This is a genomic window from Ruegeria sp. CG4 (assembly GCF_056537185.1).
Map to the genome: position 1 here is coordinate 275,601 of NZ_JBQFRB010000005.1, position 44,117 is coordinate 319,717.

A 44,117-nucleotide genomic window follows, 5' to 3' on the forward strand; every position below is an offset into this window, starting at 1 on the left:
GCGCCTCCCAAAGAACCAGTGCGTTGGGTTCGGCCAGCGAATAACCGTATTCGAAACCCAGAACCGCATATTCGGACAGCATCGAGTCAATCACGTCATATTGCGACTGGCCCGCGCGAATATGGTTCAGCGGGTAATAGCGTTCTTCGGTTTCCTGGTGGACGAAACCCGAGTGGCGCTGGCTGAACGTGCCGCGCGTCGCGTCCTGACCCGCCAGTCGCACCGGGTAGCCCTCGGTCAGCAACGACCCGAAAGCCAGCGCCTCGCCCGTGGCCCAGTCGAACCCCTGACCCGAGTCGAACATTTGTTTCTTGTGATCCAGCAGACGACCCACGGTCTTGTGCAGGGCAAAGCCCTCGGGCGCACGGGTCAGCGCACCTCCGATTTCGCTCAGCGTTTCGGGTGTGATGGCCGTCTCGCCGCGCATGTATTCTTCTTTGTTCTTGTCCAGATGAGACCAGCGCCCGTCCAGCCAGTCGGCCTTGTTGGGTTTATAGTCCTTTCCGGCTTCGAACTCGTTGTTCAGATGCGCCTGGAAGGCCGCCTTCATGTCCTCGATCTCGCCCTCGGGGATCAGGCCGTCCTTGACCAGCCGCTCGGTATAAAGCGACAGCGTGGTCTTATGCGTCTTGATCTTCTTGTACATGATCGGGTTGGTGAACATGGGCTCGTCGCCCTCGTTGTGCCCGAACCGGCGATAGCAGAAAATGTCGATGACCACGTCCTTGTGGAACTTCTGACGGAACTCGGTTGCCACCTTCGCGGCATGTACCACGGCCTCGGGGTCGTCGCCATTCACGTGGAAGATCGGTGCCTCGACCATCAGCGCGATATCGGTGGGATAGGGGCTGGAGCGCGAGAAGTGCGGCGCGGTCGTGAATCCGATCTGGTTGTTCACGACGATGTGCATGGTGCCGCCGGTCTTGTGCCCGCGCAGACCCGACAGACCGAACCCTTCGGCCACGACACCCTGACCGGCAAAGGCCGCATCGCCATGCAGCAGAATGGCCATCACCTTGGTGCGGTCGGTGTCGTTCAACTGATCCTGCTTGGCGCGGACCTTGCCCAGAACCACCGGGTTCACCGCCTCAAGGTGCGATGGGTTGGCGGTCAGCGACAGGTGCACCGAGTTGCCATCGAACTCGCGGTCGCTGGACGCGCCGAGGTGGTATTTCACGTCGCCCGAACCGTCCACGTCCTCGGGCTTGAAACTGCCGCCCTGGAACTCGTTGAAGATGGCGCGATAGGGTTTGCCCATCACGTTGGCCAGAATGTTCAGGCGGCCCCGGTGCGGCATCCCGATCACGATATCGCTCAGACCCAGCGCGCCGCCGCGCTTGATGATCTGTTCCATCGCGGGGATCAGCGCCTCCCCGCCGTCCAGACCGAACCGTTTGGTGCCCATGTATTTGACGTGCAGGAACTTTTCGAACCCTTCTGCCTCGACCATCTTGTTCAGGATCGCCTTGCGGCCTTCCTTGGTGAAGGCGATCTCTTTGCCGTAGCCCTCGATCCGTTCTTTCAGCCACGCGGCCTCTTCCGGGTCAGAGATATGCATGTATTGCAGCGCGAAGGTGCCGCAATAGGTCCGCTTCACGATCTCGACGATCTGACGCATGCTGGCCATCTGCAGGCCCAGAACGTTGTCGATGAAGATCGGTCGGTCCATGTCGGCATCGGTAAAGCCGTAGGTCCTTGGATCCAGCTCGGGGTGGTTGCTGGCGGCGCGCATGCCAAGCGGGTCCAGATCGGCGGCCAGGTGGCCCCGGATGCGATAGGCCCGGATCAGCATCAGCGCCCGCAGGCTGTCCAGCACCGCGCGCTTGATCTGATCGTCGCTGACCTCGACACCCTTGGCCGCAGCCTTGTCCTTGATCTTCTTGCCTGCCGCCTTGGCGTCGATCTCGGCCCATTCGCCGGTCAGCGCACCCGTCAGGTCATCCGCCGGCACCGGCGGCCAGTCCGTGCGTGCCCAGGATGGCCCCTCCGCTTCTTTCTGCACATCCGGCGCGTCGTCGCCCATGGCTTTGAAGAACTCGGCCCAGGCGGCATCCACCGCACCGGGGTTCTTGGTGTACTGGGCGTAAAGCTGCTCCAGATATTCGGCATTATGCCCCTGCATGAAGCTCGAGGCATGAAAGGCTGAGTTGGGCGAATGTTCGGTCATTGGGCTACCTCATATGGGTTGGGACCGTATTGGTTGGTGCCTGGCTGGCTGGGGCGGGTCAGCCACCACAGCACCAGAAGGGGCGACACAAACAGAACAAGCAGTGTCGGAATGACGATAAGCAGCGTGGCACGTGTCAGCAGAATATCCATCGTACCACCGTGGAACTGGTTGGCGAGGCCGATGCCAAAGATCAGAACCGCAAACGCGCCCACGATCAGCAGGATCGGCAGCAGGGCATAAAGCCCGCTCCGCCCGGTGTCGTGCATCCGGCGGAAGGCCACGGCCAGATGCGGAAAGAATACGATCAGGCCGACAATGCTCTGCACAGGTTGCCGGGACGTGGCGGCGAAGGACTTGACCTCATCGCTTTCACTGGCCGCGACCTGAGTGAAGAACTGCCAGTCGATTATACCGGCAATGATGTTCCAGATCACGATGAACAGGAAAAAGAACCAGTATTCGGGCCGCGAAGCACGACCCGAGAAGGTGAAGAACTTGGAGAAACAGGTACGGATGGCGTCGGAGAAGGTCATGGGCTTACCGACCATCGCGTTACGAACCGACCATCGGCAGCGGACGCAGCCTTGGATTGAGCGACTGTTGCAGCCAATATCGCGACGAATGGAATTGCCCAGGTAGCAAATTTACGCGGCAAAAAGATAGGAACATCGGGTGGGCGTTTTTCGCCCACCCGTTTTTCGGGCGCTGCCCTCAGAGCATATGCCCGGTTCTTATTCATTTACCCAATCGCTTCCAGCACAGCCTCACCTAGCTGGGCAGGACTTTCGGCCACGACGATACCGGCCGAGCGCATGGCTTCGATCTTGTCCTCGGCACCACCTTTGCCACCGGCGACAATCGCGCCTGCATGGCCCATGCGACGGCCCGGAGGGGCTGTGCGGCCTGCGATGAAACCGGCGGTTGGCTTTTTGCGGCCTTTCTTGGCCTCATCCGCCAGGAACTGCGCGGCTTCTTCCTCGGCCGAGCCACCGATTTCACCGATCATGATGATCGACTCGGTTTCGTCGTCGGCCAGGAACCATTCCAGCACGTCGATATGCTCGGTCCCTTTTATCGGGTCGCCACCGATGCCGACGCAGGTGGACTGGCCCAGACCCACATCGGTGGTCTGCTTGACGGCCTCATAGGTCAGGGTGCCCGAACGCGACACAACGCCGACCGAGCCGCGCTTGTGGATGTGGCCGGGCATGATGCCGATCTTGCAGGCGTCGGGTGTGATGACACCGGGGCAGTTCGGGCCGATCAGGCGCGATTTCGAACCTTCCAGAGCACGCTTCACCTTCATCATGTCCAGAACCGGGATGCCTTCGGTGATGCAGACGATCACTTCCATCTCGGCATCGATCGCTTCGAGGATCGAGTCGGCTGCAAACGGCGGAGGAACGTAGATCACGCTGGCGTTGGCTTCGGTCACATGCTTGGCCTCGTGGACCGAGTTGAACACGGGCAGGTCAAGATGGGTCATGCCACCTTTGCCCGGGGTTACGCCGCCGACCATCTTGGTGCCATAGGCGATGGCCTGCTCAGAGTGGAATGTGCCCTGCGAGCCGGTGAAGCCCTGACAGATGACTTTGGTGTTTTCGTCGATGAGGACTGCCATTTACTTTCCTTTGTTCCTGCTAGCCGGGATAGGTCATAGAGACGCGCACAGTGCCCGGAGTTTCATATCTGTGGTTGTTCTGGATGGTTGAGAGTTCAATGATCAACGGCAAGCCGCCGTCTAATGAGATATGCCAGCTTGTCGGGCTGAACTGCTCAGTCGTCGGAAAATACTGGTAAAGCGTTCGGCCCACGATCGCCGCCATGTCCGCCTGATTCAGATGGGTTGTGTACACAGTGCAAAGACCGGCGGGACGGCTGGTATCGTCCACCTCGGCATGCGCCGTGTTTGCGGGTGCGTCGAAATAGTGGCTGCTGCCCCGATGAATGCCGTATTCGTTCACGCCGCGATCGACCTTGCGATAGGTGAACCCCGCCGCCGGAAAGGCCTGCGCGGCCTGCGCCCGACGGAACATCACCTCGACACACCAATAGGTCAGGCCGGTGACATTGGCCTGCGCCGCATCACGCAGCGTTACGCCTTGCTGCGCCAGAACCGGTTGCGCCAGCGTCAAAAGCGATATTAATGCCCAACGGATCATGACAGAGTTTCAGCGCCTTTCATGACGCACCTCTGTGCCGCTCAAGGGCGGCGATGACCTGTTCGCGTAACCAAATCCCCAATGACCGCTGGTTCTGCCCCGCCGGGCTTTGCAGATATTCGGGGTCCAGGTTGATCTCGCCTGTTTCCGAAATGGTCTCAACGGGGTCTTCGAAATTAAATGGCGCGGCGCAGGGGTTGAACCTTTGAAAGCCAGCATTGGCTCTTAGCCTTCCATTGACGGGAACGTAATGCATTGTGGTCAACAGGTAGGGTGTCCCGCTTCGCACGAAATTTTCGAAGAAGGCCCAGCGCAGCCACCATTTCAGGTGAAACAGGCAATCCCGGCACATCATCAGGTCGACCCGGGGCAACGGATCGGACGTGATGTCCAGATGCATGAAGGAACGACCCGGTGCCCCGTGCCGGGCTTTGACCGCGTCAACCACCTCAAGCGAGATATCGCCGCCGGTATAGTCGATGCCCGTCAGATCCACATGCTGCATCCATGTCCAGTCACCACAGGGCGCATCAAGAAATGCCCGGACCCGATACCTCTCAAAGATCCCGGGCAGTGCCGCGCGCAGCGGAGCCGTCGCCTCAAGCGTCGAGCCCTGACCCGAGCGCGGCCCTTTATGGCGCCCCGCCCAGCTCAAGGTTTCAAACGCGTTTCTCAGACCGCTGCGCATCCCGGATGTCCTATCAGCCCCTGTGGTTGAACCAGCTACCCGAGCTTACCCCTTGACCGCCTTCACGATCTTCTCGGCACCGTCTTTCAGGTTGTCTGCCGCAATCACGTCCAGGCCGGAGGTGTTGATGATCTCTTTGCCCTTCTCTACATTCGTGCCTTCCAGGCGCACGACCAGCGGAACTTTCAGGCCGACTTCTTTCACAGCCGCGACAACGCCCTCGGCAATCACGTCACAACGCATGATGCCGCCGAAGATGTTGACCAGAATGCCTTTGACCTGCGGGTCACTGGTGATGATCTTAAACGCTTCGGTCACTTTCTCTTTGGTCGCACCGCCGCCAACGTCCAGGAAGTTGGCAGGCTCGGCCCCATAGAGCTTGATGATGTCCATCGTCGCCATCGCCAGACCCGCGCCGTTGACCATGCAGCCGATCTCACCATCCAGCGCGATGTAGTTGAGGTCGTATTTCGACGCTTCCAGTTCCTTGGGGTCTTCCTCGGTCGTGTCGCGCAGTTCGGCGATATCGGGGTGGCGGTAGACCGCGTTGCCGTCAAAGCCGACTTTGGCGTCCAGCACTTTGAGGTCGCCCTTGTCCGAGATGATCAGCGGGTTGATCTCCAGCATCTCCATGTCCTTCTCGACGAAGGCATTGTAAAGCTGGTTCATCAGCTTGACGCATTGCTTGACCTGCGCGCCTTCCAGACCCAGCGAGAAAGCGATGCGGCGGCCGTGATAGGCCTGATAGCCGGTTGCGGGATCAACTGAGAAGGACAGGATTTTCTCGGGCGTGGCTGCGGCCACTTCCTCGATGTCCATGCCGCCTTCGGTCGAGCAGACGAACGAGATGCGGCTGGTCTGGCGGTCCACCAGCAGGGCCAGGTACAGTTCACGCTCGATGCCCGAACCGGCTTCGATATAGATGCGGTTGACCTGCTTGCCAGCCGGGCCGGTCTGATGGGTGACCAGTGTGCGGCCCAGCATCTTCTTGGCTTCTTCGGCGGCTTCCTCCACCGACTTGGTCAGACGGACGCCGCCCTTTTCGCCGGCATCGGCTTCCTTGAATGAGCCCTTGCCGCGCCCACCCGCATGGATCTGTGCTTTGACGACCCAAAGCGGTCCATCCAGTTCACCGGCTGCGGTTTTGGCTTCCTCGGCGCGCAGAACCGCGCGACCCTCGGAGACCGGAGCGCCATAGCTGCGAAGAAGAGCCTTGGCCTGATATTCGTGAATGTTCATCGAAACTGTCCCGTCTGACTACGATTAAACCGTTATAGGGGGGTCTAAGGGACAAGTTTAAAGGGTTTTTTGATGGGGGTGGGGAAATTAGCGAAGATTTTTCGGATTTGTGATCACAGCGTTTTATCGTGTGATCACAAAATTCAACCGCCGTCGTCATTGATTCGAAAGTTCTTTGACCGCTCTGGAAAACATATTCAAAAAAGGCATTTGCGACGTTTGCGCCAACACTGCCGATTGGGTTTTGTTCTGAAATCCGTCGTCGTCCGGATAGTATGAAAAAAGAGCCGGCCCGAAACGGACCGGCTCAGCTTTAGTGCAGGCGCGAGATTAGCTCAGCGAGCCGTCGATGCCCTTGCAGGCTTCGATCAGACCTTTGACGGCGTTGACCGAATTGTCGAACCCCGCCTGCTCGTCTTCGTTCAGCTTGATGTCGACGATCCGCTCGATGCCGCCGGCACCGATAACGGTCGGCACACCAACATACATCCCATCGACGCCGAACTCACCGTTGCAATAGGCCGCGCAAGGCAGAACGCGCTTTTGGTCTTTCAGATAGGCCTCGGCCATTTCGATCGCCGAGGTGGCGGGCGCGTAATAAGCCGAACCGGTTTTCAGCAGGCCAACGATTTCGGCGCCGCCGTCACGGGTGCGCTGCACGATGGCGTCCAGTTTCTCCTGCGTGGTCCAGCCCATCTGGACCAGATCGGGCAGCGGGATGCCGGCGACGGTCGAATAACGGACCGACGGCACCATGGTGTCGCCGTGGCCGCCCAGGACAAAGGCGGTGACGTCGCGCATCGAGACGTTGAACTCTTCCGACAGGAAATGCGCAAAGCGCGCCGAATCCAAGACGCCTGCCATACCGCAGACCTTGTTGTGCGGCAGGCCCGAGAACTCGCGCAGGGCCCAGACCATCGCGTCCAGCGGGTTGGTGATGCAGATCACGAATGCGTCGGGGGCGTGCGCGGCAATGCCTTCGCCGACCGACTTCATGACTTTCAGGTTGATGCCCAGCAGGTCATCGCGGCTCATCCCCGGCTTGCGGGCCACGCCTGCGGTGACGATGCAGACATCCGCGCCCGCGATATCCGCATAGTCGCTTGTGCCGGACATGGCCGCGTCAAAGCCCTCGGACGGGCCGGACTCGGCAATGTCGAGCGCTTTGCCCTGCGGCAGCCCGTCAGCAATGTCAAACAGGACAACGTCACCCAGTTCCTTGACAGCTGCAAGGTGCGCGAGCGTGCCGCCGATGTTCCCCGCGCCGATCAGCGCAATCTTGGGTCTGGCCATTTGGAATATCTCCGGTCGGTTTTGAAATCGCGGTTTTGCTAGTCCTTAAATGGGTTTCGCGCAAGGGCCGCGCAGCGCGGCATGCGACCGCATACCGTTTGCGCCGGGCAATCAGTTTGCGCTAAACCGGCTGGGAAATATGCCAAATCGGGGCCGCCCGCATGTTCGATCTGAACCTGATGTTTTTTGCCGTGGCGATCCCGGCGGTGATATTTGCGGGGATTTCCAAGGGCGGTTTCGGCTCGGGCGTGGCTTTTGCATCCTCGTCGATTCTGGCGCTGATCCTCGAGCCGGGGCAGGCGCTTGCCCTGATGCTGCCGATCCTGATGGTGATCGATGTGGCCACCCTGGGGCCCTACTGGAAACGCTGGAGCTGGCCGGATTCGCGCCTGTTGATCCTGGGTGGCGTGCCAGGCGTGGCGCTGGGCGCATGGCTCTATCGCGCCACCGATGACGACCTGCTGCGGCTACTGATCGGCGGGATCTCGGTCGGGTTCGTGATCTGGCACGTCGCGCAAACCCGGGGCTGGGTGCGCGGCTTTGCCAACCGGCTGCCGCCTGCGGCAGGTCTGACTGCCGGTCTGGTGGCAGGCTTCACCAGCTTTGTCAGCCATGCTGGCGGTCCGCCCGCCGCCGTCTATCTTCTGTCACAGCGCCTGTCGAAGACCGAGTTTCAGGCCTCGACCGTTCTGGTGTTCTGGGTGATCAACGTCGCCAAGTTCGTCCCCTATGCTTTTCTCGGCCTGTTCACCTGGCATACCGCGCTGGCGGACCTTCTGCTGGCGCCCTTCGCCATTCTGGGCGCCTGGCTGGGCGTCCGGGCGCACTGGATGATGTCCGAGCGCCTGTTCTTTGGCATCGCCTACGTCCTGCTGACCCTGACCGGAACCAAGCTGATCTGGGATGCACTGACCTGACGGGTCAGATCTTGTCACCTTTTGGCGGCAGCGCATCCGCCAGCGCCTCATAGGATTGACCCGCCGCCACCAGGCACGCCATACCGTCAGGCAACGTGACGATGATGGTCCAACTACCGGTTTCGTCCGACGCGTAGATCTCTATCACCGCGCCCTGGCGGGCAATTCCGATGCCTTTTCGTGTTTCGCCGTATGTGGCCGCCAACCGCTCGATTACGTCCGGGCGCGGGGCGCAAGTGCCCGGCCGGGCAAAGACCTGCTGCGCGGCGGCGACCATGATTATCAGACCCAATGTCATCCTCAGAACCGTCAATCTCATATCCGACCCCTTTGCTGTAAGACCTCAAAAGCTGACGGCAGAGGCGTGAAATCCGGTTAAACCGCCGAGCGTTGCGTGCCGATGCTGCGCTGCGGCGATTTTTGCCTTGAACTTTCCGGTAAAAAATGCCCCATTCCGCGCAACATTATTTCTTTGGGAGAAGACAGATGGACCCGCGCCAGCGCCCCTATCGTTCCGTTCTTTATATCCCCGGTTCGAAAGAACGGGCGCTGGACAAGGCGCGCATTCTGCCTGTGGACGCGATTATTTTCGATCTGGAGGATGCGGTTGCAGCAGACGAAAAGGACAATGCGCGCGAAACGCTGAAAGGTGCTCTGGCCCAAGGCAGATACGGCAACCGGGTCCGAATCGTGCGAATCAACGGGCTGGACACCGAATGGGGCCGCGCCGATGCCGAGGCCGTGCGCGACATGGACGCAGACGTCGTGCTGCTGCCCAAGGTCAACTCTGCCGCAGATGTGGACGCGCTGGCGGCCATCACCGGCGATCTGCCAATCTGGGCGATGATGGAAACCCCGCGCGGCATGCTGAACGCGGCTGAAATCGCGGCGCATCCCCTGATGGCCGGATTTGTCATGGGAACCAACGATCTGGCCAAGGAACTGCAAACCCGGTTCCGCCCGGACCGCCTGCCTCTGATGACCTCATTGGGTCTGTGCCTGCTGGCCGCCAAGGCCGAGGGCTTGATCATCGTCGACGGTGTCTACAACGCCTTCAAGGACAATGACGGGCTGGCCGCCGAATGCGCGCAGGGTCGCGACATGGGCTTTGACGGCAAGACGCTGATCCACCCGGCGCAGGTCGACGTCACCAATGCGGCCTACGCGCCATCGGACGCCGAGATCGATCTGGCCCGTCGTCAGATCACCGCGTTTGAAGAGGTCGAGGCCCAGGGGCAGGGGGTTGCTGTCGTCGATGGGAAGATTGTTGAAAACCTTCACGTTGTAACCGCACGAGAAATTCTGGCAAAAGCAGAGGCAATATTGGCTTTGCAAGCGGGGTAGCCGGCAATGGGTTTTCTTCTTCTGATTCTTGGTGTGGCGCTTTGGTGGGCGGCGCATCTGTTCAAACGCGTCCGTCCGGAACAGCGCGCCGCCATGGGCGAAAAGGGCAAGGGCGCGGTGGCATTGGCGCTGTTGGTGTCGGTCCTGCTGATGATTTTCGGCTACCGCATGACCGATTTCATCCATGTGTGGTCGCCGCCGACCTTCATGATCCACATCAACAACCTGTTGGTCCTGATCGCGATTTTCATGATGAGCCCCGCAGGAACCAAGGGAAAGCTGCTCAACGGCATGCGCCACCCCATGCTGGCCGGGTTCAAGACATGGGCCTTCGCGCACCTGCTGGTAAACGGCGATCTGGCGTCGATCATCTTGTTCGGCGGGCTTCTGGCCTGGGCCGTAGTAGAGGTGATCGTGATCAACCGGTCCGAGCCTGAATGGACGCCCGGCGAACCTGGCACTTATGGCAAGGACGCGATGTTCTTTGTGGCCTCGATTGTTCTGCTGGGCGTCATCGGTTACATCCACGGGCTGGTCGGCCCCTCACCTTTCCCCTCGTAAGGAGCTGACAATATGGCATTTCTCTACCGTCTCCTGACCGAGGAGGACACGTCAGCCTTCTGCCACAAGGTTTCGGACGCGCTGGCCAAAGGGTGGGAATTGCACGGATCGCCGTCCTATGCCTTCGATCCGGCCGGCAACGTCATGCGCTGCGCGCAGGCCGTGACCAAAGAGGTTGCGGCCGACTATTCACCTGACATGAAACTGGGACAGCAATAATGGCAAAGACAAATCCGGGTCATTTCTTCGAGGATTATTCCGTCGGGCAGGTTCTGCATCACGCGGTGCCCCGCACCGTCACGACCGGCGAGCGTGCACTGTATCACGCGCTTTATCCCGCGCGGCATGCGCTTTACTCCTCGGATGAATTTGCCCGGAATTGCGGCCTGCTGCAAAGCCCGATTGACGATCTGGCCGCCTTTCACGTTGTGTTCGGTAAAACGGTCCCCGACATATCGCTGAACGCGGTGGCCAATCTGGGCTATGCCGAGGGTCGTTGGCTGCAACCCGTCTATCCCGGCGATACACTGCGGTCGGAATCCGAGGTGATCGGGCTCAAGCAGAACTCGAACGGCAAGACCGGTGTGGTTTGGGTGCGTACCCGCGGGCTGAACCAGCGCGACGAAGTTGTGATCGAGTATGTCCGCTGGGTCATGGTGCGCAAAGCGAACCCCGATGCCCCTGCGCCGGAAACGGTTGTTCCGGATCTGAAAAAAGTGCTGGACCCGCAAGATCTGGTGGTGCCGCAGGGCCTCGATTTCTCGAAATATGACTTTGTACAATCCGGCGAATCCCACCGCTGGGATGCGTACAAAACAGGCGAAACCATCAATCACGTCGACGGCGTGAGCGTGGAAGAGGCCGAGCACATGCTGGCCACCCGCCTGTGGCAGAACACCGCCAAGGTTCATTTCGATCTGACCTTCCGACCCGAAGGACGTCTGATCTATGGCGGCCACGTCATCTCGATGGCACGTGCGCTGTCGTTCAACGGGCTGGCAAACGCGCAGATGATCGTCGGCCTGAACGGTGGTGCCCACGCCAATCCGTGCTTTGCCGGCGACACGATCAAGGCTTGGAGCGAGGTTCTGGACAAGGCCGAAACCGGCACGCCCGGCATTGGTGCCATCCGTCTGCGACTGGTGGCGACCAAGGGAGGTGAACCGTTTGCGTTAAGAAACGATGACGGAAAATACCTGCCGGACGTTCTTTTGGATCTGGACTACTGGGCCCTGATGCCGATCTGACAGATTACATTCATTTGAACGCAGATCGCGCCAACCATGCTAATCTGCGTTCATGTCTTGGCTTCGCAATATTCTGGCCTGTCTCTGCTTTGCTCCACCGGCAGCCGCGTGCGATCTGGCGCTGGCGCTGGCGGTTGACGTATCAGGATCGGTCGACGCGCAGGAGTTCCGTATTCAGATGGATGGCCTGTCTGCTGGATTGCGCGACCCGGTTGTGTCCGAGGCACTTGTCAGGGGGCAGGCGCAACTGATGCTTGTCCAGTGGACGGGGTCTTCGCGCCAAAGGATCACGATCCCCTGGACCCGCATCGACAGCTTCGAAGCGCTCGAAAGGTTTTCCCAACAGGTTTCTGATGATCCAAGGGTATGGCGCAACTTTTCCACGGCGATTGGCGAGGCACTGGAGATGACTGTTCCCAGCTTTGACGAAGTTGCGGACTGCAAACGACGCCTGATCGATATTTCCGGAGACGGGATATCGAACGAAGGGGTTGAACCCTCGCAGTTGCATTCGGTTCTGCGCAGCCGGGGCATTACCGTAAACGCCATCGCAATCGAAGAAAGCGAGCCGGATCTGACCGCCTATTTCTTTGAGAATGTCATTGTCGGCGAGGGCGCATTTGTCGTCTCGGCGGCGGGTTTTGACGATTACCCGGAGCGTATACGCAAGAAACTGCTGCGCGAAGTGACGCAGCAGACGGCGGGCTTGCGATAGAGCAGATGAGATTCGTGATCACATTGCTTTGCCGTTGAAAACGCTAACATAGGCGGCGCAATATGTGATTTGTGATCACGAGAATATTTACCGTGATCACATATTAACTTTATCTGCGATTTTGGGCTGAATATGCGGCTTTTTGCATTTGCAGCACGTGACAGACCCTCAAAAAACGGTAAAACCTTCGGTAGCCAACCGAAAAGGAGCCGCCATGGCCGATGTTAATCGGGGCAACCGCCCGCTTTCTCCGCATCTGTCGATTTATCGTCCGCAGCTGACGTCGGTCACGTCCATCCTGACGCGCATCACCGGCAACGCCATGATCGTGGCCGCTTTGCTGATCGTCTGGTGGTTCCTGGCCGCTGCCACATCGCCCGAAGCGTTCGCACGGGCCAACTGGTGGCTGACCTCGGTTCTGGGCGATCTGATCATGGCCTTTTCGTTGCTGGGCCTGTGGTATCACCTGCTGGCGGGCGTGCGCCATCTTATCTGGGACAACGCTGTGGGGTTGGACATTCCAACCGCCTACAAGCTGGGTTGGGCCGTGGTGATCGGTTCCGTTGTACTGACCGTTCTGACCCTTTTGATCGTCGGATAATTAGGAGGCCCTCATGCGATATCTTACCGACCGCAAGCGTGCGATTGGCCTGGGCTCTGCCAAGTCCGGCACGGCTCATTTCTGGGCGATGAAGGTCAGCTCGGTTGCGTTGCTGATCCTTGTGCCGCTGTTCATTTTCACTTTTGGACCGATATTGGGGCAGCCGTTTGACGTGGTGCTCGACTACTACGCGCGCCCTTTCCCGGCCATTGTCGCCGCGCTGACCCTGGCGGTTGGTTTCAAGCACTTCGCCGACGGCGCGCAGGTGATGATCGAGGACTATGTGCATGGCACGATGAAAAAGGTCCTGATCATCCTGACAATCTGCCTGTCCTACGCCGCTGCTGCCGCTGGCATCTTTGCCATCGCGCGCATCGCCTTGTAACACCCCGGAGCTGAACGAAATGGCTGCATACGAATACGAAACACACGAATATGACGTGGTCGTTGTCGGCGCTGGCGGGGCAGGTTTGCGCGCCACGCTGGGCATGGCCGAGCAGGGGCTTCGTACGGCCTGCGTGACCAAGGTTTTCCCGACCCGTTCGCACACGGTTGCCGCGCAAGGCGGTATTGCCGCGTCGCTGGCCAATATGGGCCCCGACAACTGGCAATGGCACATGTACGACACCGTCAAGGGCTCGGACTGGCTGGGTGATACCGACGCGATGGAATATCTTGCGCGCGAGGCTCCCAAGGCGGTCTATGAACTGGAGCATTACGGCGTGCCGTTCAGCCGGACCGAAGAGGGCAAAATCTATCAGCGTCCCTTTGGCGGTCACACTACCGAGTTCGGTGAAGGCCCCGCAGTGCAGCGCACTTGTGCGGCGGCTGACCGAACCGGTCACGCAATTCTGCACACGCTTTACGGCCAATCGCTGAAGAACAACGCCGAATTCTACATCGAGTATTTCGCCATCGACCTGATCATGTCCGAAGACGGGCAGTGTCAGGGTGTCGTCTGCTGGAAGCTGGACGACGGCACGATGCACGTCTTCAATGCCAAGATGGTTGTGCTGGCCACGGGTGGTTACGGCCGCGCCTATTTCAGCGCCACCTCGGCCCACACCTGCACCGGTGACGGTGGCGGCATGGTGGCCCGTGCCGGTCTGGCGCTGCAGGATATGGAGTTCGTTCAGTTCCACCCAACCGGCATCTATGGGTCCGGCTGCCTGATCACCGAAGGTGCACGGGGCGAGGGCGGATACCTGACCAACTCGGAAGGCGAACGGTTCATGGAGCGCTATGCGCCCCAGTACAAGGACCTTGCGCCGCGTGACTATGTCTCGCGCTCGATGACCATGGAAATCCGCGAAGGACGCGGTGTTGGCAAGGACGGGGATCACATTCACCTGAACCTGAGCCACCTGCCGGCAGAAGCGTTGGCCGAACGTCTGCCGGGCATTTCGGAAAGCGCCAAGATCTTTGCCGGCGTTGACGTCACCAAGGAACCGATTCCGGTACTGCCGACTGTACACTACAACATGGGCGGCATTCCAACGAACTATTGGGGCGAGGTTCTGAACCCGACGGCCGAAGACCCGACCGCCGTGGTTCCGGGCCTGATGGCCGTGGGTGAGGCAGGATGTGCCTCGGTGCATGGTGCGAACCGTCTGGGGTCGAACTCGCTGATCGACCTGGTGGTCTTCGGCCGTGCGGCAGCGATCCGCGCCGGTAAGGTTGTGGACGCAGATGCGGCGAACCCTGTGTTGAATCAGGCGTCGGTCGACAAGGCCTTCGACAGGTTTGACGCCGTGCGCAATGCCGATGGTGCAATCCCGACCGCCGATCTGCGTCTCGAGATGCAACGGACCATGCAGGCCGATGCAGCCGTGTTCCGGACTGCAAAGACCATGGCGGAAGGCGTCGAAAAGATGACCGCGATCGCGGCCAAGATGGACGACCTGAAAGTCACCGACCGCAGCTTGGTCTGGAACAGCGACCTGATGGAATCGCTGGAACTGACCAACCTGATGCCCAGCGCGCTGGCCACTATCGTCGGTGCCGAAGCCCGCAAGGAATCGCGCGGTGCCCATGCACATGAAGACTTCACCGAACGCGATGACAAAAACTGGCGCGTTCACACAGTCAGCCGTGTGGAGGGCAACAAAGTCGATCTCAGCTATCGCCCCGTTATTGTCGATCCGCTGACGACCGAAGATCAAGGTGGCATAAACCTGAAGAAAATCGCACCCAAGGCGCGGACGTTCTAAACAATTCCGCGGGCCATTTCCAAACTAAATGGCCTGCGCTCTCGCGGCGGCGAATGCCTGCGAAAATACTTATCTTATTGTGCTGCGACGTAGCAGTGAATGTACGCCTGCGTATCCGCTTCGGAAATTGCTTGCCGCTGTGCCAGGATTTCAAGAATCTTGATGCTCACATCCGTGAAGCCGAAAACACCCTCGGACAATATCGCCATTCGTTTCAGCTCGACCGTGCCGATCTTGTCGGGCATTGACAGATCCCGAAGATAGATGATGTCACCGTCCAGCATTTGCGAAGGTTTGAAATCGGTCAGCAGGCCTGACCACTTTGAAACAACCAAACGATTTTCGATATGGGCGAAGCTGTGCGGAACCAGCCCGAAGTTTCTTATGAGCGTATCTATTTCGCCGAAACCGGGCTGATCTTCGTAAAGCGGAAAGAACGAAACCTCGGTTTGTATCGCAACGACATCCCTGAGGGTGGTTTTTCCGGCCTCGAACACGGAAAGCTCGGCCCCCTGAATGTCGATTTTCAGAAAATCTACGCGACCGATATCCTGAATATCATCCAGCTTTCGTGTCTGGATTTCCATCGAACCTATTTGCCGGGCCGCTCGGCGCAACCCTCTCAGGTGCCGCAATGTAGCATCGCGCAGGCGCAACAGCGACGTCAGGCCAGACCCTTTGTAGATGTTCAGGGTCGCCAGCCGTCCGTCGCCGACAGCGGTATTGAAATATTGCTCGTTCGGTCCCTTTTTCCGGATCAGGTCGCGCATGGTTTCTTCTTGCGGTTCAAAGCCGATGACGTCGCAATTTCCGGATGCCAGAAGATCGCGATAGGGCGCATCATGGCGCATGGGGTTGGCGCCGATATCGGCGATGCGCACCAGATCGGGAAGATCAAGAAGGCTATAGAGAGATGAGAGTCTGGAACTAAAGTCCTGATTCACCGACAAGCTCCTTCAGGGTGTTGGCGAGCATTTGGCTAACGTTCTCCGGGTGCCGCGCTGTGGCGAAATCGAAACAGGCCTGCCGTTTTTCGGACAGCTCCTGGTCGGTTATCTGCATCACGTGACGCAGCATTCGTATCAGACCCCGCGCGTTATGAGGCTGATACAGCAGATCATGGCAGGCCTCGGGTGTGGTATCCCGATGCGCTGCCGTGTCGGGGGCAATGATCGGCAGACCGAAACTGAGTGCCAGCATGGCCGTCCCGGATGTGAATGTCTGAGCGGACGGTAACACATAAGCATGGGCCTGCGCGAAAACCTCAGGGATGTCTTCGTTGGGAATACGCGTATCGGTCACGTCAACAGTGTCGACTGACTGTAGTTGGCGGATCACGCGGCGATTAGCAGGAAATACCTTGCCCGCAACATGCAGATGAAAATCGTAGCCCCGTCGCGACAGCTTAGCGACCGCCGCGTGCAATATGTCCAGCTCGCGACCGCCTCGCATTGTGCCAAATGTAAGAAACCGGGTCTTGTCCCGCGCGGGAAGCGGGCGGTTCAGGGTGATCTGGCTATCTTCGTAAATGTCAAGATAGCTGGGGTGCGGGATCAGCCGGATCTTTTTCGGATCGGCATTATACTCCTTAATCATGTGCTTTTTGGCATGCGGAGTGTGTACGTGGATCAGATCGACAAGCTTGGTTAGCTGTATGCGACTGGCTCTGAATAACTCAATCTCACCGGGATTCGAATGCGCGACCTGATTGTGAATGGTCCAGATAACCCGGCCGCCATTGTCCTGAAACTGGCTCAGATTGTCGTGGGCTATCTGAAAACGCAAAATATGGGAGTCAGCCAGCCCGTCTTTGCTTTGAAACAACCGATCGTCCCAATGCAAATGAACAATGCCGTGCTGTTTCCTGAATTCCGGCTGACCAAAGGTTGCGAATTCTCCATTCCGAGCTCCGCGCAGGATGAATTCCGGCCCACATTTCTGGTACATCATGTGTTGATACGGATTCCCGGTGCCGAAAGGTATGTTGGCTACTTTTGTCGGCGGCATGAGTTAGGTTTCCGTCTCAAAACATCAAATAATCTCAGTGCTGCAGAAAGGTTTGTAAAGGTCAAATTTCCCAATTTATTCGGCTGTTTCAATGGCTATACTGTTGGCTTTTTGCGCTGCAGTATGTATCAATGGCCGTGAAATTCACGAGGTCGGAAATGGTACAACTTACCCTACCCAAGAATTCCCGTATCACGACAGGAAAAACCTGGCCCAGGCCGGACGGCGCCAGCAACGTGCGCAAGTTTCAGATTTATCGCTGGAACCCGGATGACGGGCAGAACCCGCGCGTGGATACGTATTTCGTTGATATGGACGATTGCGGCCCGATGGTTCTGGACGCGCTGATTTATATCAAGAACAAGATTGACCCGACCCTGACGTTCCGCCGTTCCTGCCGTGAAGGCATCTGCGGTTCCTGCGCAATGAATATCGACGGGATCAACACGCTTGCCTGTATCTATGGCATGGACGAGATCAAGGGCGACGTGAAGATTTATCCTCTGCCGCATATGCCGGTGGTCAAGGATCTGATCCCCGACTTGACGCATTTCTACGCGCAACACGCCAGCATCATGCCGTGGCTCGAGACCAAGACCAACCGCCCAGCGAAAGAATGGAAGCAGTCCATCGAGGACCGCAAAAAGCTGGATGGTCTTTATGAATGTGTGATGTGCGCCAGCTGCTCGACATCCTGCCCCAGCTACTGGTGGAACGGTGATCGTTACCTCGGCCCCGCCGCTCTGCTGCACGCCTATCGGTGGATCATCGACAGCCGGGACGAGGCCACGGGTGAGCGCCTGGATGATTTGGAAGATCCGTTCAAGCTGTATCGCTGCCATACGATCATGAACTGCGCCAAGACTTGCCCCAAGGGGCTTAATCCGGCCAAGGCTATTGCCGAGATCAAGAAAATGATGGTTGAGCGCGCCGTTTAATCGAAACACGACAATATGCGCTTGCCGCCTTGCGGCAAGCGCATTGCCCGTCTGCAAAATTGTATGATGTAGCGGTGACCCTGCAGCTATATCTTTGCGACAGGGAGGAGTGACAGGATCTAACGGGGCCACTCCGATGAAAAAATCTAAAGACAACAAAAAGATCAACGCGTCCGAAGCATTGGAAATTCTGGGTCAGGCCTGGGCCTATTACACGCCGGAACCTGTGCTGAGGCTGGCTGCGAGTGAGCCTGAGTTGTTCGAATACGCAAACGCAGCTTGATGCGTGCGGCAAGGGCAACCCTCTTGAAATTCACCGGCAGATGAGCAAAGCAGAACCATGCCAGTGCTTTTGCTTTTGCTTGCTGCGGGTGTTTTTGCCTATTTCTTTTGGAGGTCGCGCCATTCGTCTCTGACCCGGGATTGCCGGTGGCGTCAGCATCTGAAAGAGGGCACGTGGTCCTGCGCTTTTTGTGGAGCCGTTGTCCAAACAAATGATCAGCCCAAGCAATGCCTGAGGAATCAGGCTTAGTCGGAACGCCGAGGCTTTTCAGGTCACGTGATATGAGGCACTCTGGCCAAAAAGCTGGATGGACTGTTGATGGCTCTGCCCCCTGAAGATGCTGCGGCCCGCCGGGCGATAAAACCGGTGATCTGTTATCCTAATGACACTTTGCCCATGCCTGATCTTGCGCTGTACCGGCGCGCCCGCAAGAAAGCGATCAAGACGGATGACGTGTTGGTGCCCCCGCGCGATGCCCGGTGTTTCGAGGTGCCCGCAGGCCACTTTTTTCGCATCACCTCTGTCGAAGGGCCGCAGGTCGGCGATCTGAATATATGGAATCTCAACGACTTATCGGAACGATTCTATTCCGGAAAGTCCCGCGCCCTGCATGGCACGCATCTGACAGCCGGAGAGCGGATGTGGTCAAGCTTTCCCAACCTGCGCCCTCTGGCCACGATTGTCGAAGACACGCTGGACTGGTACGGGATCGACGAATTTGGCGGGTCCGTACATGATGTGATTGGAACCCGGTGTGATCCTTACACCGGAAACCTGTTGTCGGGGACGCAATACCACCATTGCTGCCACTCCAATCTGACCCGCGCACTCGCGGACCATCTGGGAATTGAGATGTCCGAGGCTGAGCAGGCAGTTCACGACGTCCTTAACGTTTTCATGTGCACCGGATTCACACGAGATACCGGTCAGTATTTCATGAAGGCGTCACCCGTCCGTCCGGGCGATTACCTGGAGTTCTTTGCCGAGATCGACCTGTTAGGCAATCTGAGCGCATGTCCGGGCGGGGATTGTTCATCCGTGCATTCTTCGGATACCGCAACCTGCCATCCGTTGCTGGTTGAAGTCTTTGCCCCGTTGGACGGTGCGCTGGACGGCTGGGCAAGCCCTGATCCGAACGGGTATGACCGATCGCATGGGCGTTAGCCTGACGGGGCAATAAGGGGCGAAAGGATCGCCCCTAGTTTGGTCACGTTGCGTCCGGGAACGCGGCCTGCAATGCGATTTCGACCATGTCGCCAAAGCTGCTTTCACGTTCTGACGACGGCAGCGCCTCGCCGGTCAGCAAATGGTCTGAAACGGTCAGAACCGCCAGCGCCCGGCATTTGTGGCGGGCGGCCAGAATATACAGCTCTGCGGCTTCCATCTCGACGCCCAGAATGCCGTGCCGGACCATCTGTTCATTCAGATCGGGACGCTCATCGTAGAATACGTCCGAAGAATAGATGCCGCCGACATGCGTGGTCGTGCCCTTAGCTTGCGCGGCGCTGGCTGCGGCCTGCAACAAGCTCCAATCGGCGCAGGGGGCAAAATTCAGTTCCTTCATGATCCCGCGCGAAGGCGTGCTGAGGGTGGTCGAGGTCATGGCCAGAATAACGTCACGGATATTGACGCTGTCCTGCATTCCACCGCACGAGCCGATGCGGATCAGGGTTTTCGCGCCATAATCACGGATCAGTTCATTGACGTAAATTGACAGGGACGGCATTCCCATACCGCTGCCCTGAATGGTTACAGGATTTCCCTTCCAGGTGCCGGTAAAGCCCAGCATTCCGCGCACGTCATTGATTTTTCTGACATCCGTCAGAAACGTTTCCGCCGCCCATTTTGCCCGATACGGATCACCGGGCAAAAGAACGGTTTCAGCGATTTCACCTTTTTCAGCGCCGATATGAATAGTCATTTTCCGGCCAGCCCTGTCAGATTTCCAGATCTGCGATATCCGCGCCCGATTTCAGCGCGTCATGTACCCATTGCGGTTTGCGACCGCGGCCAGACCAGGTCTGTTCGGGTGCGGCCGGATTACGGTATTTTGCCTTGGCTTTTGAGCCTTTGGGTCCACGCGGCGCGTCGCTCGACAATTCGGCCAGTGAAAACCCAAATTCGGCGGCAGCTTGTTCCGCCGCTTTCAAGGCGTTTTGGCGCTCGCGTTTTTCCGCTGTTTTAAGTGCCTTTTCGATCTGATCGCGCAATTCCAACAGGTCCTTGCGGGACATATTGTCCAGATTGATCCCCATTATTTCTCTCCCATTCATTTATTTTACGAAAGGCCAATTGGCCTTTCGCATCCCGAACAATGCCGTAATCCATTCATTCGGGTTTGGGAATAGAAACTGGGAATTAATCTCGGTTTTGTGCGTTATTCCGCTGCAAGGTTTTTTGGATCGGCCAAGGTGACAATATCGCCCATGATCGCATTCAGTTCGAAATTTTTTGGCGTGTAAATTCGGGCAACGCCAAATGATTTCAGTTTTGCCGCATCGTCATCCGGAATAATGCCGCCGACGATGACCGGGATATGATCCAGTCCGGCTTCGCGAAGCCGGGCCATGACATCCTGAACCAGCGGCAGGTGGCTGCCGGAAAGGATCGACAGGCCAATGACATGGGCGTCGTCCTCGATCGCGGCCGTCACGATTTCCTCGGGCGTAAGGCGGATGCCCTCATAGCTGATATCCATACCGCAATCGCGGGCACGGAAGGCGATTTGTTCGGCTCCGTTGGAATGACCGTCCAGCCCCGGCTTGCCAACCAGGAACTTTAGACGCCGCCCCAGCTTGTCGCTGACCGCGTCCACCGCGGCCCGCAGATCCTCCAGGCCTTCGGTCTTGTTCGAGACCGAGCCCGAAACGCCGGTCGGGCCGCGATAGGTGCCGTACACCTTGCGCATCTCTTCGGCCCATTCGCCGGTTGTTACGCCCGCCTTGGCGGCGGCAATCGAGGGTTCCATGACGTTGGCCCCGGATTGCGCAGCCTCGCGCAACGCCGCCAGAGCCGCTGCGACTGCGTTGTCGTCGCGGTCCGCCCGCCAGTCGTTCAGCCGCCCGATCTGCTCCTGTTCGACCGCCGGGTCGACGACCATGATGCCGCCATCTTCGGTTTGCAGCGGCGAAGGCTCGCCTTCGGTCCATTTGTTCACGCCGACCACGACGGTCTCATTGCGCTCGATGCGGTTCAGGCGATCCGCGTTGGAATCCACCAGCCGCGATTTCATGTATTCGATCGCGGCAACAGCACCGCCCATCGATTCGAGGTTTGCCAGCTCGGCCCGCGCGCCCTCTTTCAGTTCCTCGACCTTTGAATCCACCGCCGGGTTGCCGTCGAACAGGTCGCCAAACTCAAGCAAGTCGGTTTCATAAGCCAGAATTTGCTGCATCCGCATCGACCATTGCTGATCCCAGGGCCGTGGCAAACCCAATGCTTCGTTCCAAGCAGGCAACTGCACCGCCCGGGCGCGCGCCTTTTTCGACAACGTCACGGCCAGCATCTCAATCAGGATGCGATAGACGTTGTTTTCCGGCTGTTGCTCGGTCAGACCAAGAGAGTTCACCTGAACGCCATAGCGGAATCGGCGGAATTTGGGGTCTTCGACCCCATACCTTTGTTGCAGGATTTCATCCCAAAGGTCGACGAATGCCCGCATTTTGCACATTTCAGTGACAAAGCGGATTCCCGCATTCACAAAGAACGAAATTCGTCCGCACAGCGCGGGGAAGTCTTTGGCCGGAACGCGCGGGCGCAGTTCGTCCAGAACGGCGATAGCGGTGGCCAGCGCATAGGCCAGTTCCTGTTCAGGTGTCGCGCCAGCCTCTTGCAGGTGATAGGAACACACGTTCATCGGGTTCCACTTCGGCACGTTGGTGTAGCAGTATTCGGCCACGTCAGCGATCATCTTCAGCGACGGTTTCGGCGGGCAGACATAGGTGCCGCGGCTCAGGTATTCCTTGATCAGATCGTTCTGAACCGTGCCCTGCAGCTTGGAAACGTCCGCGCCCTGTTCTTCGGCCACGGCGATATAAAGCGCCAGCAGCCAGGGCGCGGTGGCGTTGATCGTCATCGAGGTGTTCATCTGCTCCAGCGGAATCTGGTCGAACAGAACCCGCATGTCACCCAGATGGCAGACGGGCACACCCACTTTACCCACCTCGCCCCGTGCCAGCGTATGATCGCTGTCATACCCCGTTTGAGTCGGCAGATCGAAGGCAACGGACAGGCCGGTCTGCCCTTTGGCCAGGTTGCTGCGATACAGCGCGTTCGAGGCCTGTGCGGTGGAATGACCAGCATAGGTTCGGATGAGCCAGGGGCGGTCTTTCTGCATCTGCGTCATGGGTGGGCCTCGCGTTTGGGTGGGCAACATAATTTCGTCTAAGGGTTCTAAAGCGCAATTTTTGGGATATGTCAATTCGCTGCGTTGCGGCATCCCGAATTGTTCAGATTGTAGGTGTTTTGGAATAATGGCACTGTGCCGCCATGACGCAGACCGTGGAACTTCCGCTTTGGCTGTTTGTACTGATCGTGGTCTTCGCTGCGGTCACTTTTGCGTCGCATTTTCTGTTCCCGTCGGTGCGCTGGTTTTTTCGCCGCCGCCTGGAGCGGGCCGTGTCGCGCCTGAACCAGCGGCTGCAAAGACCAATTCAGCCGTTCAAGCTGGCTCGGCGGCATGACATGATCGAAAGGCTTATCTACGACCCACAGGTTGGCTATGCGGTGCAGCAACATGCACGTGAACAAGGTATCCCCGAAGGCGTTGCTTTCGAGCAGGCCCGCCGCTTTGCCCGCGAGATCGTTCCGTCGTTTTCAGCCTTTGCCTATTTCAGCTTTGCCATCCGTATCGCGCGCCTGCTGAGCAACGCGTTTTACGAAGTCCGACTGAGCCATCAGGATGAGGACGCCTTAAAGAAAATAGATCCCGACGCGACGGTTGTCTTTGTCATGAACCATCGCAGCAACATGGATTATGTACTTGTCACTTACCTGGCAGCGCAGCAATCGGCACTGTCTTACGCGGTCGGAGAATGGGCGCGCGTCTGGCCGCTGAGCCGCCTGATCCGGGCCATGGGCGCGTATTTCATCCGGCGAAAGTCGGGAAGTGACCTCTACCGTCATGTACTGGCTTGTTATGTGCGTCATGCGACCGAGGCCGGTGTTACGCAGGCGATGTTCCCCGAAGGCGGGCTGAGCCTGACCGGCGCATTGGGGCGGCCCAAGCTTGGCTTGCTTAAATACATCATAGACGGGACCACATCCGATGGACGGGATGTGGTCTTTGTTCCCGTGGCGCTGAACTATGATCGCGTGCTGGAAGATACGATTCTGACCCGGGCCGCGCTGGGAAGCGAGCGGCGCTTTCGCGCAAGGATCGGGGTTGTGACGCGTTGGATGCTCAAGCAGGTCTGGCGGCGCATTATTGGTCGATACACAAGGTTCGGCCTTGCCTCTGTGCGCTATGGCGAGCCTGTTTCGCTGCGGGCCTATCGGGCAGGTGGCAGCAAGGATCTTATGACCGATCTCGCACGTCTGCTGATGGCGCGTATTGGTGAGGCGATACCCCTGGTGCCTGCGCCTGCAGCCTGTTGGCTTGTGCGCGAACATGGTGAGATGTCCGGTGCAATGCTGACCGACCTGATCGCCCGCTTCATGCAGCGGGACGGAGGCGGATCCGAATCCAACAGCGATGCGATAACGTCCGCTGTCAACCAGTTGGTCGAGCGCAGGGTATTGCGACAGGTTGACGGAAAAATCTCATCCTCAGGGCAAAGATTGGATCTTCTGAACTACTATGCCGCCTCTGCGCCAAAGGAAATCGAGACGTATTATGCTGCAGAAGCGAAAGGTCTTTCTGCAACTGCTGGGTCATAAAATTACAAAAACAGTGTCAATATCTATTGCAATGTTACTCGATGGCCAATATTCCATCGGTTAACGGGCGCGATTCTGCGTCGCGGCAAACGAACTGATTAAAGGAGGCCAACATGGCTCTGGACACCGACAGCGGTATCGCGTCGTACGAGGCACCTGAAAAAGACCTCTATGAGATGGGTGAGATCCCTCCGATGGGGTATGTCCCCAAGAAAATGTATGCCTGGGCCATCCGCAAAGAGCGCCATGGCGAGCCTGACACTGCCATGCAGCTGGAAGTGGTTGATGTGCCTGTATTGGACAGCCACGAGGTGCTGGTTCTGGTGATGGCCGCAGGTGTCAACTACAATGGCGTCTGGGCGTCGCTGGGCAAGCCGATCAGCCCGTTTGATGGCCACGGCCAGCCGTTTCACATCGCAGGTTCCGATGCTTCGGGTATCGTCTGGGCCGTGGGCGACAAGGTCACACGCTGGAAAGTCGGCGATGAGGTCGTGATCCACTGCAACCAGGATGACGGTGATGACGAGCACTGCAATGGCGGCGATCCGATGTACTCGCCCAGCCAGCGTATCTGGGGCTATGAGACTCCGGACGGCTCGTTCGCGCAGTTCACCAACGTTCAGGCTCAGCAGCTGATGCCGCGACCCAAGCACCTGACTTGGGAAGAAAGCGCCTGCTACACGCTGACGCTGGCAACCGCATACCGGATGCTGTTCGGTCACGAGCCGCATGACCTGAAGCCGGGTCAGAACGTTCTGGTTTGGGGCGCGTCGGGTGGTCTGGGCTCTTACGCGATCCAGTTGATCAATACAGCCGGCGCGAATGCGATCGGTGTGATATCAGACGAAAGCAAGCGTGACTTTGTCATGGGGCTGGGCGCCAAGGGTGTACTGAACCGCAAGGACTTCAATTGCTGGGGTCAGCTGCCCACCGTGAACACGCCGGAATATGCTGAGTGGTTCAAAGAGGCCCGCAAGTTTGGCAAAGCGATCTGGGACATCACCGGCAAGGGTGTGAACGTCGACATGGTGTTCGAACATCCGGGCGAAAGCACCTTTCCGGTCTCGACATTCGTCGTCAAAAAAGGCGGCATGGTTGTGATCTGTGCCGGCACCACCGGCTATAACCTGACCTTCGACGTGCGTTACATGTGGATGCACCAGAAGCGACTTCAGGGGTCTCACTTCGCGCATCTGAAACAAGCCGCCTCGGCCAACCAGCTGATGGTCGAACGCCGTCTTGATCCCTGCATGTCCGAGGTCTTTTCCTGGAACGAATTGCCTGCTGCGCACATGAAGATGATGCGCAACGAACACAAGCCCGGGAACATGTCCGTTCTGGTGCAGGCACCGAGAACCGGTATGCGCACACTGGAAGAGGTTCTGGACGCGCGCGACTAAGTCCACGAAAGCCAATTTCAGCGCCCGCGAATCACATTTTTGGTTCGCGGGCGTTTCTTATTTTAGAGGGACTTCAATGCTTTCAGAGAGTTGCAATATCGGCCCCCGCTATTTTTGGGGAGTAGAAAGCAGTGAATATGCGAAAAAACACTATGCATGCTATGGTTGTGTTAACCCTTCGTTAACCGTTTCGGAGAGACCCTGATGGCGCAAAATGAGTGGATACTGGACGTATTGTCGGACCTCAACGCCTTTGCTTCGGCAAACGGTTTGACCGCGCTGGCCGAGCAGCTTGACGATACCAGGCTGATCGCAGCGGCCGAAATCGCGTCCATGAAGAATGAGGTGCGGGCGCCGGCGGATGGTCACAAGACTCGATTTGAGCCAGATCCTGGAGGATTTGGAAAACACCAGCACGCTTGATGAGCTAAGCGCTATCGCTGTTCATCTCAGAGACAAGCTGCAGATTGAACACATCATCTATCACTGGGTTGATGGGGCAGGGGACCAATACGGATATACGACCTATCCCGACGCCTGGGCCGAGCGATATCAGGAAAAGAATTATCACCGGATCGACCCGGTCATAATCGGGTGCTTCCAGCGATTTCATCCTGTTGACTGGAAATCACTGGACTGGTCCGGAAAGGTCGCCAAGGCTTTTCTTCTGGACGCGCAGCAGCACGGCGTCGGCAATCAGGGTTACTCCATCCCGATCCGCGGTCCCAACGGCCAGTTTGCTCTGTTTACAGTGAACCATTCCTGCGATGACGAAACCTGGCAGGATTTCATCTCCGAAAATGGACGTGGCCTGATTCTGATTGCCCATTACTTCAACCGCAAGGCGCTGGAGTTTGAGCGTGAGCGGCAACCGGACGCTCCTCGTGCCCTGTCCCCGCGCGAGATTGACGCGATGACCTTGCTTGCGCTGGGCTATAGTCGCGCTCAGGTCGCGCACTCCCTGTCGATTTCGGAACACACGCTGCGTGTCTATATTGAAAGCGCGCGGGCAAAGCTGGGCGCACAGAATACCACCCATGCCATCGCCACGGCCCTCAGCCGGGGACTGATCGTGGTTTGATGGCCTGCGGTTCCGGTTTGTCTTTGTGGATGAGCAGGTGCTCAGCCTTTAGGGCCGGACGAATTTTGCATTACCGACCGAACGCACGCTCGTGGCTGGGGGGCGTTGTTGTGTCTGTCCGGTCGAAGAGGCTTGATTGAGAATCCCGCAGGCGACACCGTCGCCATTTGGATCGTTGCGTTCATGATACCCTGGTTGGCCCCGGACGAATGGTCCCGGGGCAATCTTCAGAACGGTGTCACAGCCCGCCATCGCCACAAGATGAATAATGGCATCGTTTCTTTCGTATTCGGACGTCCGCAGATAGATGTTGACGGCGACCAGTGCAGTTGTCAGGGGCAGGGCCAGAACCATGAACAGAATGCGAATCGGGGACAGAGCCCTTTTGCGCGTCGCATCTGCCCGACGATACCGGTGAGCGGCGCGCGGATTCAGTTCGGGCTCAGGTGGTACGGATCTTTTCAACATTTCGCGCTGATCTTCGCCCGGATTTGTGGCAAAGCTTTGGCCCCGGAATGGCGAATGCTGAAGGACTGAATGTCAGCGTACTACGTGAACCGCGCAGGCCGCATGGCGCACCACATGGTTCGCGGTTGATCCAAGCAACAGATCCTGCATGCCCGGTCGGTGGGAAGCGATGATGATCAGGTCAGGTTTATGCTCCTGCGCCCAATCCAGAATGGTCCGGCCGGAATGCCCTTCGACCACAACGCCCCGCGCGTTGGGAATATTTGCTGCCAGTTTGTCCAACTCGGCCTGAATGGCCCTTCGGGCTTCGGTCAGATATTCTGTCGGCATGTACGAGATCGCGTAGCTTGGAATATGTTCAACGACATGCAGCAGCGTGACCTTTGCTTCGGGGGTCGCCAGAATTTGCGCCAGTTTCAGTGGTCCGGACGTGTCACGTTCGACATCGAACGAAATGGGTACAAGAATGTTGTGATACATGACACGAGCCTCCGTTTCAGGTTTTCAGACTGAACCCAAGTTCAGTTGTGGTCTTTGATTCAGGTCAGGATCAGCCGAATGTTTCCGCGACATCATACATGACCGGTTCGAAACTTTTGCACAGCTCATTGATCTTGCGGTTCCGGTCGCGCATCTCAGGGGTGCGGAGCATGGCAAGGAAGTCTTCTCGGCGTTCCCATTGCGAGTAGTTTGCGATCCGCGTTTGGGCATCGTTGACGTGCAGACCGGCGGATACGAAACCCGGTTGTTTTGAGATGAATTCCGCATAGGCATCCGTCAGCGCCTCAAGCAGGTCCTGACAGGTCCCCGGTGTCATTTCGAATGTGGTGATAACAGTCTGAACGCTTGCGGATTTTGAAATCTGTAGCATCTGGAATCTCCTTTGGCTTTTCTCAGCCTAACACAGGAACTGGAAACGTCTCGTGTTTCGTTTTGTGTCTTCGGGAATTAGTTTCCAGAAAACAAACGAAAAACTAACGATCCGTTAACCATGCTCGGGGAAGGTGCGGTCATGATCCGCATCTTGCTTTTCCTTTTTCTGATGACATTGGCCGGTCCGGTTTTTGCCGGGGCCTGGCTGAGGGAACAGAATACCGGCTTTGTCGCGGCTGCTATCACTGGATTCAGGACCGAGCATGGAGGCTACGAATACAAATCGTCACTTTATGCGGAATTGGGGTTACGGCCCGGCCTGACGATTGGGCTCGACGCCGAGGAGCACCAACACCTTTATGGCCACGCTTTGATTTTCGCCCGTACTCCGGTCGCGGATCTTGGGCGCAAAGGTCGGTTTGCCGCCGAATTTGGTGTCGGCGCACATCACCGGCAAAAAAGCGCGTGGGCCTTGTACAAGGCGACTGTGTCTTACGGAAATGGGTTTGAAAGCGGTTGGGGAAATGGCTGGATCGCGATCGACGCAGCTTTGGAATACCGCACGCACGATGCGCTGTTTCGCAAACTTGATCTGACGGCGGGGCTGTCATCTCAGCGATGGATCAATCCACTGCTGCAGCTTGAAAGCACATATACCCCCGGCCGTCCGGTTTATTGGAGCGCACGGCCGTCAGTGATGATCCGCCGAAAGGGCGGGAACACAACTTGGGTTGTTGGTGCCGAGCGGAATGCCTTCCAAAGCAACGTCGGGATCAAATTTGCCTTGTGGCGCGATTTCTGACGCGGCGGGAGTTGGCCGTCCTCCAGGGACGGCCATGTCGGCCTCAGCTGTCCATGCGTAGGGTAACGGATACTTCGCCGCTAAGTTGCTCTGGCCAGCGGAGGATCACGTCGCGAGCGCCAAAACCCTGTTCGAGCTCGGCATATGGGCTCGCGTGGCTCACACTGCCAAACACCGTTCTCAGGGGACCAAGCGTGGTCACCGCGTCACACCCCCGCGCTTTGCCCGCGAATGGAAGCTTGCCCACCGACAACACACCCCATGCAAAGGATGGCGTCTGTTGCTTGTGCCGCACCCGAACCGGGTTTTCTGAATCCGTCAGCGTTCCGTGGAATGTATTGTGTTGGAACGTGACATTCATGTGCGCGTTATTGTTCAGGTCCGCAAAGCTCGTGTCCACGCGTTCGGCCTTGTAGATACTCCCGCTCGAAGACCGGAACTTGTTTCCGGTGACGATGAAGCCGTTCAGGAAGTGGCCGGGGCCGTGCGGTCGGATAACGATGAAACTGAACCATGACGGCGCCTCGCTACAGTAAAAAATATTGTCTGTGATACTCAGCGCGCTGAAGGAATAGCCGGACGTATAGGTCGGAGCGGCATCCCGTTCATTCGTCCATTCGAAGTAGCAATTGTCGATGTAGTTCTCAGCAATGGTCGAACTGTTGTAAGTGCGCGTCAGGATCAACCCGGCGGTTCGCAACCCCTGCGGAATGCTGTCGCCCTGAAAGAAATGATTGCCCAGAATCAAGTTGTTGGTGCCGCCCAACAGAGCAAAGTGCAGGAACCGGACCGCCCGATTGTGCCGCAGTTTGACATCATTCGCTGTTGCATTGAGGGCGATCGAACGGCGATCGGTAACGTTCAGGGACTCCTCGGCGGACAGGAACTGGCAATTGTCGATCAGCATGCCCTGACAACCGGTTCCGATGGATGTGATCCCCCGATCCATGGGACGGCTGATAAAGCAATTGCTGACCGCAAACGTGCTGCCGGATGGAGCCAGACGAATGGCGCTACATCTGCTGTTGCACTGAAATTCGATTTCTTCCAGGCCGAACTTCCGCAGCGTGTCGAAGCCGCTGAAATCAAGCAGATACTTGAAGCTGGTGAAGATGAAGGTCTGTGTGCCAGCAGCATTGTAAATCGGCGCGTTCAGCGTGATTTCACCGGCACCCTCGTTCTTCGAGCGGACGTAAATCTCGCGCCCGACACCATTGCCCTGAACCAGGGCACCAACCGGAATATTCGCAACGTTGGCGACATTTGTCAGCCGGGTTTGGTCCGCAGGGTTGTAGGTTGCGACCGAGGTGAAGATCTCGGTGTCCCAGGCCGGGCTGCTTTTGACGTCAAACTGACCATTGCGGATCACGCGCCGGGTTGAAAAACCACTTTGCTTGTTGGGAACGGCAGCGGCCATGTCGATGGGCTGGCTGACCGAAATCTTGCGCCCGCCCATATCCAGCGATTCATGATCTGAATTGTTCAGCAAAGCCTGAAACGCTTTTTTGAAAGCAAGCTCTTCATCGCCAAAGGCCGATATATAAGTCGGCAGGTCAAAACCTTGGGTCAGCAACAGCATCTTGTCGTCGGGCATTGTAACGGTGCCCTCAAAATCAACTTCTGACACGATGGTTGTGTTTTCTGCCAGCAAATAAGTACCCTGCGGCACAAACACACGACGGCCCCCCGCCGCCTGATCGGCTGCTTCGAACGCAAGGGAATCATCCACAACCCCATCGCCGACTGCGCCGAAATCCGTGACATCCACGATGCTGATCATGTCGCGCAGAAAAACACTGGTGATGTCGGTGATCTGAAGATCGTCAATGCGCACCACGGCCCCGTTTGGCCCGTCGATATCCAGACCGAAATGTCCATACAGTGCCTGTGCGCCCCACGCCATGTCGACGCCAGCCCGCTGGCCAGTTCCGACAATGGCGGTAATCTCATGAACTGTGCCGTACCCCGACAATTGCGTGGCAGGCCCCTGTTCGACGACACCGGTCACGTGCACGTCGCCGGCACCACCGGCCCACCCTGCGATCCTGACGGTGGGCAGGGGACCACTGAGGGCTTTGACCCGTGCCTTGATCTGCAGGTAACAGCCGGGCAGCATTGGCGTCTGCCCCATATAGCGCAAGTGTTGGGTCGTGCTCACTTTGAGGATTTCAAGACATCCGGCAAAGTTCGGATCCGAGGGCACAAATGCGCCCGTACCCGACCCGGCATATGTCGGAGACCCCGGGGTGCCATCGCCGCTTGACCAGACGCCCAAACCATCTGCGAACTGAGGCGGCGTAAACACGATGCCGTCGGTGATTGCCTTGTTCATTCGAATCCCTTTCCCAAGCGCTGCCGATCAGATTGCGGCGCGCACCAGACCATTGCCCGGGTGAATTCCGGGCGCGTAAGTCTGGATATCGAATGGGGATTAACCGGGTCTCATGTCACCGTGACGGTCGTGTTGCGTCAGGCTGCGGGGTCTGCTTTCCCCAGCAACTGAACCGCGTTGATTTTCCAGCCGTCTTCCTGCTGAACCATCTGATAGTCCAGGATATGGGTTTGGCCGCGACCATCCACGATCAGAACTTTCTGCCACAACGCCCCGGCAATTTCGCGCAGTTCCAGAAACCGCAGGTCCGACGGGCGCCAGACCATCGGATATCCATTGCGAACCATTGCCCCGAAATTTTCGGGGTTTCGGAACAGACGCTGGATATTCGGGCTGGCGAAAGTAAAGGCGGTATCAAAATCATCGACTTTGAACGCCTGAATCTGTGCCGCTATATTTGCCTCGATTTCGGAGCTTTGGGCAAAAACGCCCGTAGCCACTGCGACAGATAACGATAAGGCAAGTAATGAACGACGCATGGGGTCACCTCCTGACGGAAGGGTAGCCCCATGCGGGATCAGGTCAAATCAGGCCAGTTCTCCGGCCAGCGCTTTTTCGATCAGCGCGATGGTTTCAGGCACGCCATAGAGCGCAATGAACCCGCCAAAGCGTGGACCTTGCGACGCACCCAGCAGCACCTCGTAGAGTGCTGTAAACCAGTCGCGCATCGGGTCGAACCGTTCGCGTCCGATGGAATAAACCACAGATTGTAGCGCCTCATCCTCGATAGGCCCGTCATACACTTCAAGCGCGGCTTTCAGCGCCCCCAGTGCTTCACGCTCCTGTTCGGTCGGCGCGCGGTGCTGGCGAGTCGGCTTGACGAAATCATTGAAGTAGCGCACCGCGAAGCCTGCCGCCTGATCCAAGTCGGGATGCGTCTCGGCCGTGGCCTCCGGCGCGTAGCGACGGATAAAGCCCCACAGCGCTTCTTTGTCTTCGGCACCAGACACCGATGCCAGATTCAGCAGCATCGCGAACGGAACCATCAGCGTGGATTCAGGGACATCTCCACCATGGATATGCCAAACGGGGTTGTTCAATTGTGCCTTCAGATCCTGCCCCGGATAAGCGCGCAGCTGTTGATGATACTCATCATAGGCCTTTGGGATCACGTCGAAATGCATCCGTTTCGCCGTCTTGGGCTTCTGATACATGAAATATGCCAGCGACTCTGTCGGTGCGTAGGTCAGCCATTCATCAATCGACACGCCATTGCCGGAGGATTTTGAGATCTTCTGCCCGTTCTCATCCAGAAACAGCTCGTAAGAAAAATGCTCGGGCGCGCGACCACCCAGGGCCCGGCAGATTGCGTCGTAGATTTTCTCGTTGGTGGCATGTTCCTTGCCATACATCTCGAAATCCACACCCAGCGCCGCCCAGCGTGCGCCGAAATCCGGCTTCCACTGCAGTTTGACGTGGCCACCGGTGACAGGAACCGTCCATTCCTTACCAGTCTCATCGTCAAAGGTCACAGTATAGGTCTCGGCGCAGACCTTTTTCATCGGCACATACATCACCCGCCCGCTTTCGGGGTGCAGGGGCAGGAAGATCGAATAGGTCTGCTGGCGCTCTTCCCGGAGGCTTTTGAGCATGATCGCCATGATCTCGTCATAACGCTCGACCGCACGCTTGAGCACTTCGTCAAACTGCCCGGACTCATAAAATTCCTTGGCCGAGTAGAACTCGTACTCGAAACCAAACGTGTCCAGAAACCGCCGCAGCATCGCATTGTTATGCTCGCCGAAGCTGTCATATTCACCAAACGGATCAGGCACCGAGGTCAGCGGGCGCTGCAGATGCTGCTCCAGAATCTCGGGGTTCGGCACATTGGTCGGCACCTTGCGCATTCCGTCCAGATCGTCCGAGAAGCAGATCAGCTTGGTCGGAATATCCGACAACGCTTCGAATGCGCGCTTGACCATCGTGGTCCGCGCGACCTCGCCGAAGGTTCCGATATGCGGCAGACCGGACGGGCCATAGCCGGTTTCGAACAGCACATACCCCTTATCCGGAGCGCCTTTCTGATAGCGTTTGAGCAACCGGCGCGCCTCTTCAAAGGGCCAGGCCTTGGACGACATCGCGGTTTCACGCAGGTCAGACATTTGCTTTGAACTCCATAGGGAAATGCGCAGGTCGCCCGATGCGACCAACCCGGCCTCTCCTATTGTGCCGGTGCAGCATGAGTCAATAAAGGGCGTTCGTTTTCCCGGCAAATTCGAGCCGTCTGCCAAATGCACAGGGGTAAAACACTGAAAAAGGGCAGGCGACCACGGCTTTACTCGACGCGCAGCACAATTATTATTTTATATCGGATAACTTGGGTTACACGGAGGCGATCAAGATGCGGATTGCAAAGACTGCGGCTCTGGCGATGTTGATCGTCATACCGGGGATAGCACAGGCGGTCGGTTTTGGCATTGCCGTGCGGCCCGCGTTTCGGACCACGGTGACGCCGCTGCCAAACGGTGTCTACGAGGTTGCCGCGATCGGCACTTCTGCCCCGGTGGCGTACTGGTGCGGCATAGGGGATTATGCAATCCGGACGCTGAGAACCAAATCCAACCAACGCATATATATTGCCGGCGCCTATGTGCCCAAAGCAAGGACTGTACAGTTCTCGCTGACTCCGCCCGAGGGTGCCGATACCAGCCCGGGCTATTCCGTCACCGTCAAACGGGTAGGCGCGAACATGACGGCGGCCTCAGCACAGGACTATTGCTATGACAATTTCATGGATTTCGGGTTCTGAACGAGATTGATCAGACCCATTTGGCCATAGGCGGCAGGCTCATCAGAACGGCGTCCGGATCGTGCCCGGTTTCCAGTCCGAATTTGGTGCCCCGGTCGTAGACCAGATTGTATTCCGCATAAAGCCCGCGATGCACAAGCTGAGCGTTCTTGTGGATGTCATCAAACCCCTGGACCCGACGCCTTTCCACCAATGGCAGGAACGCAGGCAGGAATGCGCGGCCGATGTCCTGCGTCAGGGCAAAATCAGCCTGCCAGTCGCCGGTGCAGTAATCATCCATGAAGATGCCGCCAACCCCGCGTGCCCTTTTCCGGTGGGGGATATAGAAATACTCGTCAGCCCAATCCTTCAGCCGCGGGTAATGTCCTGGCCCGTGCGGGTCCAGATGGGCTTTTTGGGTGGCGTGGAAATGCGCAGTGTCCTCGTCATATTCAATGCAGGGATTCAGGTCTGAACCGCCCCCGAACCACCAGGCATGAGGTGTCCAGAACATCCGCGTGTTCATGTGCACCGCCGGTACGTGTGGGTTTTGCATGTGCGCGACAAGGCTGATGCCTGATGCCCAGAACCTGGGATCTTCAGTCATGCCCGGAATACCCTTGCGGGCTGCCATGGCCTGCTGCGCACGCTCGCCCAGTGATCCGTACACGGTCGAGACGTTGACACCGACTTTTTCAAAAACGCGCCCACCGCGCAGGACCGACATCAACCCGCCACCTGCGTCCGATCCATCCTCTGATTGCCGCGTGGTTTGTTTGACTTCAAAACGTCCGGCTGCGGCGTCCGAAAACGGCCCGGTCTCATGTGTATCCTCCAGAGACTCGAACGCATCAACGATTTCATCACGCAATTGGCGGAACCATGCGGCAGCGGCGGATTTTTCGTTTTCGAACATTTGTCTCAGTGCGCTGGAGCGGCGACCGGATCCAGCAGGGTTCGGCCTCCGTCGATTGTCATGATCTGACCAGTAATGAAGCCGGCCGCATCAGAGGCCAGAAACTGCGCGGTTTCCGCCAGTTCGTTCGGAGCAGCAATCCGGGCCAAAGGTGTATGTTTTTCAATGTCTTTGCGAAAATCGCGGTTTTCTTTCAGGGTTGATTGCAGTGACGCGCTCATGACCGAGCCCAATGCGATGGAATTGACGCGGATACGGTTCGGCGCCAGTGCAACCGCCAGAGAACGCGTCATCTGATCCAGTGCAGCGGTCGAGACAGAATAGGCCAGCAAATCGGGGTGTGTGCGCCGCGCCGCTATGGAAGACAAGTTGATGATCGAACCCGCAGGGCCATCATCCTGATCTTCGGCCTGTTTCGTCATGCGTTTGGCAACCAGCTGACTGAGCCGCAAGGCAGGCATCAGGTTCTGGTTCAGCAAATCACGGACCGAGTCGTCTTCCGCATCCAGCGGGTCCGTCTGCCGGACCTGTCTTGATCCATTGACCAGAATATCCACCTGATCAAAGGCATCGATGGTTGCGGAAAGCAAATTGGCAATGGTCAGCTTCTCGCGCAGATCGCCTGCGAAATACCGAATGTTGCTGTCATCTGCCTGTTCCCCCAACTCCTCGATCAATCGCTTTTCGTCCATATCCGCGAACATGACGTTTGCACCCGCATCCGCAAAATGACGGCCGATTGCCAGACCGACGCCGCTGGCACCGCCTGTTACGATTGCGGTTTTGCCTGAAATGGAAAACGACATGAGCTTCCTCCGGAGGTTTGGCGCAGGTTAACCGGGATCACCGGCGAGGGCGAGAGGCGTGGAAAACCTTGAAACGGTTGTCACCGGCGACCTCTTCAACTTGCCTGAAACAGTCTGACAACGTGGCCTCATAGGGCAGATGCCGGTTTGCGACGATCCACAGTTCGCCATTGCGGGTCAGGTTGCGGGCTGCCGCTTTGATAAAGTCCTGGCCCAGCGCAGGTTCAGCGCTTCTTCCGGTGTGAAACGGTGGGTTCATTATCACCGTGTCCAAGGGCTCGGGCGCTGTCCACGTCACGGCATCAGCCCAATGAAAACACGCAACTGGCGAAGTCACGTTAGAGCGGGCGCAGGTCAACGCTGTATGCTCGGCCTCGACAAGATGCAGCGTGCGAACTTCGGTTCGTTCCAGCAGTTTGGCCGAAAGAAATCCCCAGCCCGCGCCGAGATCGGCAACCCGAGGCCCCGGATTTTCAGGCAGTACCTGCGCCAGCAATGCCGATGCCGGATCGATACCGTCAGCAGAAAAGACACCGGGGGCTGTTAGATAGCCGTCAGCGTGCTGAACTTCCGGCGCGGCCCAGTCGGAAAAGGTCGATTTGTCGGACTGGAACCAGAAAATCTTGCCATGCGCCTTTGCAATCGGTCCCTCGACAGGCACCCGTTTGCGAACGTCTTTGAGAATGCTGTCAACGCCATTCGTTTTGCTGCCGTCGACGACGATCCTACCGCTGGCACGGTAACACGCCTGATGAATCATGGACCGGGCAAGCGCTTTGGCGCGTGGCAAAAAGACAATTGCGTCCTCGCTCGGTTCCTCAGATGCCGGCGTGACATCGAAACCCAACGTCGCGAAATGGTCGTGGAAGGGTTTGAAGGGCTGAACCACCTGAGTTCCGCGTGGCAGAGCGGAAAGATTGCAATCCGGCGAAGGGCCGATCACGGTCAGCGGCTGCGACAGCACCAGACCGCTTTCCAGAGCAAGATCAATACGTGACGTCATGTGTGATACCGGCAAGAGGTCCGGCTCGGAGCATCAGGCCCGGCCGCTTTTGCTTACTCTTCTCTTTCCATGGTGCATTGCAGGGGGTGTTGGTGCCTGCGGGCGAAATCCATTACCTGTCCCACTTTGGTTTCGGCGATCTCGTGGCTGAAGACACCCACGACGGCAACACCCTTCTTATGGACCGTCAGCATGATCTCGAACGCCTGCGCATGGGTCATCCCGAAGAATCGCTCCAGTACATGCACCACAAATTCCATCGGCGTGTAGTCGTCGTTCAGCAGCAGAACCTTGTATAATGGCGGACGCTTGGTCTTGGGGCGTGTCTGCACAAGGACCGACGAGTTCGCATCGTCGTCCGATTGGTCAGACATCATCCATTGGTAATGCAGCATCGCGTGTAACAATTCGATTCAGGCTTCGGTTTATCTGAGCGCTTATATAACGTCGTTGGCGTCAGAGGAAAGAGCAAGCGGACGTATCGGAATGCATGAAAAACTGACCACCATCGGCTTCGATGCAGACGACACATTGTGGCACAACGAGCGATTCTTTCAGCTCACCCAAGCCCATTTCGCGGATCTGCTGGCCGATCACGCGGACCGCGATCACTTGATGGATCGCCTGTTGGCTGCCGAAAAGCGGAATATCCGGCACTACGGATACGGTATCAAGGGCTTTACCCTGTCCATGATCGAAACTGCGATCGAAGTGACAGAGGATCGGGTGCCCGCATCCGTCATTCGGCAGCTTGTCAATGCGGGGCAGGAGATGCTGGCCCACCCGATCGAGCTTTTGCCGCATGCGCAGGCCGCCATCGAAGGTGTATGTGAAACCCACCGTGTGGTTCTGATCACAAAGGGAGATCTGATCGATCAGGAAAGGAAACTGGCACAGTCGGGATTGGGCGATCTGTTTGATCACGTGGAAATTGTCTCGGAAAAGACACCGGAGGTTTATCGCGGGATTTTCGAACAGCATGGCGATGGTCCGCTGGCTTCCATGATGGTCGGCAACTCGATGCGGTCGGATGTCGTTGCGCCTATTCAGGCCGGCGCATGGGGCGTTCATGTACCGCACGGGCTGGTTTGGGAAGTCGAGCAGGCAGAAACCCCCAGCGACAATCCGCGATTCCACGAGCTTGCGGATCTGGGCGATCTGGTCGATCTCGTCAGGGGACTGACCTGATGTTGCAAATAGGTCTCAGTTTCATAAATTCTTGATCTACCGTGACCAAACCCGAGTCCGGGGTGTGCATCTAGTGGGCGGATTTGGTCGCGCCGCTACATATTGGGGTTTTGTTAGGCGTCACGAATGGGCGAATTGCACAGCTTTCGGTTTATTTAGCGACAGCCCTGTGCTAGCCTTGGTGCCAACAAAATAAATGAAGCCGACCGGGAAAACCCGGCGGTGCGAGGCAGACAGAGGCAAAGATCGTGCAGATTCGGCGGACAGTTCCAGCCCGAATGGGCTTTTTCCTTACAGCACTGTTGTGGTTACTTGTTTTTGTGCCATTGCAGGCCATCGCAGCGCCCTACGCGGCGATGGTGATTGATGCGCGCACCGGCGAGGTTCTTCATTCGCGCAATGCCGATACGCGCCTTCACCCGGCCTCTCTGACCAAGATGATGACGCTGTACATTGCGTTCGAGGCTGTGCGTAACGGTGAAATCACGCTGGATACGCCGGTTCGGATCACCAGCAAGGCTGCTTCCGAGCCGCCTTCAAAACTGGGCCTGCGGACCGGACAAACCATCGCGTTTCGCTATCTGATCCGCGCAGCCGCAGTAAAATCGGCCAATGATGCGGCCACGGCCATCGGGATTACTCTCAGCGGGTCCGAGGCAGCCTTTGCCCGCCGCATGACGCGGACGGCCAAGGCGATGGGGATGAGCCGCACGACCTTCAAGAACGCGCATGGCTTGACCGAGTCGGGTCATTTGTCGACAGCCCGCGACATGACAACGCTGGGGCGCCATCTGCTTTATGATTATCCGCAGTACTATAACCTGTTTTCGCGTCAGTCGACGCATGCGGGCATTAAGACCGTGCCCAACACCAACCGCCGGTTGCTGGCTGCGTACAAAGGCGCGGACGGGATCAAAACCGGATACACACGGGCTGCGGGCTTCAACCTCGTTGCATCGGCCAAGCGCAAGGATGAACGGATCATTGCAACTGTCTTTGGCGGCAAGTCGGGCGCGTCGCGCAACGCCAAGGTGGCCGAACTGCTAGACATGGGTTTCCGCCGGGCTCCGTCGCGCGCGCCAATTCGCAAACCCGCACGTCCAGCCTATGCAGGAAACGCCGGGCTGGGCAGCGCTACGCAGGTCGCCAGCCTTGTAGGCGCGCCGGAAAAAAGCCTGCGACCGGTCCTTCGCCCAACCGCTGGTGGTGCGGTGCAGGTGGCAGGAACCGTCGCCGAAACAGCAGCCGAGAACGGAGAGCGTATTCAGGACGGGATAGCGGCAGCGATTGCGGCGGCAGATATCGCGCCGACCGCACCTCCTGTCGAAAATTCGGACACGCGTCCGGCGCTTCGCCCGGACAATCTGGTTTTGGCGTCGGCCGAACCTGCAAAGGAGCCAGAGCCCGAGCAGGAGGTCGTTACCCGCCTGTCTACGTCAGGTGGGCACCTTTGGGGCGTGAACGTGGGACGCTACACAACCCGGTATGAAGCTGAGAAGATTCTGTTGAAAACGGCGCTGTCGGAGATGACCACGCTGGAAGGCACTTTGCGCAAGGTGAACCAAAGCTCGCGCGGGTTTGACGCCACCTTTCAGGGCATGACCCGCGAACAGGCCGATCTGGCCTGCCGCCGCCTGCAGGCGCGCAATGTCACTTGTTTCATGATCGGGCCATCATAAGGCCCGGCATATTCTCTCCTGGATGGGTCTGGGCTGCGAGTTCCCCTCGCAGCCTTTTTTTCAGTCGAATACGTGGCCGTGTTCGTATTGTTCATCCTGACCGGCGGCGGCTGTCAGGGCGGCGACGTTGTCCTTGGTGAAGAACCCGTCATACTTGTGGCAGCGTTCGATATACTCGGTGATCAGCAATGTATTCTTCGAGTGTTTCGAGAAGATCTGTTTAAGGTTTGGGTCGTCTTTGCATTCGCCCACCACATGGGCCAGAAACGGTACGCCCTTGTCCTTGAGAGTGTTCACCACGAAATCGACGTTCTTTTCACCCGCGCCGTGATCGCCATCCAATATTTCGACGGCCATGTGATGCAGGCGGCGTCCGAAATTGCGGACAAAATCCTCGGTCGGCATCGGCAGCTTGGCAAATGAGTTCACGAATGAAGGTGTGTTGTTGGCTGTGAACACCTTGGCAGGCGATTTCTTGTCGTCATCGACATTGGCGTTCCGGTTCACGTTCGTAGACGAGTTCATGTCAAAGATGTTGTACGCCCCCCAGAAATAGTAGGGAACCATGGTCAGGAACTCGAGGATCGCATCTTCCCGCTCACCGGCCAAAACGCGGGTGGCGAGATGATCGAACCCCAGCATCAAGGGACCGATCTTGGTGTCTTCCGCAAAGGTCGCCGCTTCGTGCAGCCGCCGCTTCTCGGCGTCGCTCAGCAAGACGCGGTCGCCCAGGCCAAGGCTGTCGGGATCATTGAAATCATGTGAGGAATAGCCGACCCGGTTGCAGGTGAAATCCGACGGGGTGGTAAAGCGGAATCCATCCAGCGTGTAAAACGGGTTCTCGGTATCACCGCTATATTCAAATCGGATGTTCTGATCTTCCAGCGTTTTGCTCAGATCATTCAGGTCCGAGGCGGCGAATACCTCACCCACGTAGCGGGTTTGCGGTGTTTTGCGCGCCAGAGGGTACATGCGGTTGATGCGGGGTATGAAATCCTCGAACGTGTCGCTCAGCGGGGCCATGATGATCAGCGACGGATATTCGGGATGAGAGTGCATTACCGCGAATTTGTGCGTCGCCCCAAGATAGCTTGCCGAGTGGCGATACGGCGTCATCACGTAAAGTTCGACCATCGTGTCGAACAACGCATTCGGTTCGACCTGAATGACAATCGCCCGCATTGGTCCGACCTGATCAGCAATTCCGGAACTGGTCCGCCGCTCATAAATCTTTGGCAGATACTCAGCGAAAAATTCGGAATTCTTCTTGTCGCCTCGGGGTTGATACGACATCAGGTCGAAAGACATTTGTGTGCCTCCTTGCGAGAAAACAGGCTGCGACAGGATTGGCCGGACCAACCATCGCGAATTACGTTGTTTTTATTACAGTATTCAGAACATGCACTTGCGCACATGCTAGGGGCTGACCGGCAATCGGGCAACAGTAAGATATTGGGGGCAGATGGTTGCGAAGACCTGTCTATCTGGTGAATTTTGTGACCTCGACCCCGCCGTCAATCAGGTTCTGACGTACCGAGCGGGCGATCTGAACAGCGGTCGGTCCGTCGCCGTGCAAACAGATCGTGTCGATCGAAGTTTCCAGCCGCTTCCCGCTTTCGGTGATTATGGCACCTTCCCGGACCATGTTCAGAATACGGGGCCCGGCGATGTCGGCGTCGTGAATGACGGCACCGGGCAGGCTGCGGTCGACCAGGGTGCCATCATCGTTGTAAGCGCGATCGGCGAAGATCTCGCCCACCCAGTTGCAGCCCAGTTCGCGCACGGCTTCTTCCTGCCGGGTTACTGCCAGAACCATTATGATGATGTCCGGGTCCACGTCCAAGGCACCCTGATAGCAAGCCCGCGCCATGTCTAGATCGACCGAGCACATGTTGGCCAACGCGCCGTGTAGCTTCAGGTGGCGTACATGGGTCCCCACTGCTTTCGCCACCCCAATGGCGGCGCCCAATTGATACCGCACCAGATTGCGCAGGCTGGCATGCGGCACTTTCATGTTGCGCCGTCCGAAGCCCTGAAGGTCCGGGAAGCCGGGATGAGCGCCAATGCCGACGTCATTTTCAGCGGCAGTGGCCATTGCTTTCGCCATCACATCCGGATCGCCCGCGTGAAAGCCGCAGGCTATATTGGCCGAGGTGATGATCTTTAGAAGGTTCTCGTCGTCCCCCATTTTCCAGGGCCCAAAGCTTTCACCCATATCGGCATTCAGATCGACGCGGGGCATCGGCATATCTCCTTAGTCGGTGGCAGAGACTACTCCGCCGATCAATTGATAAGACAACAGGTCGGCGATGTCATGCGGATCGCGCACAAGTGCCTCGACACGGCCCGGCAGGCGCGCAAGTTCAGATTGGTAAGCGGCATGCAGGTTCAGGGCCTCGTCCATGGTGACAAACGAAAACCGAATCTTTCCACCCGCCGGGGTCTGCGCAGCGCGCGGCAAATCGCATGGTAGAACGGTAGCGATACGCGGGTAACCTCCGGTGGTCTGGCACTCGGGCAGCAGAATGAACGGGTTTCCAGTGCCGGTCATCTGGATGTCGCCGGGCGTAATGACCTCGGACAGAATATTGAGCTGGCCTATGGCGGCAAAGCCGTCGCCATCACTCTCCAGTTGCATGCCCATCCGATTCGCCCGCGCGCCCCGCCGGAACTCGGTGGCGGCAAAGCGATCAAGGGTTGCATTGTCAAAGAGAGGGGTCTGAAAACTTCTGACAACGCGCAGTACGCCACCCGAAAACCGATCATCGGGGCGCAGTTTCATCCCAGTATTGCCGTTGTCAGATCCAGCGAGCAAAACATCGCCAGGCTGCAATGGTTGCCCGATCCTGGCGGTCAGGTGGGTCGAGTGGGACCCAAGAAAAACCTCGGCATCAACGCCACCACCCAGATGCAGGTAGCCATAGTTGCCTTGAAGCGCCGCCCCGATCACCAATCGCTGCCCGGTCTCCAAACTGTGCGAGGCGTGCCACGCGACGGCGCTGCCATCAATGCTGGCCTGCATCGGTGCACCGGTCAAAGCGATGCGAATGGTCCGGGTGGCTTCGAACTCTCCTCCGGTCCCCGCCAATTCCAAAGCTGCACATTCCGGGCCTTGCCCCAACAGGGCCGCGCCTTCGTGCAATGCAAGAGTATCGGCGGCTCCTGACCTTGAAAGACCTTGATCCAGATAGCCAGAGCGTCCCTGATCCTGGAGCGTGCAAGACGGGCCAATGCGATGGACGATCAGACTCATCAGACAATCTCCTGACAGGTCGCGCCACCTGTGCCGTCACTGTTTGTTGCCTGAATATGTTCCAACTCATCTCGCGAGACGGGTTCGAATTGCATTTCGTCCCCAGGATTCAATGCAAAGCACGGATCGCTCTCGGGCCGGAAACAGCGAAATGCGGTCTGCCCCACATGCCGCCATCCGGTCGGAGTTGGGCCGGAGAACAGCACGAACTGCGAGATTGCCAGAACCAAAGCTCCTTCTGGCACCATCGGGTTCAAATCCTTCAGTCTGGGAATATTGAACTCCGGGCCCAATGGCCCGAGATATGGCTGCCCCGGTGCAAAGCCAATTGTCAGCACACGAACCCGGGACAAGCCAAGCCGATGAATCGCTTCACTTGCTGTCAGCCCGGCCGCCCTGGCGGCGTCCTCCAGCTGGGGTGCCAGTTCCGTGCCAAATACCGTTGGCACTCGCCACAGCTTGCGGCCCGAAGGCAAAGCAGCGTTGTACCAGTCGCGCTGTTTCAGAAGCGCTTGGACGCGACCCTCCAACTCACGATAGTGCAGGCGTGACGGATCGAACCGGATGTAGACCGATGCAAGAGAGGTCGATGTTTCGCACACACCTTCCCAGTTCCGGTTTTCAACTTCTGTCCGAAACGCCAGCGCTGCACGATTTGACCGTTCTGTCATGGTATCGGCGTAGGTCACCAAGATACCGTCAAGACCGACGGTCCGAACCATTGGGAAAGGATCAACGGTATTCATGTTTTGCCATAGCCGGTACAGTTTCAGTCGCCCGGGAACCTGACCGCATCTGACGTACGGGCGCAAGTGTTTGGCTGGATGTATCTCCGGTTATCGACTGCGGACAAACGGGTGGGGGAAATCGATCCTCAAGGTGCCTTGTTGTGTGAATCGTATCGCCAAACTTGGCGATTCAGACCCGGATAGCCCGGCGACTCGCCCAATCCGAGTCGTGGCTTCTTGTGTAGCGTATCCACGTAGCCTCTATATATTGTGTGCGGGTGCTGGTCCCCGTACGATTCCAACAAAGGGTTCCGCCTGCTAACCGTGATGAGGGTATGGATTCTAGGGCAGTATGGCATGTTATGATATTGATATTATTTCAGAAAATCGATCTTCGCAAAAAATTTCCGCAGAACGTGTTTTTTCGCTTGCGGCTGATAAGTGTTATGCTTAGAACCCCCTTCACCGGCGCTGCTGAGGCGGTGCTGACGGGTCGGGGAGACGGCCTGACGGACTGGAAAGACGGTTGAGACGCTCGGGAGAGACCG

At 57.8% G+C, this 44,117-nt stretch carries 48 protein-coding genes (1 of these 48 only partly in view); 21 read left to right on the top strand and 27 right to left on the bottom strand.

Annotated features, from left to right (window positions below; genetic code table 11):
• The 7 genes from ACR0J2_RS15300 to mdh form a co-directional block, all read right to left on the bottom strand.
• A protein-coding gene (locus ACR0J2_RS15300) for a 2-oxoglutarate dehydrogenase E1 component (RefSeq protein WP_480813099.1) crosses the window boundary here: on the bottom strand, positions 1-2,167 show its 5' portion. Its footprint begins 791 nt before the window's first position; the window shows 2,167 of its 2,958 coding nt (coding positions 1-2,167); the start codon lies at positions 2,165-2,167; its stop codon lies beyond the left edge, outside the window.
• Complete coding sequence (locus ACR0J2_RS15305) at positions 2,164-2,703, bottom strand: DUF805 domain-containing protein (RefSeq protein WP_480813100.1); 540 nt, start codon at positions 2,701-2,703, stop codon at positions 2,164-2,166. Before ACR0J2_RS15305 ends, ACR0J2_RS15300 begins: the two co-directional genes overlap by 4 nt.
• A gap of 206 nt (positions 2,704-2,909) precedes the next feature.
• A complete protein-coding gene (gene sucD / locus ACR0J2_RS15310) occupies positions 2,910-3,791 on the bottom strand; it encodes a succinate--CoA ligase subunit alpha (protein ID WP_058278790.1) in 882 nt (293 codons plus the stop codon).
• Positions 3,792-3,810: 19 nt separating this feature from the next.
• Positions 3,811-4,332: a hypothetical protein gene (locus ACR0J2_RS15315; protein ID WP_480813101.1), complete on the bottom strand. Its 522-nt coding sequence runs from the start codon at positions 4,330-4,332 to the stop codon at positions 3,811-3,813.
• Positions 4,333-4,351: 19 nt separating this feature from the next.
• Positions 4,352-5,020: a class I SAM-dependent methyltransferase gene (locus ACR0J2_RS15320; protein ID WP_480813102.1), complete on the bottom strand. Its 669-nt coding sequence runs from the start codon at positions 5,018-5,020 to the stop codon at positions 4,352-4,354.
• A 45-nt stretch (positions 5,021-5,065) separates the two neighbouring features.
• Complete coding sequence (gene sucC / locus ACR0J2_RS15325; RefSeq protein ID WP_170807419.1) at positions 5,066-6,259, bottom strand: ADP-forming succinate--CoA ligase subunit beta; 1,194 nt, start codon at positions 6,257-6,259, stop codon at positions 5,066-5,068.
• A 330-nt stretch (positions 6,260-6,589) separates the two neighbouring features.
• On the bottom strand, positions 6,590-7,552 hold the full coding sequence (gene mdh, locus ACR0J2_RS15330; protein WP_480813103.1) for a malate dehydrogenase: 963 nt from the start codon (positions 7,550-7,552) through the stop codon (positions 6,590-6,592).
• Positions 7,553-7,713: 161 nt separating this feature from the next.
• Between mdh and ACR0J2_RS15335 the strand changes: the two genes are divergently transcribed.
• Positions 7,714-8,469: a sulfite exporter TauE/SafE family protein gene (locus ACR0J2_RS15335; protein ID WP_480813104.1), complete on the top strand. Its 756-nt coding sequence runs from the start codon at positions 7,714-7,716 to the stop codon at positions 8,467-8,469.
• A gap of 4 nt (positions 8,470-8,473) precedes the next feature.
• Here ACR0J2_RS15335 and ACR0J2_RS15340 read toward each other — a convergent pair whose 3' ends face one another.
• Positions 8,474-8,788: a hypothetical protein gene (locus ACR0J2_RS15340; protein ID WP_480813105.1), complete on the bottom strand. Its 315-nt coding sequence runs from the start codon at positions 8,786-8,788 to the stop codon at positions 8,474-8,476.
• 167 nt (positions 8,789-8,955) lie between these two features.
• Here ACR0J2_RS15340 and ACR0J2_RS15345 point away from each other — a divergent pair, with 167 nt between their 5' ends.
• The 8 genes from ACR0J2_RS15345 (at position 8,956) to sdhA (ending at position 15,147) form a co-directional block, all read left to right on the top strand.
• Positions 8,956-9,813: an HpcH/HpaI aldolase/citrate lyase family protein gene (locus ACR0J2_RS15345; protein WP_480813106.1), complete on the top strand. Its 858-nt coding sequence runs from the start codon at positions 8,956-8,958 to the stop codon at positions 9,811-9,813.
• A 6-nt stretch (positions 9,814-9,819) separates the two neighbouring features.
• Positions 9,820-10,374 (top strand): NnrU family protein, encoded by a 555-nt coding sequence (locus ACR0J2_RS15350; RefSeq protein ID WP_321249260.1) that lies wholly within the window; start codon positions 9,820-9,822, stop codon positions 10,372-10,374.
• Positions 10,375-10,386: 12 nt separating this feature from the next.
• Complete coding sequence (locus ACR0J2_RS15355) at positions 10,387-10,593, top strand: DUF1737 domain-containing protein (protein ID WP_170614408.1); 207 nt, start codon at positions 10,387-10,389, stop codon at positions 10,591-10,593.
• Positions 10,593-11,621, top strand: a complete 1,029-nt coding sequence (locus ACR0J2_RS15360) for a MaoC family dehydratase (RefSeq protein WP_480813107.1) — start codon at positions 10,593-10,595, stop codon at positions 11,619-11,621. Before ACR0J2_RS15355 ends, ACR0J2_RS15360 begins: the two co-directional genes overlap by 1 nt.
• A gap of 52 nt (positions 11,622-11,673) precedes the next feature.
• Positions 11,674-12,336 carry a DUF1194 domain-containing protein gene (locus ACR0J2_RS15365; RefSeq protein WP_480813108.1) on the top strand — a complete coding sequence of 221 codons (663 nt, stop codon included), beginning with the start codon at positions 11,674-11,676 and terminating at the stop codon, positions 12,334-12,336.
• A 214-nt stretch (positions 12,337-12,550) separates the two neighbouring features.
• Positions 12,551-12,937: a succinate dehydrogenase, cytochrome b556 subunit gene (sdhC, locus tag ACR0J2_RS15370; RefSeq protein WP_480813109.1), complete on the top strand. Its 387-nt coding sequence runs from the start codon at positions 12,551-12,553 to the stop codon at positions 12,935-12,937.
• Positions 12,938-12,950: 13 nt separating this feature from the next.
• Positions 12,951-13,322: a succinate dehydrogenase, hydrophobic membrane anchor protein gene (gene sdhD, locus ACR0J2_RS15375; protein ID WP_170614412.1), complete on the top strand. Its 372-nt coding sequence runs from the start codon at positions 12,951-12,953 to the stop codon at positions 13,320-13,322.
• A gap of 19 nt (positions 13,323-13,341) precedes the next feature.
• On the top strand, positions 13,342-15,147 hold the full coding sequence (gene sdhA, locus ACR0J2_RS15380) for a succinate dehydrogenase flavoprotein subunit (protein ID WP_170614413.1): 1,806 nt from the start codon (positions 13,342-13,344) through the stop codon (positions 15,145-15,147).
• A gap of 74 nt (positions 15,148-15,221) precedes the next feature.
• Here the strand turns inward: sdhA and ACR0J2_RS15385 are convergent, their stop codons facing one another.
• Positions 15,222-16,091: an FkbM family methyltransferase gene (locus tag ACR0J2_RS15385; protein ID WP_170614414.1), complete on the bottom strand. Its 870-nt coding sequence runs from the start codon at positions 16,089-16,091 to the stop codon at positions 15,222-15,224.
• Complete coding sequence (locus ACR0J2_RS15390) at positions 16,075-16,743, bottom strand: glycosyltransferase family 4 protein (RefSeq protein WP_480813110.1); 669 nt, start codon at positions 16,741-16,743, stop codon at positions 16,075-16,077. The genes ACR0J2_RS15385 and ACR0J2_RS15390 overlap by 17 nt, the downstream gene beginning before the upstream one ends.
• Positions 16,744-16,842: 99 nt before the next feature.
• Between ACR0J2_RS15390 and ACR0J2_RS15395 the strand changes: the two genes are divergently transcribed.
• The 4 genes from ACR0J2_RS15395 to ACR0J2_RS15410 all read left to right on the top strand — a co-directional run bounded on the left by ACR0J2_RS15395 (position 16,843) and on the right by ACR0J2_RS15410 (position 19,539).
• A complete protein-coding gene (locus ACR0J2_RS15395; protein WP_480813111.1) occupies positions 16,843-17,295 on the top strand; it encodes a hypothetical protein in 453 nt (150 codons plus the stop codon).
• A 17-nt stretch (positions 17,296-17,312) separates the two neighbouring features.
• On the top strand, positions 17,313-18,092 hold the full coding sequence (locus ACR0J2_RS15400; RefSeq protein ID WP_480813112.1) for a succinate dehydrogenase iron-sulfur subunit: 780 nt from the start codon (positions 17,313-17,315) through the stop codon (positions 18,090-18,092).
• Positions 18,093-18,228: 136 nt separating this feature from the next.
• Positions 18,229-18,375 carry a hypothetical protein gene (locus tag ACR0J2_RS15405; RefSeq protein ID WP_480813113.1) on the top strand — a complete coding sequence of 49 codons (147 nt, stop codon included), beginning with the start codon at positions 18,229-18,231 and terminating at the stop codon, positions 18,373-18,375.
• A 318-nt stretch (positions 18,376-18,693) separates the two neighbouring features.
• Positions 18,694-19,539, top strand: a complete 846-nt coding sequence (locus ACR0J2_RS15410; RefSeq protein ID WP_480813114.1) for an urea carboxylase-associated family protein — start codon at positions 18,694-18,696, stop codon at positions 19,537-19,539.
• A gap of 43 nt (positions 19,540-19,582) precedes the next feature.
• On the opposite strand, the gene deoD is transcribed toward ACR0J2_RS15410, so the two are convergent.
• The 3 genes from deoD to ACR0J2_RS15425 all read right to left on the bottom strand — a co-directional run bounded on the left by deoD (position 19,583) and on the right by ACR0J2_RS15425 (position 22,720).
• Complete coding sequence (gene deoD / locus ACR0J2_RS15415; protein ID WP_321249246.1) at positions 19,583-20,296, bottom strand: purine-nucleoside phosphorylase; 714 nt, start codon at positions 20,294-20,296, stop codon at positions 19,583-19,585.
• 16 nt (positions 20,297-20,312) lie between these two features.
• Positions 20,313-20,630, bottom strand: a complete 318-nt coding sequence (locus ACR0J2_RS15420) for an H-NS histone family protein (protein WP_170614421.1) — start codon at positions 20,628-20,630, stop codon at positions 20,313-20,315.
• Between the two features lie 122 nt (positions 20,631-20,752).
• Positions 20,753-22,720, bottom strand: a complete 1,968-nt coding sequence (locus tag ACR0J2_RS15425) for a methylmalonyl-CoA mutase family protein (protein ID WP_480813115.1) — start codon at positions 22,718-22,720, stop codon at positions 20,753-20,755.
• A 143-nt stretch (positions 22,721-22,863) separates the two neighbouring features.
• Between ACR0J2_RS15425 and ACR0J2_RS15430 the strand changes: the two genes are divergently transcribed.
• The 4 genes from ACR0J2_RS15430 to ACR0J2_RS15445 all read left to right on the top strand — a co-directional run bounded on the left by ACR0J2_RS15430 (position 22,864) and on the right by ACR0J2_RS15445 (position 26,733).
• A complete protein-coding gene (locus tag ACR0J2_RS15430; RefSeq protein WP_480491315.1) occupies positions 22,864-24,252 on the top strand; it encodes a 1-acyl-sn-glycerol-3-phosphate acyltransferase in 1,389 nt (462 codons plus the stop codon).
• A gap of 113 nt (positions 24,253-24,365) precedes the next feature.
• Positions 24,366-25,652, top strand: coding sequence for a crotonyl-CoA carboxylase/reductase (gene ccrA, locus ACR0J2_RS15435; protein ID WP_170614424.1), 1,287 nt, complete (start codon positions 24,366-24,368; stop codon positions 25,650-25,652).
• A gap of 204 nt (positions 25,653-25,856) precedes the next feature.
• Complete coding sequence (locus ACR0J2_RS15440) at positions 25,857-26,075, top strand: hypothetical protein (protein ID WP_170614121.1); 219 nt, start codon at positions 25,857-25,859, stop codon at positions 26,073-26,075.
• A complete protein-coding gene (locus tag ACR0J2_RS15445) occupies positions 26,014-26,733 on the top strand; it encodes a LuxR family transcriptional regulator (protein ID WP_170614425.1) in 720 nt (239 codons plus the stop codon). Before ACR0J2_RS15440 ends, ACR0J2_RS15445 begins: the two co-directional genes overlap by 62 nt.
• A 48-nt stretch (positions 26,734-26,781) precedes the next feature.
• On the opposite strand, the gene ACR0J2_RS15450 is transcribed toward ACR0J2_RS15445, so the two are convergent.
• From ACR0J2_RS15450 to ACR0J2_RS15460, 3 genes are all read right to left on the bottom strand, one after another.
• Positions 26,782-27,201 (bottom strand): excalibur calcium-binding domain-containing protein, encoded by a 420-nt coding sequence (locus tag ACR0J2_RS15450; protein WP_480813116.1) that lies wholly within the window; start codon positions 27,199-27,201, stop codon positions 26,782-26,784.
• Between the two features lie 72 nt (positions 27,202-27,273).
• Positions 27,274-27,681, bottom strand: coding sequence for a universal stress protein (locus ACR0J2_RS15455; protein WP_170614427.1), 408 nt, complete (start codon positions 27,679-27,681; stop codon positions 27,274-27,276).
• 70 nt (positions 27,682-27,751) lie between these two features.
• A complete protein-coding gene (locus ACR0J2_RS15460; RefSeq protein WP_170614428.1) occupies positions 27,752-28,072 on the bottom strand; it encodes an antibiotic biosynthesis monooxygenase family protein in 321 nt (106 codons plus the stop codon).
• A 141-nt stretch (positions 28,073-28,213) separates the two neighbouring features.
• Here ACR0J2_RS15460 and ACR0J2_RS15465 point away from each other — a divergent pair, with 141 nt between their 5' ends.
• Complete coding sequence (locus ACR0J2_RS15465; RefSeq protein WP_480813117.1) at positions 28,214-28,876, top strand: hypothetical protein; 663 nt, start codon at positions 28,214-28,216, stop codon at positions 28,874-28,876.
• A 43-nt stretch (positions 28,877-28,919) separates the two neighbouring features.
• Here the strand turns inward: ACR0J2_RS15465 and ACR0J2_RS15470 are convergent, their stop codons facing one another.
• From ACR0J2_RS15470 to ACR0J2_RS15480, 3 genes are all read right to left on the bottom strand, one after another.
• Entirely contained in the window at positions 28,920-31,208 is a 2,289-nt protein-coding gene (locus tag ACR0J2_RS15470; RefSeq protein WP_480813118.1) for a glycosyl hydrolase family 28-related protein, read from the bottom strand.
• A gap of 137 nt (positions 31,209-31,345) precedes the next feature.
• Complete coding sequence (locus ACR0J2_RS15475; protein ID WP_480813119.1) at positions 31,346-31,747, bottom strand: DUF4864 domain-containing protein; 402 nt, start codon at positions 31,745-31,747, stop codon at positions 31,346-31,348.
• Positions 31,748-31,795: 48 nt separating this feature from the next.
• A complete protein-coding gene (locus ACR0J2_RS15480; RefSeq protein ID WP_480813120.1) occupies positions 31,796-33,370 on the bottom strand; it encodes a lysine--tRNA ligase in 1,575 nt (524 codons plus the stop codon).
• 239 nt (positions 33,371-33,609) lie between these two features.
• Between ACR0J2_RS15480 and ACR0J2_RS15485 the strand changes: the two genes are divergently transcribed.
• Positions 33,610-34,017, top strand: coding sequence for a hypothetical protein (locus ACR0J2_RS15485; protein WP_170679731.1), 408 nt, complete (start codon positions 33,610-33,612; stop codon positions 34,015-34,017).
• Between the two features lie 10 nt (positions 34,018-34,027).
• On the opposite strand, the gene hemF is transcribed toward ACR0J2_RS15485, so the two are convergent.
• Genes hemF through clpS form a run of 4 tightly spaced genes read right to left on the bottom strand, consistent with a single transcriptional unit; the run spans position 34,028 to position 37,116 of the window.
• Positions 34,028-34,912 (bottom strand): oxygen-dependent coproporphyrinogen oxidase, encoded by an 885-nt coding sequence (gene hemF / locus ACR0J2_RS15490; RefSeq protein ID WP_480813121.1) that lies wholly within the window; start codon positions 34,910-34,912, stop codon positions 34,028-34,030.
• Positions 34,913-34,917: 5 nt separating this feature from the next.
• The gene (locus ACR0J2_RS15495; protein WP_170614435.1) at positions 34,918-35,718 is read right to left on the bottom strand and encodes an SDR family NAD(P)-dependent oxidoreductase; all 801 of its coding nucleotides are present in this window, start codon (positions 35,716-35,718) and stop codon (positions 34,918-34,920) included.
• A gap of 37 nt (positions 35,719-35,755) precedes the next feature.
• Entirely contained in the window at positions 35,756-36,721 is a 966-nt protein-coding gene (locus ACR0J2_RS15500) for a class I SAM-dependent methyltransferase (RefSeq protein ID WP_480813122.1), read from the bottom strand.
• Between the two features lie 53 nt (positions 36,722-36,774).
• On the bottom strand, positions 36,775-37,116 hold the full coding sequence (gene clpS / locus ACR0J2_RS15505; protein WP_170614437.1) for an ATP-dependent Clp protease adapter ClpS: 342 nt from the start codon (positions 37,114-37,116) through the stop codon (positions 36,775-36,777).
• Positions 37,117-37,207: 91 nt separating this feature from the next.
• Here clpS and ACR0J2_RS15510 point away from each other — a divergent pair, with 91 nt between their 5' ends.
• Both ACR0J2_RS15510 and ACR0J2_RS15515 read left to right on the top strand, forming a co-directional pair.
• Positions 37,208-37,909: an HAD family hydrolase gene (locus tag ACR0J2_RS15510; RefSeq protein ID WP_170614438.1), complete on the top strand. Its 702-nt coding sequence runs from the start codon at positions 37,208-37,210 to the stop codon at positions 37,907-37,909.
• A gap of 278 nt (positions 37,910-38,187) precedes the next feature.
• Complete coding sequence (locus tag ACR0J2_RS15515; RefSeq protein WP_480491324.1) at positions 38,188-39,588, top strand: D-alanyl-D-alanine carboxypeptidase family protein; 1,401 nt, start codon at positions 38,188-38,190, stop codon at positions 39,586-39,588.
• 60 nt (positions 39,589-39,648) lie between these two features.
• Here ACR0J2_RS15515 and ACR0J2_RS15520 read toward each other — a convergent pair whose 3' ends face one another.
• The 4 genes from ACR0J2_RS15520 to ACR0J2_RS15535 form a co-directional block, all read right to left on the bottom strand.
• On the bottom strand, positions 39,649-40,896 hold the full coding sequence (locus tag ACR0J2_RS15520; RefSeq protein ID WP_480813123.1) for a hypothetical protein: 1,248 nt from the start codon (positions 40,894-40,896) through the stop codon (positions 39,649-39,651).
• 172 nt (positions 40,897-41,068) lie between these two features.
• Entirely contained in the window at positions 41,069-41,830 is a 762-nt protein-coding gene (locus ACR0J2_RS15525; protein ID WP_480813124.1) for a LamB/YcsF family protein, read from the bottom strand.
• A 12-nt stretch (positions 41,831-41,842) separates the two neighbouring features.
• Positions 41,843-42,841, bottom strand: coding sequence for a 5-oxoprolinase subunit C family protein (locus tag ACR0J2_RS15530; protein WP_480813125.1), 999 nt, complete (start codon positions 42,839-42,841; stop codon positions 41,843-41,845).
• Complete coding sequence (locus ACR0J2_RS15535) at positions 42,841-43,587, bottom strand: 5-oxoprolinase subunit B family protein (RefSeq protein WP_480813126.1); 747 nt, start codon at positions 43,585-43,587, stop codon at positions 42,841-42,843. Before ACR0J2_RS15535 ends, ACR0J2_RS15530 begins: the two co-directional genes overlap by 1 nt.
• Between the last annotated feature and the right edge of the window lie 530 nt (positions 43,588-44,117).

What these genes read in the sequence shown, in the direction of transcription:
- ACR0J2_RS15365 (WP_480813108.1), top strand. Translation starts at nt 11,674, where the DNA reads ATGTCTTGGCTTCGCAATATTCTGGCCTGTCTCTGCTTTGCTCCACCG.
- ACR0J2_RS15315 (WP_480813101.1), bottom strand. Translation starts at nt 4,332, where the DNA reads ATGATCCGTTGGGCATTAATATCGCTTTTGACGCTGGCGCAACCGGTT.
- ACR0J2_RS15410 (WP_480813114.1), top strand. Translation starts at nt 18,694, where the DNA reads ATGGCTCTGCCCCCTGAAGATGCTGCGGCCCGCCGGGCGATAAAACCG.
- ACR0J2_RS15450 (WP_480813116.1), bottom strand. Translation starts at nt 27,201, where the DNA reads ATGTTGAAAAGATCCGTACCACCTGAGCCCGAACTGAATCCGCGCGCC.
- ACR0J2_RS15350 (WP_321249260.1), top strand. Translation starts at nt 9,820, where the DNA reads ATGGGTTTTCTTCTTCTGATTCTTGGTGTGGCGCTTTGGTGGGCGGCG.
- ACR0J2_RS15320 (WP_480813102.1), bottom strand. Translation starts at nt 5,020, where the DNA reads ATGCGCAGCGGTCTGAGAAACGCGTTTGAAACCTTGAGCTGGGCGGGG.
- ACR0J2_RS15495 (WP_170614435.1), bottom strand. Translation starts at nt 35,718, where the DNA reads ATGTCGTTTTCCATTTCAGGCAAAACCGCAATCGTAACAGGCGGTGCC.
- sucC (WP_170807419.1), bottom strand. Translation starts at nt 6,259, where the DNA reads ATGAACATTCACGAATATCAGGCCAAGGCTCTTCTTCGCAGCTATGGC.
- ACR0J2_RS15420 (WP_170614421.1), bottom strand. Translation starts at nt 20,630, where the DNA reads ATGGGGATCAATCTGGACAATATGTCCCGCAAGGACCTGTTGGAATTG.
- mdh (WP_480813103.1), bottom strand. Translation starts at nt 7,552, where the DNA reads ATGGCCAGACCCAAGATTGCGCTGATCGGCGCGGGGAACATCGGCGGC.
- ccrA (WP_170614424.1), top strand. Translation starts at nt 24,366, where the DNA reads ATGGCTCTGGACACCGACAGCGGTATCGCGTCGTACGAGGCACCTGAA.
- ACR0J2_RS15445 (WP_170614425.1), top strand. Translation starts at nt 26,014, where the DNA reads ATGGTCACAAGACTCGATTTGAGCCAGATCCTGGAGGATTTGGAAAAC.
- ACR0J2_RS15425 (WP_480813115.1), bottom strand. Translation starts at nt 22,720, where the DNA reads ATGACGCAGATGCAGAAAGACCGCCCCTGGCTCATCCGAACCTATGCT.
- ACR0J2_RS15480 (WP_480813120.1), bottom strand. Translation starts at nt 33,370, where the DNA reads ATGTCTGACCTGCGTGAAACCGCGATGTCGTCCAAGGCCTGGCCCTTT.
- ACR0J2_RS15405 (WP_480813113.1), top strand. Translation starts at nt 18,229, where the DNA reads ATGAAAAAATCTAAAGACAACAAAAAGATCAACGCGTCCGAAGCATTG.
- clpS (WP_170614437.1), bottom strand. Translation starts at nt 37,116, where the DNA reads ATGCTGCATTACCAATGGATGATGTCTGACCAATCGGACGACGATGCG.
- ACR0J2_RS15355 (WP_170614408.1), top strand. Translation starts at nt 10,387, where the DNA reads ATGGCATTTCTCTACCGTCTCCTGACCGAGGAGGACACGTCAGCCTTC.
- ACR0J2_RS15535 (WP_480813126.1), bottom strand. Translation starts at nt 43,587, where the DNA reads ATGAATACCGTTGATCCTTTCCCAATGGTTCGGACCGTCGGTCTTGAC.
- ACR0J2_RS15470 (WP_480813118.1), bottom strand. Translation starts at nt 31,208, where the DNA reads ATGAACAAGGCAATCACCGACGGCATCGTGTTTACGCCGCCTCAGTTC.
- sucD (WP_058278790.1), bottom strand. Translation starts at nt 3,791, where the DNA reads ATGGCAGTCCTCATCGACGAAAACACCAAAGTCATCTGTCAGGGCTTC.
- ACR0J2_RS15485 (WP_170679731.1), top strand. Translation starts at nt 33,610, where the DNA reads ATGCGGATTGCAAAGACTGCGGCTCTGGCGATGTTGATCGTCATACCG.
- ACR0J2_RS15475 (WP_480813119.1), bottom strand. Translation starts at nt 31,747, where the DNA reads ATGCGTCGTTCATTACTTGCCTTATCGTTATCTGTCGCAGTGGCTACG.
- ACR0J2_RS15360 (WP_480813107.1), top strand. Translation starts at nt 10,593, where the DNA reads ATGGCAAAGACAAATCCGGGTCATTTCTTCGAGGATTATTCCGTCGGG.
- ACR0J2_RS15460 (WP_170614428.1), bottom strand. Translation starts at nt 28,072, where the DNA reads ATGCTACAGATTTCAAAATCCGCAAGCGTTCAGACTGTTATCACCACA.
- ACR0J2_RS15515 (WP_480491324.1), top strand. Translation starts at nt 38,188, where the DNA reads ATGGGCTTTTTCCTTACAGCACTGTTGTGGTTACTTGTTTTTGTGCCA.
- ACR0J2_RS15400 (WP_480813112.1), top strand. Translation starts at nt 17,313, where the DNA reads ATGGTACAACTTACCCTACCCAAGAATTCCCGTATCACGACAGGAAAA.
- ACR0J2_RS15500 (WP_480813122.1), bottom strand. Translation starts at nt 36,721, where the DNA reads ATGACGTCACGTATTGATCTTGCTCTGGAAAGCGGTCTGGTGCTGTCG.
- ACR0J2_RS15335 (WP_480813104.1), top strand. Translation starts at nt 7,714, where the DNA reads ATGTTCGATCTGAACCTGATGTTTTTTGCCGTGGCGATCCCGGCGGTG.
- ACR0J2_RS15520 (WP_480813123.1), bottom strand. Translation starts at nt 40,896, where the DNA reads ATGTCTTTCGACCTGATGTCGTATCAACCCCGAGGCGACAAGAAGAAT.
- ACR0J2_RS15340 (WP_480813105.1), bottom strand. Translation starts at nt 8,788, where the DNA reads ATGAGATTGACGGTTCTGAGGATGACATTGGGTCTGATAATCATGGTC.
- ACR0J2_RS15430 (WP_480491315.1), top strand. Translation starts at nt 22,864, where the DNA reads ATGACGCAGACCGTGGAACTTCCGCTTTGGCTGTTTGTACTGATCGTG.
- ACR0J2_RS15345 (WP_480813106.1), top strand. Translation starts at nt 8,956, where the DNA reads ATGGACCCGCGCCAGCGCCCCTATCGTTCCGTTCTTTATATCCCCGGT.
- hemF (WP_480813121.1), bottom strand. Translation starts at nt 34,912, where the DNA reads ATGTTCGAAAACGAAAAATCCGCCGCTGCCGCATGGTTCCGCCAATTG.
- ACR0J2_RS15530 (WP_480813125.1), bottom strand. Translation starts at nt 42,841, where the DNA reads ATGAGTCTGATCGTCCATCGCATTGGCCCGTCTTGCACGCTCCAGGAT.
- ACR0J2_RS15465 (WP_480813117.1), top strand. Translation starts at nt 28,214, where the DNA reads ATGATCCGCATCTTGCTTTTCCTTTTTCTGATGACATTGGCCGGTCCG.
- ACR0J2_RS15305 (WP_480813100.1), bottom strand. Translation starts at nt 2,703, where the DNA reads ATGACCTTCTCCGACGCCATCCGTACCTGTTTCTCCAAGTTCTTCACC.
- ACR0J2_RS15525 (WP_480813124.1), bottom strand. Translation starts at nt 41,830, where the DNA reads ATGCCCCGCGTCGATCTGAATGCCGATATGGGTGAAAGCTTTGGGCCC.
- ACR0J2_RS15390 (WP_480813110.1), bottom strand. Translation starts at nt 16,743, where the DNA reads ATGATTAAGGAGTATAATGCCGATCCGAAAAAGATCCGGCTGATCCCG.
- ACR0J2_RS15510 (WP_170614438.1), top strand. Translation starts at nt 37,208, where the DNA reads ATGCATGAAAAACTGACCACCATCGGCTTCGATGCAGACGACACATTG.
- sdhA (WP_170614413.1), top strand. Translation starts at nt 13,342, where the DNA reads ATGGCTGCATACGAATACGAAACACACGAATATGACGTGGTCGTTGTC.
- deoD (WP_321249246.1), bottom strand. Translation starts at nt 20,296, where the DNA reads ATGACTATTCATATCGGCGCTGAAAAAGGTGAAATCGCTGAAACCGTT.
- ACR0J2_RS15455 (WP_170614427.1), bottom strand. Translation starts at nt 27,681, where the DNA reads ATGTATCACAACATTCTTGTACCCATTTCGTTCGATGTCGAACGTGAC.
- ACR0J2_RS15395 (WP_480813111.1), top strand. Translation starts at nt 16,843, where the DNA reads ATGCGCGACCTGATTGTGAATGGTCCAGATAACCCGGCCGCCATTGTC.
- ACR0J2_RS15440 (WP_170614121.1), top strand. Translation starts at nt 25,857, where the DNA reads ATGGCGCAAAATGAGTGGATACTGGACGTATTGTCGGACCTCAACGCC.
- sdhC (WP_480813109.1), top strand. Translation starts at nt 12,551, where the DNA reads ATGGCCGATGTTAATCGGGGCAACCGCCCGCTTTCTCCGCATCTGTCG.
- sdhD (WP_170614412.1), top strand. Translation starts at nt 12,951, where the DNA reads ATGCGATATCTTACCGACCGCAAGCGTGCGATTGGCCTGGGCTCTGCC.